We start from the raw sequence: 55,781 nt of genomic DNA, 5'->3' as shown, positions 1-55,781 counted from the left end.
TCACGCATGGAGACCGCCAAGAAGGGGACAACGGAGTAGAAGCCGAGGTTGAAGATGAGCTGGCTGGCGAGCAAGAGTCGAGGCGCCGTTTCCGGGCGTGAGTTCAACGTAGTAGTTGCATTCATGGGGTGCCTTTGAATCTGCTCAACCGGGGGATCGAAGCTACGAGCTCCCTGGTTTCCGGGGCCCGCGGGTCGGTGTACACGGCTGCGGTGGGTCCCTGTTCCACGATGCGTCCCCCGGAGAGAACCAGCGTCTGCGAACACAACCGGGCGACGGCAGCCAGATCGTGCGAGACAAACAGGAGCCCGAGTCCGTCCCGATGGATCAGTTGTTCCATCAGCGCCAATACTCTGTTCCTGAGCGGAAGATCGAGCCCGCTGACCGGCTCGTCCGCAAGGAGGATGCTCGGCGACGGGACCAAGGCACGAGCGATGGCCACGCGCTGGTTCTGGCCGCCGGAGAGCTCACGTGGCCGACGCGTTAGCAGTCCTGGATCCAGGTCGACTCGTTCCAAGGCGTTCAGGACCATGCGCTGGTGGTCTCCGCTGATGCGCAGTTGCCTCAGTGGTTCCAAGAGGAGGCGCTCCACATTCATGCCCGGGTCGAGGCTCGTCGCGGGATTCTGTGGGATGTACTGCACCAAGCGCCGGTACCACCTCAACGACGAGGCCGAGCCGGGCACCACCGGGGTGTCGTTGAACTTCACGGCTCCGGCATCCGGTTTTTCCAGCGCGAGAAGGATACGAAGGAGGGTCGATTTTCCGGCGCCCGAGCCACCCACCAAGCCGATGCTGTCCCCGGAGGCAACGCTGAGGGAAACCTCCTGCAATGCGGGCCGGGCTGAGCGTTGCTTCAGGAATCCTCTGTCTAGGTAGCTGAGTCCCAGGTTGTCGGCGCTCAATACAGCATTCATGCTGTGGCTTCCGGGGGAAGGGAATCAAAGCCGACATGGGCGGCTTCCACCAATTGCTGCGTGTAATGGTGCACCGGCCGGTCCACAAGGGACTCCATCGATCCCTTTTCGACGATCCTGCCTGACTTCAGGACAAGGGCTTGGTGGCAAAAGGCCGCAGCGACAGCAAGGTCATGCGTAATGAACAACATTGCGCCGGCGGATGTGAAATTCCGTGCAAGGGCATCGAGGACTTTTGCCTGGCTGACCATGTCCAGGGCGGTAGTGGCTTCATCCGCCACCAGAACGGTGCTACGGCAGGCCAAGGCGAGTGCGATGCAGACCCGTTGCAGCTGACCGCCCGACAATTCGCCGCTGAAGCTTTCCATGGTCCGTTCGGCTTGCTCTATTCCCACCGACGTGAGTAGTTCAAGTGCCCGTTTCCGTGCCATGGAGGCCGGGAGGCCCGCATGCCGCAGCGGGATCTCAAGCTGTTTGCCCAGGCGCACCAAGGGGTTCAGTGCCGCCATGGGGTCCTGATGGATTGCGGTGATCCCGGCGCGACTGCTTCGCCTCTTGGACAACGGCACCTCCACTCCGTTGATCTGCAACCGCCCGGATGCACTCATCGCGGTTGGAAGCTGTCCCAGGAGTGCGGCGGCGGTCAGGGACTTGCCCGAACCCGAGGCTCCGAGAAGAGCCATTCTTTGACCCGGGTCAATAGCGAAGCTGACTCCTTCAATCAGGGCGCGTCCCCGGAGGGACACACTCAAGTCTTGAACCAGGAGGGCAGAGTGCATGGGGAACTTTCGGGTAGGAGCGATGAATAAGCATTGATGCTATCAATACTCATTCTCATTAAGCGGAATATGTAGCCGCCTTAGGTGGGCGAATGGGCGAAATGAGTGTCCGGCCTTGCCCTCGAGTGAGTGTTTTGGGTGCACTTGTCCCTTCAATTTCGTTTGGGAGGGTGACCACGTCCTCCTGCGCCCTTGCCATGTAGCCATGGTGGGCGGTTAGGGTGGGGACGTGGAGTTTGAGTACGGTTACGCGCACAACGGCTCCCTCCGGATGTACTAGGAGGTTCATGGTGAACGATTCTGGGATGGACTCCAAAACGCCACCTCTGCAGACATGCCCGAGGCCTACCGCGAGGCCGACCTCAAGCTCAATCCGGACCCTCAACACCTTGAGAAACTTTTTGTGCTGGACAGCTAGCGAATGCTGACTTTCCGGGATGGTCCGACGAACAATTAGGCTCCATCACGGTTTCGACTCTCGTGTTGCTCGCCGACCGCGACGTGATCAGGCCCGAGCACGGAGTGCAGTTGGTCCGGGCCATCCCGGGGAGCCAGTTGATGATCGTGCCGGGAAACCATGGGGACTACCTTGGGGAGCAAGCAGCCAGCGACGGCGATCTCCGGACCATGCGCACGACGCTTCCTTTTATCCTGCGCCACCTCGACGAAGCTTAGAGGCAGGTCACGTTATTGCGGCGTGGAGAACTGCCGCGTTTTCGGCCAGCCACGCTTGGCGGCGAAGAATCTTGTCACCGACGCCTTCATCCCACATCCTCTTCCAGCCGCCGCCCTTTGTGAGCGCCCTGCGCCCCATCAAATGCCAGGAGCGCTCCGCGGCGTTCCTGGCCACGTCAACTACCTCGGCGCGATCAAGCGGACCAAGGCCATAGGCGTTTACCAGCGTGGCACCCCGGGAGGCTGCGTCCACCTTTCGCATCACGGGATCGCGGTCGCTGACGGGCATCCAGGCGCCCCACCAGAGGAGCAAGTTCGCGACTTCTTCCACCCGGTTTGCGGGGCGCACCAAATCGAAGTCGATCAGGGCGACGGCGGAACCGTCCCGGAAGACGACATTCTCCGGGGTGATGTCCATGTGGGCGAGGAATGTTGCCGGTCCCGCAATCGAGCTCGGGCACCCTTGAGGATCGGCATCGGCGCCCGTGCGTGCCCAGCCGGGTACACCAAGCGGCTTCACAGCATCGTCGTAGCTCCGCACCAAGCGCGCCACGCTGACGGCACTCGATTCGTCGGCGACCCAGCTCGGCCAAGGGCGGCCGGCGGTGTCCCCAGGAATGAAACTCAGGGTGTCTCGGCCGCTTTCGTCGATGCCCAGGAAACGGGGCGCTCCCTGGAATCCGGCCGATTGCAGGAAGTCCAGGAGACGGCGGACCCGCTGCGAAGCGTCGCTTGCAGGGCGCCGGACTGTATCGCCCACCCGGACGAGCCCCTCCGTCACGTCCCCGCCGAGTAGCGGAACTGCAGGTTCCGGGCGCTCGGGCTCGACGTACGGGCGGGTATCTGTAGTCATCGTCCGATGCTGCCACGGCCGGGTCGATGGCGCCAGCAAGGGAAATTTTCCCTGCCGCGGCCGGCACCGCTAGGCGCGATTGTGCACTGCGCAAGACCCCTTGCTCCAACGAGGTAGTGTCTGGAGCCGGGCCGGAAACTGGGTCATCCCTGCGGTGTACATCGTTCTCGGGGCCACAATCATTGTCCGCTCCGGAGTCATTGCGCTGCTGTTCCAGAGGTGACCGACACGCCCTGGTCCAAGGACGGCGCGGACTCTCCGGTTCCTGGAGACCCGGACGCTGCAGGGCGTGCAGGGTTCTCCCATTCCGGGGTGATATGACTGCGAGTGGTATTCAGCCGGAAGTGCGCAGGAGGATTGACAGGGTATGTTCCGAAGTTGGTTTGTTGTCAGTGCTCTGCTGTTGCTTTTCGGGGCGGCAGCTGTGTTGGGTTTCGGAGCTATCTTCCGGGCCACAAGCGTAGCTGCCCGGATTGAGGCGGCCGCCGCAGGAGTCCTGGCCGCGGCGATGGTGGTGGTGGGGCTGGGATGGGCGCCGCTCGCCGTCGTGCCGTTGGGGGTAGTGATCGGCCTTGTCTTCGTTTCTTTCGCCGCGAGAATCGTGTACCAGGGGAAGGGGCCCGGCCAGACCGGTCGATTCTCAGCGATCTATGGCGCGCTGATGACGGCCCTTTCAGGCTGGGTGCTGCTCTCCGCGGCGAGTGGAGCTGGATCGGCCTCGGGTCATCCAGCACACGAACTCGGGACCATCCTTGTTGACATCATGGGAGCCCTGCTCATGCTCTTCGCGGCCACAGGGTGGCTGCTGGGCACGTTCGCGATGCCTGCCGAAAGCAAATCGCATGCTGTCCCTCGCCGGAAGGGGGTCCGCGAGGCCCTGATGACTGCTGGGCTCGCCGTCGCGTTCTACGCCATCTCCTAGGCCAGTCTCAGGATCCCCAACTGGCGTTCTTTTGGGCAGCAGTGGCCTCCAGCTGCACCACCTGGTCGAACCGACCCTCCTTGAGCGCTTTCGAGACAGCCTTGAGCAGCTCGGCTCTGGACAAGGAGTGATCCGTCTTGAGGGTCCTGACGAAATGGTAGGTGAATGCTCCGTTGTATCTGCCGTCAATGAACGCATCTGTGGCGGTCTGGTCGTCCCTGCACGCGGCCATCAGCACCGCTTGTCCGCCGTCGGCGCCTTGGGTGCGCTCGGACAGTTCCTTCAGTGACTGCTTTCGGGTGGTCTCGAGGTTCTCCACGTCCCTTAGTCCCTCGGGGGTCGGGGGCGGCAGGAATCGGGGGCGCCGCCCCGGGATCAAGTCCAAGGCGCGCAGGCCGGTGCCGCTGTGGCACGTGTCCAGGACAACGTCCATGCGTGCTGCGGCGGGAAGGCGAAGCAGCAGTTCGTGCAACTCGTCGTCGATGATCACGGTGTCCTTGTTCCAGGAATCGCCGGCGCTGTCGATGTCGTAGCACGCGAAGCATTCGTCCAGGCCGTCGGCCTCATCGCCATTCGTGTCCGGGATCTGCGTGCCGTGGCTGGAAAAGGTGAACACAATCTGGCCTAGGTCTCCGCTTTCCGCGCGTTCCACCAGCCCGGTCAACGCCCCAAGGACGGCCGTCTTTGACGCTTCGGCATCGACCAGGACAGTGACGTCGCCAGGGGCGAAACCGTATTGCTCCCGCAACAAGGCCGCGAGGTCGTTCGCGTCGTTGACGCACCCGTGGAGCCAACTGCTTTGCGGCAGATTCTTGAAGTTGTTGATTCCCACGCACAATGCCGCGCGAGTGAGATTTGTCTTGTGTACGGCTGTTTCGCTCATGAACCCACATCCTCATCCGGGATAGCCCCAAGGAACCACGGCTGCCGGGTACCCGGCGCCACCATCGTAGTCCTGTTGGACCTTCTTGCGCCCTGGAATCCCGGACGCGTTTCTTGAGTTTTGTGAGGGTCATCGGAGCTGGCCGGGCGTCAACGCGAACGGCCCGGCGGCAGCTCTAGTATGGATCCATGATCGACATTTCGGTCGAGAAGGTGGCCCTTCTCCTGATCATCGCCGTGCTGGTTCTTGGACCAACGAAACTTCCCGAGTATGCAAGGAAGCTTGGACGGCTTATCCGCGAATTGCGGCGCATGGCCTCCGGCGCGCAAGAAAAGATCCGCCAGGAGCTCGGCCCGGAATTCGAGGATATCGATTGGCGCAAAATGGATCCACGCCAATACGATCCACGCCGGATCATCCGCGAAGCCCTCTTGGAGGAAGAGGCCCCTCCGCAGCCTGCCACCTCCATCCAAACACCGCCTCCGGCGTCGCCTCCTGCCCGGCCCGTCGTGCGGCTGGCGGCCGGGCAGAAGGCCCCTTTCGACGACGAATCGACCTGATCTGTCAGTCGAGGCGCGGGGTGCGCGGGGGAGCGGTGCGGCGCGCGCCCGTGGCTTCGAAGGCTGCGGCCAGGGCCAGGAGCGTGGTGTCGTCGTAGGCGCGGCCGGCGAAGGTGAGTCCTACGGGCATGCCGGTATCACTCATGGTCCCCATGGGAACCGTGACGGTCGGGATGCCCAGGTGCCGCGGCACGAGGTTGCCGTTGGCGACCCAGACGCCATTGCGCCAGCCGAGGTCAGCTGAGGCGTCGTTGCGGTCCATGTCGGCCGGTCCGACGTCGGCTGCCGCGGGGAAGATGACAGCGTCGAGCCCGAGGCGGTCCATCCATTCCTCGAGGTCCACCCGGCGGGTCTCTTCGAGGCCGCGGAGGCCTTCTTCGAGGTGGGGGATATCGGTGACGGAGGATACCCGGTGTGCACGGATGTGCGCGGGGTAGTCGGCAATGTCGTCGTCGAACCCGTCATAGCGGTCCGGGAGGGTGCCTTCGGGGTGCGGGAAGATCGCGGTGCCGTCGACGTCGGCCAGGCTATTAAGCGCCGGATCCCCGTTTGCCGAGAGGAAGTCGTCCCAGGCCCACGCCGAGAGATCGACGATTTCTCGTCGGAGGAACTCCGGGCTCACCAGTCCGCGCGTGGCGATAGCGGGTGAGCCAGGACGGTCGCCCTCGTAGTTGGAGACGGCGGGGAAGTCCACGAGTACTACGTCGGCTCCTGCTGCTTCGAGGTCGCGCCGCGCGGCTTCCCAGAGTTCGATCACGGAATCGCGCGTCTGGATGCGTTGGCCGGTGGGTCCGCCGATGCCGGGGGTTTCGCTTGTGCCTGCGTCAGGGTCTGCATTGATGTACATGCGCGGCACCCCGAAGCGCTTGCCCTTCAAAGCCGAGCGAGCGCCGTCGGGGCCCGCAGGTGCCAGTGACGGGTAGGAAGCCGGACGGACCTGGGATGCGGCCGGTATCTCAACCCACGGCTGCGCGCGCCAGAAGTCGCCGCGGGTTTCGGCGTCGTCGGCAACAATGACATCAAGCAATTCCAAAAGGTCGGCCATGGACCGGGTGTGGGGCACCACCACGTCCATGGTGGGAACGAGCGGCCAGTTGCCTCGCACCGAAATGACCCCACGGGAGGGGGTGTACGCGCACAAAGCATTGTTCGACGCCGGTGCGCGGCCGCTGGACCAGGTCTCCTCGCCGAGCCCGAAGGCACCGAAGCTTGCCGCGGTGGCGGTTCCCGAACCGTTGGAGGAACCGGAGCCGAAGGCCGCGGTGAGGAAATCGCCGTTGTACGGGCTTTCGGCGCGGCCGTAGACGCCGCGCTGCATGCCGCCGTTGGCCATCGGCGGCATGTTGGTCAGGCCGATAAGCACGGCGCCTGCCGCGCGGAGGCGCTCGATGGTGAAGGCATCGTGCTGGGCGATGAGGTTTTCGAACGCGGGGGAGCCCGCGGCGGCCGTGAGCCCCTTGGCCAGATAGCTGTTCTTGGCGGTGTACGGAATGCCGTCAAGGGGCCCGAGGGTGGTGCCGCTCGTCCGGCGTTCGTCTGAGGCGCGGGCGTCTGCGAGCGCCTCCGGATTCATCACCACGAGTGCGTTGAGTTTGATGCCGTTGCGGTCGTATGCGTCGATGCGGTCCAGGTAGGCCCGGGTGAGTTCCTCGCTGGTCACCTGGCCGGTGTCGAGAGCGGCCCGCAGTTGCGCGATCGAGGCCTCGACGACGTCGAAGCGGCTCATCGTGCCACCGGCCCGTTGAGCTTGGGTTGCTGCTGCGTGATGCAGTGGATGCCTCCGCCCCGGGCAAGGATCGGCCTGGCGTCGAGGGTGACGACGCGGCGGCCCGGGTAGGCCTCAGCAAGGATCTCGGCGGCCAGCGCGTCAGCTCGCTCTTCGCCGTACCCGCAGGCGATCACGCCGCCGTTGACCACGAGGTGGTTGACGTAGCTCCAGTCGACGAAGCCTTCTTCGTCGCGCAGGGTTTGAGGCGCAGGCAGCGGAATGATCTCGAACGGCTTGCCTGTGGCGTCTTTCTGGGTCTCGAAGAAACGTTGCAGGGTACGGCTGACCTCGAAATCGGGATGCTCGGGGTTGGTCTGTGAGTGCAACAAGACCCGGCCGGGGGAGGGCAGGGTGGCAACCATGTCGATGTGGCCGCGCGTTCCGAGGTCCTCGTAGTCACGGGTGAGGCCCCGCGGAGCCCACACAGTGTGCGTGGTGCCCAGCGTTCGGGACAGTTCCGCCTCGACGCGTGCCTTGTCGGCGTAGGGGTTCCGGGCTGGATCCAGCTGAACCGTTTCGGTGACGAGCACGGTGCCCTCACCGTCGACGTGGATGGCTCCGCCTTCGTTGACCAGCAGCGAAGCGACCAGTTCCGCACCGGCCTTGTCGGCGACGAAGCGTGCCATCCCGGCGCTCTTCTGCCACTCGGACCAGGCCGGCGCGCCCCAGCCGTTGAAGATCCAATCCACTGCGCCGAGCACGCCTGGACGTTCGTCGTCGACGACGAAGGTGGGTCCGACATCGCGCATCCAGAATTCGTCGAGCGGTGCTTCAAGCTGCTCGATCCCGGAGCCGAGCATGCGATTGGCCCGGTCACGTTCGCTGGGGTCGACCACCATGGTGACGGGTTCGAATTCGGCCACGGCGTGGGCGACGGCGGTCCAGGTGGCGTAGGCCTCTTCCGCTGACGCCGGGTCGTCGCCCAGCGTCAGGCCGGTGCGGGGGAACGCCATCCAGGTGCGCTCGTGTGGTGCGGTTTCAGCTGGCATTCTCCAGGCCATGGAAGTCTCCTGTGGGTTTTGAGGTAGTTGCCCGCGGGCCAGGGCGTCCTTGCTTTGGCTTGGGGCAGAGCATTTTCGATTCGGCGTGTTGGGGATTTCTGGTTTCCGAAATTCCTTATTGATCGCATGATCAACAACAAGAAAACTACTTTAGACTGTTGTGTGATGTCAAGCACCATACAGAAACGCACTGGGCGGAAGACGCCGGCCGAACGCGCGGCCGAAATAGCCGAAGCTGCCAAGGAAATAGCGCTTGAGCAGGGGCTTTCGGCCATCACGCTGCGCAACGTCGCTGCGCGGGTGGGCGTGGCTTCAGGCCTTGTTGCGCATTACCAGCCCAATGTGGATGCCCTTGTGGCTGGTATTTTTGCGACCATCGTAGCTGCGGAGACTGACGAGGTTTCGGGCCTCCTCGATCGATTGCCGACTCCCTTGGAGCGGCTCGGGATGTTGCTTGAGACGCTCATGGATAACAGCCGTATTGACGTCACTGCCATTTGGGTCGAGGCGTGGACCCTGGGGCGCCGGAACGAGGCGCTTGCGGCGTGCGTCCGTGAGCAGATGGATGCTTGGCAAGAAGTGGTGCAGGGCGTTGTCGAAGCGGGGATCGTGGCCGGTGAGTTCGAGACTTTCGACGCTTCGTCCGTAGCCTGGCAGATCCTGGGCATGGTGGACGGCCTGAACGCGCAGGCTTTGGTGCGTTGGGACGGCGTCAGCGACCGCGGTACGCACCTTGCCCGCGCGGTGGAAGGCATGGTGGGCGCGGCCCGCGGTTCACTGGGCTCAAGCGGTCGCGCGCAGACCTGAATCCGGGCGTTAGGAACTTAGGCGCGCCGGACGGAACGCCCATCCACGTAATGGTCCAGCCGCTCGAACTCCGGTTGTGAAAGTTCGCTCCCGACGGCGGCGGCCCCCACCGCGCAAGCTGTCGCCAGGCTGCTTTCCTCATCCAGACCCGAGGCCAAGGCCAGCACAAGTGCTGCGCAGAAGGCGTCGCCGGCACCCACACTGTTCACGACGCTCGTCTTGGCCGCGGGCGCATGGGCGGTCTTGAGCCCTTGCGAGTACATGGATGCCCCGCCGGCGCCGTACGTCACGGCCACCCGTTTGGCGTTCCGGAGCTCGGGAATGAGTTCGTACTCCGACTCATTGACGATCACCAGGTCACATCGTTCCAGAAGCTCGGCCGGAAGCGTCTGGGCCGGTGCCGCGTTTAGGGCGAAGAACCCGCTGGTACGGCGTGCGGCTTCCAGCACGGTTTCGACGGCGATCTCCAGCTGTGCGAGCACCGGCCCGCCGTCGGAGAGGTCGGCGCCATCCAGGGAAACCAGAGCGTTGGCGCCAGGCGCAACGGCGATCTGATTTTCACCATCGCTGTCGATCACGATCAACGCCGTGCCCGTAGGCGGGGAGACCGGCTCTACTGCCGAAATATCAACCCCTGCCCGCTCCAGTGCCTCCATGAGGAGCCGGCCATCCGGGTCCTCGCCCACCGCGCCCACCATGCGGGCCGCACCCGCCAGCCTTGCAGCGGCCGCGGCCTGGTTGCCTCCTTTTCCGCCGGGCTGGCGGGTAAGGGTGCCTCCGCCGATGGTTTCGCCGGGGGAGGGGAGGCGGTGGACGCGGCACGTCAGATCGACGTTGAGGCTGCCAACAACTGTGAGCGTGGTGGGGATGGGCATGAGTTGTCCTTCTGGTGGTGCTGGATGGCGGTGTCGGGTTTCCGGTTTAGTGCCAGAAGCCCACATGGACTTCTGTTGCCTCGGGAAGGGGGACCGGACCCGTCACCATGACCTTGTGGCCGCCGCGGGCAAAGACTTCGCGGCAGGGGAGGTCGAGGGTGGGCACTCCGGACTGTTCGGTGACGATTGAGGCAAGATCCTTCTCGGACAAGGCATAGACCACACGTCCGATGCCCGCCCAGTAGATGGCTCCCGTGCACATCGCGCATGGTTCGGTGCTCGTGTACAGGGTGCTGCCGGCCAACGCCCCGGCATCAAGCGTCGTGGCGCTGAGACGGACCAAATTGGTCTCGGCATGCCCGGTGGGATCGTGTTCCGTGTTGACAGTGTTCATGGCCTCCACAATGGTCCCGTCCGGGGCCAAGAGGACCGCTCCGAACGGGTGGTCGCCGCGGTCCCGGGCCGCCCGGGCGAGGGAAATGGCGCGGTGCAGCTGCAACTCGAGGTCGGCCTGGCTGGGCTCGGTGCCGGAAGACGCAGTGTTCTCGGAAGTGTTCATCGTCAAGCCTTTCAGCCGGCGGTCGGCAGGGACAGGATTCGCTCCAAGAGGTGCGCAGCGGCGTCGCCCTTGACGGACAACACAACCCGGGACGCCCGTTCCGGCACTTCCCAGCCGTTGGCGGCTCCGCCGTCGAACCGCTCACAATGGGTTTTGCCGCGCCCGGCACCTACGCTCGTGTCCACCGTAATTCCGACGTGCGGGGCGTCGTCGAGCTCAAGGGCACCGACAGCAATGGCCGCTGCGAGGGGATCGTGGAGGGCAGCGCAGCGCTCGCCGAAAATCGTGTTGTAGAAGGCGAAGTACTGGTCCAGCATGCCGGACAGTGCGCTGGCCACTGGATGCGCGGAAGCCGCAAGCGCCGCCCGGTGGGTCTCATCGAAACGGTGGTTCATCGTGACGTCCAAGGGGACCAAAGTAACCGGCCAGGCAGCATCCATCACGGCGGCCGCGGCCTCCGCGTCGTTGAAGATGTTGGCCTCGGCGGCAGGGCTGATGTTTCCGCGCACAAATGCGGCTCCGCCCATGATGGTGACATCGCGGACGAGTGCCGGGAGCTTCGGGTCCAATTCCAGCGCGAGGGCCAGATTGGTGAGCGGACCGACAGCGATGACGCGCAATTCGCCGGGATATTCGTGGGCGAGGCGCACAAGCATTTCTGCGGCAGTCTCTGATTCGGTCTCAACCCCGGACTCGCCCAAGGTGATCCCGCCGATGCCGTTGTGACCGTGAACATGCGGCGCCCCGCCGTCGAACGTGCCGGTGAGGGGATCGTGGGCACCCACGGCGACCGGAATCCCGGTCCGGCCGGCGGCATGGAGCAGGTTCAGGGTATTGCTCGCCCCGACGGCGGCGCTCACGTTTCCGCTGACGGTTCCGATCCCCGCCAGCTCAACCTCGGGACTCGCCAACAGATAGGCGATTGCCAAGGAATCGTCGATGCCGGTATCGCAATCGAGATAGAACGGCTGCGGTGTGGTGGTTGTCATGGTGCTCCTTCGTAGTTGAGTGAGACAGGGTTGTCTTAAGCATGGGCGACGACGACGGCGGGAGCCTCCGCGGCGCTCGCAGGGACGGGGCGGAGGATCAGTGACGCAGCAAAAGCTGCAAGCGCAAAGCCCGCGGAGATCCACAGGGCCGTTTGGTAGCCGGCTATGGTTCCGGCGGCGACGGACGGTGCGACGACGGCGATTCCCACGCTGGCTCCGATCCCGAAGCAAGCCCCGTTCAAGCCGGGCACGGAACCGGGTGCCGATTTGGGCGAGTTCAACACGGCGATGCCGCTGACGGTGCTCTGGAACTGGCCGAGGTACAGGATTCCCATGATGATCAGCAGAGCGAAAACCATCCAGCGGTCTGCGGCGAAGATGGCGACCGCGACCGCAGCCACGACGATCAGCCCGCTGCTGATGCGCAGCGCCTTGAACCAGCCGATGCGCTGCGCGAACCAGCCGGAGAACACCGCCGTCAGCACGCCAACGAACGCTGTGGGGGTCAAATACAGGAGGGCGGACATTGAGGCCGACAGACCGTATCCGGCTTTAGCGTCCTGGCTGAGGAGGATCACGGTGAAGTTGAGCGCCGAGAAGATGCCGGCGAGGGTCAGTACCGTACTGGCCAGGACGGGCCATACCTGGCGGGACCGCAGTTGCTCGATGGCGATCAACGGACGGGCCACCCTTCTTTCCACAGCGACGAATGCCAAGCCCGCAACCACCGCACCGGCGAGATAGCCAAGCGTCCAGGCATCGCCCCACCCGGACGTGGAAGCCTGTCCGATCAGGTTGCTCAAGAGAACCAGGAACGTGCCCAAGGTGCCCGCGCCCCACCAGTCCATGCGCCCTTCACTCTTGCGGGCCGAGCTTTTGGGGACCACGACGGCGACCAAAACGATCGCGATCACGCCCACGCCGAGGACCAAGACAAAGAGGAACTGCCAGCCGATCGTGTCGGTGATGAAACCGCCCAGGAAGCCGTCGAGTCCGCCGATCCCGCCGTTGACCGCCGAGATAACCCCGACGGAAATGCCGAAGAGGCGCTTGCTGAAGCGTTCCGACAGGAGCAGGAAGGAAATGGTGAACGTGGCGCTCGTTGTGCTTTGTAGAACCCTGCCCACGAGAAGGATGGTCAGGTTCGGCGCCAACAGGCAGAGGACGGTGCCGCACAGCATCAACGTGAGGACGATCAGGAGGGTGCGTCGGCGTCCCAGGAAGTCGCTCCAGCGGGAGAACGCCATGCCGAGGACCGCTCCGGTCAGGAAGAACAGCGACTGGACCTTGGCCACGTTCTCCGTGGATTCCTGAAAATGCGCCGTCATGGCTGGCAGGGCCGCGGAGAACAGGCTGGCGTTGAGTTGGTAGCTGAGAATCGAAAGGATGAGTGTGGCGATGAGGACAGGCACTCGGGCTGCTTTGCGCCGGGGCGGGAGCCCTGAAGCGGTACGCGGTTGGGTTGTCATGGACAAACTTCCTTGTTTGAAACAAAACGGCTTCGGGAGGCGGCTCGATGCAGGTGTGGCGCAGAGCACAAGGTGGCTTATATGTGAATCATACACGCTTGTTATACAAGCTTGGAATACCCATCGCGTAAACTCTCAATATCGACGAAGGGAGTCATCTTGGACCGCAGTGCTGAAGCCGTTCTTTCGGAACCTTTGGATGCCTCGGCCAACATCCCGCTACGCGTTGCGGTGTACTCGCGCATCATGAGCGCGATCCGCGCGGGGCTCTTCCCCGTTTCATCGCTGTTGCCTTCGGAAACGGATCTTGGCTCTGCGATGAAGGTCAGCCGGACAGTGGTCCGGGAGGCCCTCATGCTTCTCGAAGAAGACGGCTACGTACGCTCCCGGCGAGGTATTGGCCGTTTTGTGGCCACTCGGCTGCCGCGTGTAGGCCTCGAGCGCATCAGGCCCATGGAGGAGATCTTGGCCGAGGCCGGTTCCGGCGTCCAGGTCTGCCGTACGCAGCATGTTCTGCACCCGTCGTCGTCGGTGTTCACCGCCGAACCCCTCGGCATCCGCGAAGACGAGCCTTCCTGGTTCTTCGAGAGCGTCCTCAAGCGCGATGGCTCACCCATTGCCCTGGTCCAGGAGCACGTGGCAAGGACGGGTGCGCTCACTGAAGGTGATCCCGAAGCGGCACGGGCCGTCGCGGACGACATCGGGCAAGAAGCGACGCTGTTGGCCAACCTGATCTCCGCCGTCGGCCCGGCTTTTGGTCCCGGAGAGACGGACATCGCGGCCGGCACTCCGGGCGTGGCGCGCGGCGCGCTGCTTGAGCTCGACGCCAAGGACCCGGTACTGATTTTGACCCAGACCGTGGAACATTCCGGCCAGGTTGTGTACCTGGCAAAGACACTCGTCAACACAGGCATGGTTCAAATAGGAATCATCCAAGGAGCCTGAGCCGACCGCAGCACATGCCGAAGGGGACCGCCGGAATGAACCGGCGGTCCCCTTCGCGTAGGAGCTGCGTGGGCCCACGCCGCCAGGGTTCCTTGGCCGAGCTTGCGAGGCGAGGGGGGGGGGCGGTGGGGACTAGTTGACCGGGCGCACTGCTCGCCCCGCTGCAGCGATCACCAGCTTCTCCGGAAGCAGCTTGACAGCCACGCGGGCAACAAAGGAGTTGAGTCTGCCGTCCACGACGCTCGGCTTGTTCGCGCGGATCGCGGACAGAGCGGTGTCCACCACTTGCTCGGGAGTTCGCATGGATCCGGCGGCCGCCGCCTCGCCGGCGGTTTCGAAGAAGGGCGTGTCCGTGGCGCCCGGGCAAACCGCAAGGACCTTCACGCCCGTGCCTTGGGTTTCGGCCCAGAGCGCCTGGGTGAATGAAAGCACGAACGCCTTTGTCGCGCCATACACGGCCATGTGGGGAATTGGCTGAAACGCCGCCGTACTCGCGATGTTGATGACGGCACCTGTGGCGCGCTCGACCATGCCGGGCAGGTATCGCGTTGTTGTTCCGACCAGGGTGGAGCAGTTCAGCTGGATCTGTTCGCTGAAGCGATCGGCGTCGGCGTGGAGAACTTGTCCGTGTGTTCCGAAGCCTGCGTTGTTGACCAGGATGTCCACCGTGAGTCCCAGGGCTCCGGTGGCGAGGTGGAGTTCCTTGGCTGAGCCCGGCAGGCTCAGGTCCATGGCCAGGACGGTCACTTCGGTGCCGGTTTGACGGAGTTCGCGTGCTAGCTCGTCAAGTTTGTCCTGGCTGCGCGCAACCAGTACCAAGCGGGCGCCCTCAGCGGCCAGCCTTCGGGCAAAGACTGAACCGATGCCTGTGGACGCTCCTGTGATGAGTGCTGTTTGGGTTGAGATGTTCATTTCTACTCCTAATAAACTGACTGTGCGGTTTGTTTTTTGGCTAAAGGTGGAGGTCTTTGGCTGTTGGCATGATGCTTTGCTAGCTGGAAATGAACTGCCGCTCGAGGATTTGCAAGAGAAGTGTCGCGCGCCGTTCGAAGGCGTCGAGATCCCGGGGATCGAGGGCATCGGTGACGGACTTCAGTCCATCGAATGCGGCCACAATCACCGTTGCGGCGTCACTGGGATCTCCCGAAAACGTCAAGACGCCACTTGCGCGGCCCCGTTGCAGGATGCCCGCCACGAGGTCCACCCACGCGGCCAGCGGAGAAGTGCCGCCGGGGTGGCCCTTTACCGAGGCCAGCTGATTGGCAAGGTGCACCACGCCCCACGCCGAAGAGTCGCTCAGGACGGTTCTGACCATGAACTCCCCGAGATTGCGCAACTCCTCAGGTGGATTGTTCTTGCTGAGAATTTCCTCCTGGACGCGACGCAGCCAACGTGCCTTCTGCTCGTCGACGACGGCCTGCGCCAATAGTGCTTTCGAAGAGAAATGAAAATAGATGGCTCCCTTCGTGAGCCCGACTTCGCGGATGATGTCGTCCATCCGGGTCTGCTCGAAGCCTTTTCGCGCAAAGACATTCGCAGCAACCCGAAGGATCTCACTGCGCGTGGCTGCGCCTTTGGGGGTGCTGCCGGTGTCGCCAATCTCCATAGGAACAAGCTACAAACCGACTAGAAGGTTTGTCAATGTGGCATGCTTCACCTTCTTCGATAACCCCGTGAGGCCTCCTAACCGATAAGATTTGGTCGTTTAATGGTGAGCGCAACAGCAGCTTTGGCTGGACTGGCAGGTTCTGGGAGGAATGGGGGACCGGATGAGCGATGTGGCGCTTTTTGAAGCTTCCGTCCGGCGTGAGCTCGTTCATAAGCGCTCCGTTTCGGAAGTCTTCTTGACTGACTTTGTTCAATCAAGTTCCCGACGGTTCGTTGCAGGAGCGCAATGGCCGCGATGGCACGTCTTCTACGGATCGCAGGACGGCTCGCCGGATTCTGCGCTCATGGCCGAGACGTTGAGGCAGGCGGTCATCTTCTTGTCCCATTTGTGCGGAGTTCCCTTGACGCACAAATTCATCATGCCCCACATGGGCATTTCCGTCGAACCCACGGCTCTGGATCCCCTGGTTCCTGCGCAAGTCGCCGTCGAACTGGATGTCAAGGACATGAAACTTAGTGCCGGGCAGCTGTCTGCTCTGACAGTGTCGGCACGGTTCCTTGTTGACGGCACTGCCATAGGGGAGGGGACAGCAGGCGCCCGCATTGTGAATCCGGCGACGTACGAGCGATTTCGTGGAACGGTCCCCACGGAGCCGCCCGCAGCCGGCGAAGACTTGCTGGCCTGCGCCGACGTCGGGCATGCCACCCAGCGGAACGTGATGCTCGGGCAAAGCCGGCGCCCGCTCGTCTGGCCGCTGAGAGTTGATCCAACCCATCCCATCTTCTTCGACCATCCTCTTGACCACGTCCCAGGAATGCTCCTGGTGGAGGCTGCGAGGCAGGCCGTGCGCGCAGCCTGTTCACGACCGGATGCGGATTTTGCCGTGTTCGAGGCGGACTTCACGAAGTTGGTCGAGTTCAGTTATCCCGTGGATGTTGCTGTGACCCCGGTCGGGGAAAACAACGCCCACGCTGTCATGAGGGTTCGGATGCGGCACAACGAGGAGACCCTGATGTCCTTGTTGGCCCGGGTCAAAGTCCCGTGACAGTTCAGGGAGTCTCTGCGTCGTGAGGCTGAATCGGCGCGATGGCCGGCATAATGAAACGCCACATGTCGTCAATCCGCTTGAGAACGTCGCGTCGTTCGGTCAGCACGTTGGAAACCATTTGGACGCCCGTGAAGGACGCAACCAGGTACCGGGCGAAGTCTGCGGCATCAATATCGGGCCGGACGTCGCCCTCCAGTTGTGCCTGACGGGTCAATATCTCCATGGTGGCGACCCAGTCAAAGTAGGGGCCCTTGACATCTCCGTTGAACGCCGAGGCCTCAAATGTCAGCCGAATGCCTGCCCGCACGATTGGCTCATCAAGCAGTTGTTGCCCGAATGTCCTGCACATGGCGATCATTGTCTCCAGTGCCGGTAACCCGGCGGCGGCAATCTTCTCGCCCGCGACACGCACAATGTTGTGCTGTTCGGCGATGACGGCGAGCGCCAGGTCTTCCTTCGACTTGAAATGGAAGTACAGCGCGCCCTTGGTGACGGAGGCGCGCTCCGTGACGTCGCTAAGGCTCGCATTCCCGTATCCGACCTCTTCAAAGATCGAGGCTGCTCCCTCAATCACTGCTGTTCGGGTGGCTTTGGCACGTTGTTGCATGATCAGCGTGGAGACCTCTCCGGTTTCTGCATCCGGGATACTTGAGTACATGAATCCGACTGATCCCGCGGACCGGTGAGGGCAATGCCAACGTCTGTTGAACACGCGCCCCGGATTTTGGTCCTGGGTTCATCCGGCTTCATTGGAAGTCGGGTCGCAGCGTCGCTTGCCGGATCCGGAGGGGCGCACGTTGTGGCGCTCTCACGAAAACCCCGCATCGGGCTACGAAACCATAACGCTACCATTGTGTCCGCCGACATTTCGGTTCCTGGGAGCCTGATCCCCGTCCTGGCGAGTACGGATGTCGTAGTCCACGCCGCATCATATGTGGGCTCCGACCCTCGTCTTGCCCATGAGATCAACGAACTTGGCACAAGCAACGTCATTGAGCAGTGCCGGCAAGCCGGTGTTCACCGGCTGATCTACGTCAGTACTTGCAGTGTTTACGGGACTGGCCCCCACCGCGGCCTCCTTGAAACCGAAGCTCGCTATCACCCGGCCTCCGTGGCCAGCTCCAGCCGCGCCATAGCGGAGCAAATGGTGCTCGCCTACGGGGGTGAAGTAGTTCGTCCAAACCTCGTGTTTGGAGCGGAAGACCGGTGGTTCGTTCCGGGCCTGCTCAAAGTCATGAATGTGGCTGGCGGGTGGCCCGGTGATGGTTCGGCGTTGCTCTCGCTCATCGGTGTGGAGGCGCTGGGAAGGTTGATTTCCGGGCTTGCGCTGGCGCCTCGGCAATCCGGACAAGCTTTCCACGCTGCATATCCGGAACCCGTTCCGGTGTCCCTCCTCTTGCGAAGCGTCGCTTCGGCATTTGGCGTGGAGTACCCGAGGTTTCTGGGGAATGACGAACGTGCGGGCGCGGCATTGCGGGCCGCGGGATTCACCGGCCACCAGGTTGACTTGGTCACGACGGACCATTGGTACTCCTCTGAACGTCTTTGGCGGATCTCGGGGTACAAGCCGGAGACATTCCGCGGCGCCCTTGCTGAATTTTCTGCCTCCTGCTTGGTCTCTCCGGCGCCCGGCGCGTCATAAACCGGTTGAACGGTTTGTTTAATGGCGATACTGACTCTACTCTTTAAAGCAGTGGCTCGTTGTGTTTTGAAGCAACCAGCTGAGGGCAGGAATGGGGGGAGGTGCGGCCGAGTAATCGACCGCACCTCATCTGTCCGAAGCTGACGGCGTTCGATTTCCTATCTCACATCCTTGTGGTTTAGTATTGACGAGTTGCTCCGGCGCGGATGGAAGTTCCCGGCGAGCAAAGTTCGGGGCTGTGGCGCAGCTGGTAGCGCACCTGCATGGCATGCAGGGGGTCAGGGGTTCGAGTCCCCTCAGCTCCACCACGATGCTCTTACTCGAACCATTGGCTCGAGTAAGTGGGAGCATTGGGTAGCACATTCAAAGAGAGTCCGTCAGTTTTGACGGACTCTCTTTTTGTTTTTGATTCTGGGGACGGAATTCCGGATGTCAGCGACGAGGGCGCGGACCTCGGCACCGAAGAGGATATCGAATGGCGGGTTGAGGGCCGCTACCCGCGGCGGTCACTGTTCTGATCGCTACTCCCCGCCTCGCAGTTACTGTGGCGCCGTCACCTGGACGAAGGCGTTCGCCGAATATGGCTGCCCGTCCGAGCCGTATGCCGTTTCTGTCACGCTGTTGCCGATGAGGTTCATGCTGCCGCCGAGATAGTCCTCGGTCACTGTGCTGGAGCAGGACACCACGACCGACTGGCCCGGGGAGAGGACGCCAGAGGGCAACGGCACTGAGCCGCAGAGCGACGAACTGAGGGGCGTCGTTGTGACAGCCAGGTTGCCGCTATTGGTGAACGTGATGGTCCAGTCGGTGTCGTACCGGGTTCGCGGTTGCCCTGCCACGGTGAGCGTCAGCATCTGGACTGGCACCGCCACGTGAGTGGATGTGGTCTGCGTCGGGATCACAACCGTGTTAGCTACGTTGGAATAATCCGACGAAGCGAACACCGCGCCGGTGGCGGTGAAGTACCCCTGGGTTAAGTCGGAGGGGGTCAGCATGTGCCAGCAGTCCCAGGCCCATTCCTCTCCCGGCGATACATAGCTCGGGTCCAGTGGCGGCTGGCCCGTTGTCCCCCAGGTCTGGGTCGCGATCGTGCATTCGGAGGTCGTCATGCCAACCCAGAACTTCTCGGTTCCGATGTTCTTGACCAGCACGTGGTAGGACGCGTTGTAGCCCACCGATGAGTACTGTGCCGGAACGGGATCCGCGCCGATGCGTACAGCCATGTCGTACGGTTTGGTCAGCGGACTGACTGAGATCGACGCTGTGCCTTGATACGTTTGCCCGAGTCGATCGGTGGCTCGGTACGTGAATGCCCAGGTGCCGATCTGCGTCGGGGTTCCTGAGACACCATTGACACCGCCCCAGCTGAGTCCAGGCGGCAGGCCACCGGAGGTCATGACCAGGCTTGTGAGGGAATACCCGCTGTCACGAGTGAAGGTGCCCTGGTAGGCCGCACCCAACGTCGCTGACGCGGGGGAATAGGAAACGTGTAGCTGGTTCACCGCCATGGTTGTAATGGCAAGTTGTCGACCAGCCTCCACGACCGCAAAGTTCTTCTTCGTGTAGTTCTTCGTGTGGACGTCGTAACCGTACTTGAGGCCGGCGATCAGATCCGTTGGGAAGGGTCCGGCCGTGGTGGCCCGCCCGTAGTCACAGACCAGGTCGCCGTAGTCGCAGACCTGAAACCAGTGCGAGTTCAGGCCGTGCCCGACAGATGAGAGATGAGCGCTCGTTGCGACGTAAGATGCCCCCGAAGGGAGACCTGCAAGCCCAACACCGAAGTCTTGACCCTCCGTCGGCGAACTCCCCAAGGCTACAACGTCATCGAAGGCGACCCGGTCGCCGTCGCCTATAGTCGCAACAGCGTCGATTTTCGGGAGAATCCGATCGAGCACACTGCCGAGTGGGGCGCGGCTGAGGTCGAACACGAGACGGTGGATCGCCATGGCCCCCTGGGAATAGCCAGCCAGGACGAAGTGTTCGTCGGGACACTTGTGTGAACGATTGATCAGGGTTGCTTCCGTCGAATCTACGCCACCATCGATACTGGCGAAGTACCCTTCCCACGCTTTAGCTCCCCACAAGGTCAGGCTATCGAGAATGGGCACGGGTGCTGCCGCGTAGCTAATTCCGGCCGCTGCGATTCGCCTGTTCTTCATGCTTGCAACAAAGCTATCGTAGACAGCTGTGACGCGCTGGCCCATGCCCCAGGTGCCATCGGTCGACTTCTCTCCGGAGCCACGAAGGCCCAGGAAGACGACGTCTTGGCAAGTTGTCGTATTCGTCAGTTGCACGACGGTATTGCCGTTATTGCTCTTGGCGGCCGCTGCTGATGTCGCTGTACTAACTGCCAGCACCAACGCGAGCAGCACAGCTGCAAGTCTCCGAAACATGTGGGCCCCCATTGCCGAGTGGTGCGGCCGTCGTCGTCCGAGGGCCATGCGCCAATCCTCGGGGATCGAAGCGGTACTAGGCAAGCCCTGATTCACTCGGCGATCGAGTGCAAGAGGACTGTCGACAGTGAGCCTTCCGGACCTCAGATGGTTCTAGACAGCGCTGGCGTGCATCCCGAAGCGCTCACCCACCCTGGAGAGGGAGAGCCCTGATTCGTAGGGGCGGATCATCTGCTGGATTTGGTCGTTGGTTGCCGGGGTGCGGCGGAGCCTGAGGCCTCAACTTTTTGGAAATTGAGAAAGCCACCCGCAAGGGTGGCTCTCTCGTTTTATCGGGCCTATCAAGCGGCCCACTCCGAACTGGGCTCGAGCTCTAGTTGCTCCGGTGTGGCCGCCAGCTCGATCAAGGCTGTTGCGGCGTTTGAAGAGCTTCGGACGTTTTGTCAGCGAACAGAGGCAAGGAAGGCGCGGGTGCGTTCGTGCTGTGGATTGCCGAGGACCTCCGATGGGGGCCCCTGTTCGATGATGCGCCCGCCATGCATGAAGACGACCCTGTCTGCCACATCGCGGGCAAAGCCCATCTCATGGGTGACGACGATCATCGTCATCCCCGATGCGGCAAGCTGCCGCATCACAGCGAGGACATCGCCGACCAACTCCGGGTCCAGGGCTGACGTCGGTTCGTCGAACAGCATGAGCTTGGGCTGCATGCACAAAGCGCGGGCAATGGCGACACGCTGTTGCTGGCCGCCAGAGAGATGACGAGGATATGCATTCACTTTGTCGGCGAGCCCGACCTGTTCCAGGAGGCTGATGGCCCTGGGACGAGATTGTTCCGGACTTTGGCCCAGCGCCATCTTGGGTGCCAGCAGGAGGTTTTCGATCACCGTCAAATGAGGAAACAGATTGAAGTGCTGAAAGACCATCCCTGTGTTGGCGCGTTCACGGCATATCTCGGCGTGGGTCTTCTCATGGAGCTTGTGGCCCTTGACGGTATATCCCACCATTTGATCTTCAATCCAGAGGCGGCCGCCGTTGATCTTTTCCAGGTGGTTGATGCACCGCAGGAACGTACTTTTGCCTGAACCGGACGCCCCGATCAGGCAAACCACTTCCCCTGGCTGTACTTCCAGATCGATGCCCTTCAAGACTTCGTTCGATCCATAGCTCTTGCGGACACCAACCGCACGGACCATGGCCTGGTTCTTGGCGGGGTCAGCGGCTACGTGCGGCTTTTCCATTGTATTCATTGCATCGGAGCCTTTCGGACGGCCAGGGGTGCGTGTGTTCGCAAAAGGATCAGTACTTTCGCCAGCGTTGATGGCGGAAGGTTGCGATGTGAGCCGCGGGCAAAGTGCCGTTCCAGGTAGTACTGGCCCATGCCGAAGATGGTGGTGATGATGATGTACCAGATGCTTGCCACCAGCAGGAGCGGAATTACCTGGAAATTCTTCGAATAAATGATCTGGGATGAGTACAACAATTCCGGTACGGCAATCACGCTGACCAAGGACGTTGTTTTGAGCATGCCGATCACTTCGTTGCCTGTCGGCGGAATAATGACGCGCATCGCCTGGGGCAGGGTGACCTTGAGCATCGTTTGCATTCGGGTGAGTCCGAGAGCGGCCGATGCCTCGCTTTGGCCGTCGTCAACGGAGACAATGCCTGCCCGTACGATTTCGGACATGTACGCGGCTTCGTTCAGACCAAGGCCAAGAACTGCCGCCAACATCGGAGTGATCAGAGAGTTGGCATCCAGGTGCAGACCGGGAATGCCAAAGGTGATATCTGGGTAGAGTGCCGCCAAGTTGAACCAGAACAACAACTGCACCAAAACCGGCGTGCCACGGAAGAATCCGACGTATCCAGAAGCGGCCGCTCTGACCAACGGGTTCACTGACAACCGCATGACGGCCAGCACCACGCCAAGGGCCGCACCAACAACCATGCAGACGGCAGTCAGGCCGAGGGTAATGCCAATACCGTCGATGATGGTCGTATCGCGAAAATACAAAGCGACCTGATCCCAACCGAACCGGGGGTTTGTGGCCATGGAGTACAACAGGAGGCCGAATAGTGCGGCCACCAGCAAGGCGGCAACCCATCGCGCGGGATGTCTGTGCTGTACTACAACGTAGCCGTCTGCGGCTACTGCAACGTTCTTACGGACGGTCACGGCTGACACTGCCTAGCCAACCTGCGCGGCAGTGATCTCGGCTCCGGCGGGTACTTCCCATTTCTGGAAGATCTTGCCATAAGCGGGATCGGTGGTCAGAGCCTTGACAGCGGCGGTGATTGCGGGCGTCAGCGGTGAGTCCTTGGGTAGGGCGATTCCTCCGGGCGCCGCCTTGAATTCTTTGCCTGCCGCCAGCTCGAAGCGTCCATTCGCGAGCTTGCCTTGGTACGCCAAGGACACACTGGTGGACATGACACCATCCACCCTCTGAGAGGTCAGGGCAAGGTTTGCTTCGTCCTGCGACGGGAAAAGTTGAATGTCCAATGCCGGCTTACCGGCATCGGTGCATTGTTTGGAGAATTCGGGCAGGAACGTAATCGCTTGCGTTGTGCCCTTTTCTCCAGCAATTTTCAGCCCGCACATGGTCAATGGATCATCGAGCGAGAGCTTCTTGGAGTTCCCTGGCAAGACCGCGAGCCCTGATCCGGTGGCCTCGTACACCACAAAGTCAGCGTGCTTCAGCCGTTCAGGGGTCACCGAAAAGGACGACATGGCGATGTCGTACTTGCCCGACGCGATTCCGGGAAGGATCGTGTCGAAAGTCGCCGGGACCATTTGAATCTTGATTCCGAGCGTCTGGCCAATGGCCGCAGCCATGTCGGCGTCGAACCCGACAACTGTTTTGTTATCGCTCCCGTAGAACTCAAACGGTGCATACGTAGGGTCGGTCGCGACCGTCAGGATCCCTTTGGAGGCGATTTGGGGAGGCAGGAGGGCGGCAGCCTTGGAGTTGAGCGGCGCGGCCGAAATCTGCTCTGTCGCGCCGTTCGAGGGTGCTGAGCCTGCCGCTGTTGAACCGGACGTTTGTGACGCGTTCGTGCATCCGGCCAATGTTGCAGCCGCCGCGATGGCGACGCAGCCTACGACGACGGGTCTGCGGAAGTAGCGCATGGGAAACCTTTCAAGATGTGTGAGTTGAAGGTGAATCAACGGACGGTGTCTTTCCCTCGGGCGGGAAGGACCTTGGCTATGCCGCTTGATGGCGGTCACGTGCCTCTTGGAGTGGTCGCTTTGTGGGCATCTCCGTGTGCACCTTCGGCTGGGGATTGGCATTGAGGGGCCTGGCGGAGCCGGAAATCAGCGTGATCTACGTCTCTCTCAGAAAGAACTATAGGTCTTTTGGTATGCCATGTCTATGGAGAGGTGACTGTGGCCCGATTGAGCTTGCTCTAAATCTGGCAAAAAAATGCCGCGCTTGCAGGGAATGACTCGAATGCCTCCCGAAGACATCTCCCCTCAAGATTTCCTCTGGTATACCAGACGGAACGATTGTAGTTGCGTCAGGCAAGAAGACGGTGGGTCTAGCGGGACTGGACTCGAGGACGAAGTCCGGGCTGGCGCTGCCTGCGCATCGAGCACGTTTGTGCAGAATTGCTTGTTGAACTTGGGCAAGGCGACTTGTCCGTCGGCCACCGCGGTGCCGACGAAATGCTTATTTCATGCCATGCCTGTGCGCGATGCCGGGACGGCCGGTGCAACCTGTGTGAGGCCGACGATATGTCTCGCGGGCTGGATCGTGGGCGCCAGTACCGGGTCAATTCTCGTTGGACCGCTTGCGTCGCGCACCGGCCCCTGAACGGTCACGGCTCCGATCCGGGGAACGGTGGAATCGTCCGCGCGGGTGGTTCCCTTTTGTGTCCAATGCCATTATTCCGGGCGATTCCGCGAGGCGCCGTCGTGGTTGAAGGGCGGCGAGACGCCGTCGTAAGCAAGGTGGAACGTCATCCCATCCCGGGCGTGGCAGAGGTTGTGGCAATGGTCCATCCAGATGCCGGGATTGTCCGCGAAGCGTGGCATCCCGTCGACAAAGCGGATCAGGTGGTCGAGCACATACCTGGCCGAGAGGTTGGCATCCGGGCCCGGGACGAAGCGCGGCGCAGGCCCCGGATGGGCAGGAGAGGCCGACGGCGAAGCTTGCGGCACGGTGATGGAATCTTCTTGCGGTCATGACGACGCGGGGAGGGACTCCTGCGCCTGGCTTTGACGACGCTACCGCCCGCCAAGTGCGAGTGTTCTCCTGCCGGTGTCCCGGGTGAAGGATCCGGGACACCGGCAGGAGGTGTTGCAAGGGAGGCCGGGCTGCTACTCGGGCTTGACTCCATATTCTGCTGCGCTGACAAACTCGATGGCCGAGTACGTCTCGTCACCTACTACCCAGGCATTGTGTCCTGGCGGAATGGCGTAGGAATCTCCTTTGGAGATGTTGATCTTCGTGCCGTCGGTCGTCTCGACTTCCAGCGCACCGGAAAGGCAGTACCCTACGTGGTTGGCTTGGCAGGAATCGGTTTGGACCACCGGCTTGATGCAATCGGCCCACGACCAGCCTGGCTCGAACGTGAGGCGGCCGATGGTGTAGTCGCCTACGGTGACAATTTCGATCAGGGTCTTGTCCGGCCGGCGGGTTTCATCGGGTGAATTGTGTGACTTTACTTCAAGCTGGGTGACGAGATTGACGGTCATGGTCTGCTCACAAGGGGAGTGGGAGCCGGGTCTTCTAGGTCCGCAGCGTGGCTCGCTCTCCGCGGCGGACCCTGGTGTCTGGGCTGCTTGCGGCGCGTGCCGTGCCCTTCAGCAGCGGGCAGACGGTCGGTTACTTGCAATCTCTACCATCCTCCGCAGCCCCCGTGTTGTCGAGGGTTCCCGTGGGAGATAGATTGCTGGAGGCCGCCGGACCATTCGGCAAGCCGAGAAGCGAAAGAAGGCTCGAGTTCAGCGTGACCCTATTGGACCCTCATGAAATGGACCTTGATGCACTGTTTGGCGGCCTGCGCCGGTTTCCTGACGTTGAGGCCGAGAACCTGCAGGCGCACGATGCCACCGACCGGCTCCTCCTCGAGACCGCGGCACGGTACGTGCTTAGTCCGGAGATCCGCGTTGCAGTGATCGGTGACCGCTACGGAGCCCTGACCCTGGGCGCCTTGGCGGCTCTCGGCGTCGAGCACGTCCGGGTGACCCAGGACCTCTACGTGAGCAGTCTCGCACTCCAGCGGAACGCCGCGGCGTCAGGGTTGTCCGGTCGCTTCGAAGAGTTCGAGTTGGGAGCCGGGTTGCTCGACGGCGCCGAACTGGTGATCATGCAGTTACCCAAAGCGCTCGCGGAGCTGGAGGAGATCGCCGACGCCGTTGCACGCTTCGCGGCGCCCGGCGCCGTCGTGTTGGCCGGTGGACGCGTCAAGCACATGTCCCTGGGCATGAACGCCGTCCTGGAACGCAGCTTTGAGTCCGTGCAGCCACAGCTCGCGCAGCGGAAATCACGGGTCCTCATTGCCCGGGAACCAAAGCGTCCGGCCACTGCGGCGCCCTTTCCGGTCTCGGAACGGAACACCGAGCTAGGGATGACAGTCTGTGCCCACGGGGCCGTGTTCTCGGGCACGAAGCTGGACATCGGCACCCGCTTCCTTTTGGGCTTCCTGGACAAGATTCCCGACGCCCACCACGCGGTGGACCTCGGCTGCGGGACGGGAATCCTCGCCACCATGTACGCTCGGGACCGGCCCAATGCCCGCGTTACTGCCACCGACCAATCAGCCGCAGCAGTCGCGTCCACCAAGGCCACCGCGGCAGCCAACGGATTGGTGGATCGGGTCACGGTAGTCCAGGACGACGCCATGTCCGCCTTTGAACCGGGCAGTGCAGACCTCATCCTGCTCAACCCGCCGTTCCACCTCGGCGCCAGCGTGCATGCCGGGGCGGCCACGAAGATGTTTGAGGCCGCCGCGCGGGTCCTTGCTTCGGCCGGTGAGCTCTGGACCGTCTACAACAGCCACTTGCAGTACCGCTCGGCTCTGGAAAGACTGATTGGGCCCACCACTGAAATAGGCCGAAATCCGAAATTCACTGTGACACGCAGCGTTAAACGTTAGGCGCCAGCGAAGGTTAATCAGCGCAGGTCAGTTAACGCGGTTCAGATAGCAACTGGTCCAGCGCGAAGCGCCCGATGCTCGACATCTGAGGGTTGTCATCCGAAAAACTCACCATGGCCGTCGCCAACAAGACGGCCCAGCCGCGGGCCCGGCTCCATGTGCCGGCATCAACGGCAGGGCCGATGGCCGCCATGAAACGCTGCCGCGCACCGCCGTCGAACATCAACCACGCGACGGCGAGATCGACGGCGGGATCCCCGGCCCCAAGGTCTCCGAAGTCGAGGACAGCCGCGAGCCGCCCGTCAGGACGCAGGAGGATGTTCGCGGGGTGGAGGTCTCCATGCAGCCACAGCCCGGGCCCCGCCCACGGCGCGGCCATGCAGGCTTCGGACCAAAGCTTCCGCAACCGCGGTGCCCCTGGATAACGACCGGAATCTTCGAGCCGGCCCAGTAACGCGTCTGACCTCGTCTCCAAGGGCACCCCGCGGACGGGGTTGACCGGGGTGCCCGGTGCTGCGGGCACGTGGATGGCGATGAGGAACGCGGCCATGTCCAAAGCCGCCGCATTCCGGGTTGCCTGGGGCACAAGCGCGGCGGAGATCCCATCCAACCAAGGGGTCACGCTCCAGTGCCACGGATAGTCTGCAGATGGGCGGCCTGAATGGACAGGGCTGGGGAGGGGAACGGGGGAATGTCGGGCATACGTCTGGAGGTACTGCTGTTCATGGAGTACTAGCTGCGCTGCCGCCTCCCGGCGAGGCAAGCGAACGGCCCAATCCTTGCCGAGACGGTAGATGACGTTGTCCCAGCCGTTGGCCACCGGCTCCAACGGAAGTCCGGAGATAGCGGGCAGCTGCTCCTCGAGCAACGCCCTCACTAGCCTTGCGGTCACGTCCAGCTCGGCCTGTGGCATGAGTGCCATGTCCCAGTGCCTCCCGTCTCCAATATCCGTGTCCGTTCCAGATGACGAGCGTGTGGGCATACCGGGACGCGCACACGTGCCGTACGATGCAAATGCAACAGCATTATTCGAATGATTTTAGGGGAATCCGTGACTGAGATCCGCCAGCCGAGTCCGAGGCGCGGAACCAATCTGCCACGCATGGGGGACTTCAACCTGACGGTCATTCTCGACGCAATCAGGCGCTCATCCGGCGGACTGAGCCGCGTCGAACTGGCCCAGATCGTTGGCCTTTCACCGCAGACTATCTCGAATATCTCACGCCGCCTGCTTGATCAACGGCTCATTGTCGAAGCCGGCAAGGAAGGTAGCGGTCCGGGCAAGCCTCGTACCATCTTGCGCCTGAACCCTGCCGGAATGTATGCCTTGGGCGTCCACCTTGATCCCGCGGTCATTACTTCCGTGGTCCTGGACCTGGTGGGCGACGTTGTGAAGCATTCCCGGATCCCCACTCCTGGCGGCAGTGATCCATTGCGCGTCATCGCCGCCATCGCCGATGAAATCAAGACGCTGATCGAAGAATCCGGCGTCGATCAGGGGAAGATCGCGGGACTTGGCGTCGCGGCGCCGGGTCCCATAGACCTCGATGAGGGCACCGTCGTCGACCCGCCCCTGATGGTGGGTTGGGACCGGGTGCACTTGAGGGATGCCCTCGCCGAAGCCACCGGGCTTGAGACCCTCGTGGACAAGGACGTGACCAGTGCGGCCGTCGCGGAAACGTGGGCGGGCGGTCCCAGCGGTACGGGCAGCTTCATTTTCATGTACATGGGCACCGGCATCGGCTGCGGGATCGTCCTGAACGACGAAGTGGTCCGCGGAACATCAGGCAACGCCGGTGAAATCGGCCACATCATTGTCGACCCGGACGGCCCTGCGTGCGATTGCGGCCTCCGCGGGTGCGTCAAGTCCTCCTGCATCCCGCAGGTCCTCGTGGCCGAGGCCGAAGAGCAAGGTGTCCTGGACGGTGGCCGCAAGGGGACAGAAGGGCCGGAAGTGCAGGAGGGCTTTGCCAAGCTCTGCGATGCAGCTGACTCCGGCGACGAACGCGCCATCGCGATCATCGACAAGTCCGCGGTGCTGGTTGCCAGGGCCGTCGCGGTGGTGACCAACACCCTCGACGTCGAGCGGGTAGTCTTTGGAGGCCCCTTCTGGGGCCGCATGTCAGAGCGCTACTTGAATCGCATTCCTGCCCTGCTCGCCGCCAACAGCGCCGCCAACAGCATTCACGGCATTGAAGTTGTCGGGACCGGAGTGGGCGAAGACGTCGGCGCTATTGGCGCGGCCTGCCTGGTACTGGAACACACGCTTGCGCCGCGCGCCCAGCGGCTCCTCTTGGAAGGCTGAGGTCTTTCACTGCCCTGCGTCGCGGGGCTTTTTTATCAATATCGGCAAGAGGCTGGGCCAGCTGAAGTGTGGGGGCTGCAGCCGTATGAAGATCGGAGCGTCATGCGTCGCCTAGCCAGGATCGGAGCAGCACTGCTCGGCGTAGTCGGCCTTTTGGCCTCGGCCGCGTGTTCCACCCCATCACAAGCCAATGACAAAAGGACGATCAAGATCGTCTATCAAAAGACGGACTCTTTCACTGCGCTGGATAAGGTCTTCACGGACGCCAAACGGGAATTCGAAGCCGCCAACGCAGGCGTCACGGTGGACCTGCAGCCTATCCAAGCCAACGACGACGACTACGGCACCAAGCTCGCGCTGGCCCAACGGTCTCCGGACACGGCACCGGACGTCTTCTACGAGGACACCTTCAAAGTCCGTTCGGACGTTGACGCCGGCTACCTCCTCAAACTCGACGGACAACTGGCCACCTGGGACGAGTGGTCCAAATTCAACGAGGGCGCAAAGGCTGCGGGACGCGGTGACGACGGCGGTATTTACGCGATCCCGCTTGGCACCGACACCAGGGCGATCTGGTACAACAAGACAGTCCTTCAGAAGGCCGGCATTCCCTTGCCGTGGCAGCCGAAAACCTGGGATGACATCCTGACGGCGGCCCGCAAGATGAAGGCCGCGGAATCGGGCATTGTGCCGTTCAACATGTACGCCGGGAAAGCCACCGGTGAAGGAACAGTCATGCAGAGCTTCTACGAGCTGCTTTATGGGACGGGAAGCTCCTTGTATTCAGAAAACGACAAGAAGTGGGTGCTGGGATCCAAGGGATTCACCGATTCGCTCCAATTCCTGAAGACCCTGTACGACGAGAAGCTCGCCGTGACACCGGCGGAAGCGCTCGATTCCAATGTGTGGAAGAAAGTCTTTGGTGAGTGGCTGCCGAAGGGCAAAATGGGCGCCACCGTGGAAGGCTCCTACACGCCGTCGTTCTGGCAAAAAGGCGGTTCCTACGAATGGGCCGGCTATGCGCAGGATATGGCGGTAGCCAAGTTCCCCACCCAGTTCGGGCAGGATCCGGGCGGCGTGAGCATGTCCGGTGGTTGGACCCTCGCCGTCGGTGCGAAGACCAAGAGCCCGGACTTGGCTTTCAAGTTCCTGACCACCGCCGTGAACAAGAAGAACGCGCTTGCCTTCGACGTCAACAATTCGCAGATCGCCGTCCGCACCGATGTCGCTTCTGATCCCGTTTACCAAGCGGCCAACCCGTTTGTGAAGGATGTCTCCGATCTCGTGGCTGTGACGCACTATCGCCCGGCAACCGCTGACTACCCGAAGATTTCCCTCGCCGTCCAGCAGGCCACCGAGGCTGTCATCACCGGCAAACAGAGCCCGGCCGAGGCGGCGGCCGAATACGACGCTTCGGTCAAAAAACTGGTCGGTGACGCCAAGGTCATCCAGAAATGACGCATGCCAGTCCCTGATTCCCCCGATCGCGGCTCACTGCGTCGCTGGTTCCGCTTGCTGCCGGTGGTGCCGTCGATCCTGTTGCTGGTCCTCTTCATGTTGGCGCCCGTGGCGTGGTCCTTCTATGCCTCCTTCACCGACGCAGCGTTGTCCGGCAGGGCGGCCCTGAACCCTCAGTGGATCGGCCTGGACAATTACGTCCGGATGTTGACGGACTCCGTCTTCCCTCTCTCTGCCTGGCTGACGGTGGTCTTCGTGGGCGCGTCTGCAATCCTCGGACAAAACGCCCTGGGCCTGGTCATCGCTCTGCTGATGACCAAATCCGGGGGTGCGACGGCGTCGCTCGTTGGCACCGCAGTGGTTGCCGCGTGGGTGCTGCCGGAAATCGTTGCTGCCTTCGCTGCCTATGCGTACTTCAGCCAGGACGGTACGCTCAACCAGCTCTTGGGAATGTTCGGCGTTCACGGCGCCAACTGGCTGTATGCCTTCCCCCTGGCTGCGATCATCCTGGCCAATGTCTGGCGGGGCACAGCGTTTTCCATGTTGGTCTACCGGGCGGCGCTCTCCCAGGTCCCGCGGGACGTTTCCGAAGCCGCCCTCATGGACGGTGCCCGGGGGTGGCAGCGGCTCGCCTTCATCACCCTGCCGATCATCCGCGGGAGCATTGCTACAAATCTCATGCTGATCACGCTCCAGACGCTCGCGGTCTTCACCCTGATCTGGGTGATGACGGCGGGCGGCCCCTCCAACGCGAGCACCACTTTGCCGGTGCTTGCGTACCAGGAAGCTTTCAAGCTTGGAGATATCGGCTACGGCACCGCGATCGCGTCGGTTTTGATCCTGATCGGCATGGTCTTCGGAACGGTGTACGTCAGGCTCTTCCGCAGGGTGAACCCATGACATCTTTGCGCCGGGGGCCGCGGCTTAGCGAAAGACGCCCGACGGCGGTGGCCGGGGGACGGCCCCGTGTCCGGTTCGCTGCCAATGCGGCTTTGGCGGTGATCGGTTTGTGCTTTGTGCTGCCCTTGGGGTGGCTGCTTCTTGCCTCCGTTGATCCGCACGCCGGGTACCAGACGCGCTGGCCGCAATCGCCGTCGTTAGCTAACTTTGCCGCCGTGCTGACGCCTGACTTGCTGTTCCAGCCGCTCGTGAACAGCTTCCTGCTCTCCGCTGGAACCGCCGTCGTCAACCTGGCTGCCGCCGTGCTCGCGGCCTATCCGCTGTCCCGCTACCAGTCGCGGTTCAACAAGCCTTTCCTGTATGCGATCCTGTTCGGCACGTCGCTCCCGGTCACGGCAATCATGGTGCCGGTCTATGGCTTGTTCGTGCAGCTGCAATTGCTGGACTCGATGCCGGCAACCATCTTCTTCATGGCAACCACCACCTTGCCCATGGCCATTTGGATGACGAAGAACTTCATGGACTCTGTGCCGCTTGAGCTGGAGGAAGCTGCCTGGATGGACGGTGCCTCGGGACTCGCCACGCTCCGGAGAATCGTCGTGCCCCTGATGAGGCAAGGGCTGGGCGTGGTGTTCATCTTCGTCTTCATCCAGGCCTGGGGGAACTTCTTCGTTCCATTCATCCTGCTGTTGTCTACCGCCAAGCAGCCGGCCGCGGTGTCCGTCTTCAGCTTCTTCGGCCAGCACGGAGCCATCGCCTATGGGGAACTCGCCGCGTTCTCCATTTTGTATTCAGTCCCGGTGCTTATCCTCTACACCGTGGTGGCCCGGGGCTCGGGCAGCGCATTTGCACTCTCCGGGGCGATGAAGGGCTGAGCAGCCATCAGGGACGCCGGGCCATCGCTGGCCCCCGTAGTCCGCGTCTCAGCGTCCTAGTCGATGTCCTCCACGATGGTGCCGTACGGAATGGAATCATCAAGATGGGCCTGGTGACCGGTAAGCCCGGGGTTGTAGAGGACACGGACACCGTGAAGCTTGTCCGCCGCGGATTGCATCAAGATGGGGCGGATGGTCTGGATGAACCGCTCATCCTTGCCATCGAGGTATTCCTGATAACTGGCTGGAAGGTGAATCATGGCAAAAGAATAGTCCTGCCGGACCGTGATGGGGAGGGCTCCCCATTGCGGAGTCTCACGCAACCGGCTTGGCTATTGACTTGGCCACCAAGCTGGCCGCGCGGCCCGACGACCACACAGCAGGTCGCGCCGCAACTGGACAACGCCAGCGAGGGGACCACGAGTGCTTCAGAACACCGCCACAGCGAGTATCGACGCCAGTGAAATGGTGCGGACTCAGCAGCTCGTGGCTGCCATCTCCCGTAGTTTCGAGGCCAAAGTGGTGGGGCAGGCGCGGCTGCGCGAGACCCTGCTGATCGGTCTCCTGACCGGTGGACATGTCCTGTTGGAAAGCGTCCCAGGCTTGGCGAAAACCACGGCAGCCCAAGTGGTCGCCGAGGCCGTGAGTGCAGACTTCCGGCGGATCCAATGCACTCCGGACCTCCTCCCCAGCGACATCGCAGGCACCCAGATCTACGACGCCGCCAAAGGCACGTTTGTCACGCAGTTGGGCCCAGTGCATGCCAACATCGTGCTTCTGGATGAAATCAACCGGTCCAGCGCCAAGACCCAAAGTGCCATGCTCGAAGCGATGCAGGAGCGGCAGACCTCGATCGGTGGCGAAAGCCACCCTTTGCCGAACCCCTTCCTGGTGTTGGCCACCCAGAACCCCATCGAGCAGGAAGGCACGTACCGGCTTCCCGAGGCGCAGATGGACCGCTTCATGCTCAAGGACGTCCTGGACTATCCCAGTCCAGCGGAGGAAGCCGAAATCGTCCGCAGGTTCGACGCCGGAGTGTTCAGCCCGGCGCAGAAGGCTGCGGCGTCAGTCTCGCTCCACGCCGTGGCCGAAGCTCAGGAACTTGTCCGGCGCGTCTACATCGATCCCGCGATTGTCCGCTACATCGTGGGGCTCGTGTTCGTGACCCGCAATGCGCGGCAGTACTTGGAGCCCGGGCTGGCTTCACTCGTCGAGTTCGGCGCAAGCCCGCGGGCCAGTATCGCTTTCAGCCAGGCAGCACGCGCCTTGGCCGTCCTCAACGGCCGTGACCATGTGATCCCGGAAGACGTCAAGGACCTTGCACACCGGATCCTCCGCCACCGCGTGGTGCTTGGCTTCGACGCCGTGGTGGAGAACATCCAGGTGGAGGCAGTCATCGACGCCGTTCTTGCCTCCGTCCAGACGCCCTGACGGAACAGCCGTGCCCAAGAGCCACACACCCAGCACCCTCAAACCCGGAATCCCCAAACCCAGCCTCCTCAAACGCGTGGAGTCGAAGATGTTCATCTTCGCCCATCGCAAGACGCTCGTCTTGCTCGACGGCGAATACGGTTCAGTCTTCAAAGGCCGCAGCCTGGACTTTGACGAACTCCGTGCATACATCCCCGGCGATGAGGTCCGGGACATCGATTGGAAGGCCACGGCCCGCCACGGTGCTCCGCTTGTGAAGAGCTACGTGGCGGTCCGGCGCCAGAATGTCCTGTTGGTGACGGACACGGGCCGGAATATGGCCGCGACTGCTGCCTCAGGGGAAACCAAGCGGGATATCGTGGTCCAGGCTCTCGGGGTGATGGGCTACTTGGCCCACCGGCACGGGGACGCCGTTGGCCTGGTGCATGGAAACGCCACAGTGACCCGGACCATTCCGGCGCGCAAAGGCGAAGACCACCTTGAGCGGATACTCCGGGAAGTCGATCAGCACACAAACCTTGACGGTGGGCCCAGCGGCATCGCCCACCAGCTGGATTTCGTCCTGCGGCACATCAAACAGCGGAGCCTGATGGTAGTCGTGGCCGACGAGTTCCTGCCCGGCCCCGAAACGGAAACCTTGTTGCGCCGCCTCCACTCACGTCATGAGCTGATCTGGTTCACCGTTCATGATGCGTCGTTGGCCAGTGAACCGGGAGCAGGGGAGACCGAGATACCCGACAGCATCGACGTTGCCGATGGTGCGTTCCTTCCGGCGCTGGCGGTGAGGTCCGAGGCTGTGCGGGCCGCCTACGCGACGGCGTCCCGCGAGCGCGAGGCCCGGAGACAAGACACCTACCGCCGCCTCGGCATCGCGGAGGGGAATGCCGGAAGCAGCCACGAAGTGGTGCCGGCCCTCTTTGCGCTGTTGGAACAACACAAGACTCGCTCTCAAAACGGCGGGATACAGGCACGGAAGAGGCAACACCGTGCAGGATAACCCTGGTTTCTATGCCCCACTCCAGTACAACGACCAGTGGATATGGGCCGGCTGTGGCCTGCTGTTGCTCGTGGCATGCTGGCTGGGGTGGGTCCTTTGGCCAAACCGCCGCACAACCGTGGCTCCGGCACCTGCCGGAGTGCCGCCGTCGGGCCTGCCGGGGTTGCGGGAACGCTATTTGGCGGGGATCGACGCCGTCGTCGCGGATGCCGGTGCCGGGCGGATTCCGGAACGGGACGCACACCAGCAGCTCAGCATTTTGCTGAGGGCGTTCGCGAGCGAGGCAAGCGGAGTGGATGCGACCCGCATGACCTTGCAAGAGCTGCACCGAAATGGCCTGCGGCCCATCGCCGCCGGCGTCGCCGGAATGTACCCCGCGGAGTTCGGCCCCGGGCAGCAAGGCGCCGTCGCGGAATCGGCCGAGGCAGCCCGTCAGGCGGTCCTGGCGTGGAACTGACCTATTGGTGGATCCTGCCCCTCGCCGCCGCGGCCGTTGCATCGTCCTGCTGGCGTCTGGTCCGCGCCGCCAGGAAGCCCGCCAGCGTCCGCCCCGTGGCCCACCGGGAAAGACTAACCGCGCTGCCCGAGTACCAGCAGGCCGTGCGTCGGCACCGGCGCTGGCTCACGGTTGCCACAGCTGCAGGGGCCCTGCTCCTGGCCGCCACCGCAACAGCGGCCGCTCGGCCCATGGACCGCGGCACCTTCCAGCCCGAAACGCGCAACCGGGACATCACTTTGTGCCTGGATGTCTCGGCATCAATGGGCAGCACTGACGCAGCCATTGCTGCCGTCTTCGAAAAGATGGCAAAGGAATTCAACGGCGAACGCATCGGAATGGTGATCTTCGACAGTAGCGCCGTGCAGCTCTTCCCGCTGACGGACGACTACCGCTACGTTGCCGAGCAACTCGAAACGGCCCGGAAAGCGTTCGACGGCGACGCAAGCGGCAGCTTCTTCGACGGCACCGGGAGCGGCGAAGGGTCCTCGCTGATCGGTGACGGCCTGGCCTCTTGCGTCAAGAGCTTCCCAGGGACTGGAAACGCTGGACGCCCGCGCTTGATCATCCTCGCCACAGACAACTACGTCTCTGGCAAGCCGATTTTCACGTTGGAGCAGGCAGCACAACTGGCGAAAGCCAAAGGCATCAAGATCAGTGCCCTCAACCCAGGGGACTACGACTACGGGGAAGACAAGACGCAACCCGGCGCAGCGCTCCGCGCCATGGCCGAGGCAAGCGGCGGCAGCTACTTCGCGTTGGACAACCCAGACGCCGTGCCAGGGATCGTGCAGAAAGTCCAGGAGGGCGAGGCCGGAATCCTCCAACGGGCACCGCAGGCCGTGATCTCGGACAACCCGGTGATTCCGCTCTCCGTCGCACTGCTGGCCGGAGGCGTCCTCCTGCTGGCCGGGTGGAGGCTCGAATCATGACCTATTCGCCGGTTCTGCCGTGGTGGGTACTCGCGATTGCCGCGCTCGCCGTCGTCGTGCTCCTCACCGTCATGCTGGCGCGCAAGGGCCGGGCCCGGCGAAGCGCGTGGCTTTTGCGGGCCGCTGCGGTGCTTCTCCTGATGCTGGCAGCTTTGCGGCCGGGCTGGCCCGGCGGCGATTCCCGCGCAGCCAGTGCGGATCTGGACGTCTATTTTGTGGTGGATACCAGCGCCAGCATGGGGGCGGAAGACTACGCCGGCGGCAAGCCGCGCCTCGACGGTGTGCGCAGTGACATCGCCGCTGTGGCCCGGGAACTGGCAGGAGCGAAATTTGCCCTGATCACTTTCGACGGCGCCGCGAGCGTCCGGATGCCGCTCAGCCAGGACGCCACCGCCCTGGCCACCGCCGTCGAGATCTTGCAGCTCCAGCCGCCCCAGTATGCGTCCGGGAGCAGCATTACTGTGGCGGCACCTGTCTTGAGTCAGCGGCTCAAGGCCGCCAAGGAACAGCACCCCGGCCGTCCGGCCTTGGTGTTCTATCTCGGCGACGGCGAGAACACCAGTGCCAAGGCCGCCGGGTCCTTTGCGGTCGACGCCGGACTCGTGGACGGGGGAGCGGTGTTGGGCTACGGCACGGCGGGCGGCGGCCGGATGAAGGACATATCCGGAGACCACATTTCCGGACACCAGGGCTATATCCAGGACACTTCCGGACGCGAGCGGCGTGATGCTGTGTCCCGCATCGACGAGGAGCAACTTGGCAGCCTCGCCGCCCAGCTTGGCGTGCCCTACGTCCACCGGGAAGCAGGGGCAACACCCGATGCGATGCTCAGCAAAGCCCGGCCAGGTGCCCTCACCGTCGGCGAAGACCCCGCCGAAGGCACCAGCGGCGGAAGAGTTGAGCTCTACTGGCTGCTTGCTGTGGTCGCCTTCCTCCTGGCGCTGCACGAGCCCATCCGCCACGCGATGACGTTGAACCAGCTTCGTGAACGCCCGGCCGCCGTCCCGGAAGGAGGCACGCCATGAGAAGGAATGCCCGACGGCGGAGGGCTCGCCTCCTGCTGTGGTCCGCGCTTCCGTGCCTCGTGGCGCTTGCCTTCGCCGCCAAGCTATTGTCGCTGAACCTCCTGGCTGGTCAAGCGCGGGACGCCTTCACCAAGGACAACCCGCTGGCGCTTGCCGCCGCTGCGAACTGGCTCGGAACCATCAACTGGCTGGAGCCACACAAGGCAGAATTCGCCCAAGGCGACGCCCACGTCCTTGAGGGGGATTTCACCGCCGCACGTGCCGCCTTCGAAACAGCCTTGGCATATGCGCCGGGTGCCGACGAGTGCAAGGTCCGGGTCAACCTGGTCCTCAGCATTGAAAAGCTCGGAGACGCACGTCGCGCTGCCGGCGACGACACCGCGGCCAATTCGCAATACGAGGACGGGAAGGCTGTGGTGTCGGCGGCCCCCGGAAGTTGTTTCACCGTTAGCGCCGAGGGCAACGCCGACGGCGAAGGCGAGCGGTTGTCCAATGCAGCCGACCGCCTAGCTTCCAAAACCGCAGCCGCAGGGGCAGAGGAGTCCCGGAGTGAACCATAAGCAGCCCCGGTAGATCCCGGAACCGCGAAGCAGTTGCAACAACTGGAGCAGAGCGGGCGCACGGCACAGCAAGACCGGGTACACGGGCAGCAAAGGAAGGAATACCTGAACGGCTCTGGCGCAATGCCCGCGGTGGAGAGACCGTGGTGAAAGCCCAACGAACAATCTTCAGAAATCAGGCGAAACGTAGCGTAAAACTGCGTCTTAATTCGGTGGACGATTTGTGGCGCCCGGAACCCCGATCTAGAGTCGTAGTCAAGTTACCGCGGTAACGTGTCAGCGATCCTCCGCCGGATCTGCCTCTCGAAGGCAGGCAGGAGGGTGTGGGTGCCCCCATGTGGGCCTGACATTTGCACACGGACAACTTCATTTCAGGCGTAACAGTCGCGGCTGCGCCCTGCTGGAGTTCGTTGCGTGTATCCCCAAACTCAATTCACCGATTCTGCAGTTTAGGACTTGGAATTTCAAGTCCCGGATCGCAGACCCGCTGACACAAGCCAAGGACGCAAATGTCACCACCAAGCCTCATCGGCACCCATCCAAACCTGACCGGCGCTGCACCCGTCGCCTTGTCCTACGAACTCTTCCCGCCCCGCTCTCCAGCGGCTGCGGAATCGTTGTGGACCACCATTGGGGAGCTTGAGGCCACGGATCCCGACTTCGTCTCTGTCACCTATGGTGCCAGCGGCTCTAACCGGGACACCGCCGTCGAGCTCATCAACCGGCTGCTGCTTGAAACCACCCTCCGGCCGCTGGCACACCTGACTTGCGTTGGAAACACCCCGCAGGAACTGGCTGAGATCATTGGCGAACTGCTGGACAACGGCGTGCGCGGCATCCTTGCCCTGCGCGGCGACCTGCCCAAGGACAGCGGCCAGCCGGTCAGCGGCTCCTTGCGTTACGCCCAGGATTTGATCGAATTGATCCGCCGTGTGGAGCAGCGACGTTCCGCCCTGCTGTGCGCAGGCAAGATCGCCGTCGGCGTGGCCGCCTATCCCACCCGCCACCCGGAGTCACCGAGCGTGGAGCACGACGTCGAGGTGCTGCTTGCGAAGCAGCGCTCGGGCGCCGACTTCGCCATCACGCAGGTCTTCTTCCACACCGAGCAATATGCAGACCTGATCTCCCGTGCCCGACGCGCAGGCGTCACCATCCCGATCATTCCCGGGGTTATGCCGCTGACGAGCCTTCGTCGGCTCAAGCGCCTCGGCGAGCTCACCGGCGTCGAACCGGCACCGGAACTCATCGAACGCCTTGCTGCCGCGGACACTGACGCCGAGCGGCGCAAGATCGGAGTCCGCGCCACGGTGGACCTGGCCAACGCAGCACTCCAAGCTGGCGCTCCAGGCATCCACCTCTACACCTTCAATGAGCACACCTGCGCCTTGGACGTACTGGACAAGCTTGCGCTGCCCCGCCCGGCCCGCCCTGCCAGCCGGCTTCATGCCATCGCCCGTCGCCAAGAACTCGTCAGCTGATCAGCCAACGCTGCTCCGCTACCCCTAGACACCTCGATTTGCACCTACTGCCCGAAGGAAACTCCCATGACTGATCAGAACACCACTCAATTCCCCGCAGCCTCGATCCTCGGCTACCCGCGCATCGGCCGCCGTCGCGAACTCAAGAAGGCCGTTGAAGCCTACTGGGCTGGCAAGATCGACGCTGCTGCCCTTGACGCCGCTGCCAAGGACATCCAGCTGACCATTGCCAAGCGACTCCAGGAACTCGGCCTCAACGAAGCCGCCGCTGTTCCGGGCACCTTCTCCTACTATGACCAGGTGCTCGACGCCACCGCACACCTGGGCGCCGTCCCGGCCCGTTTCGGCCAACTGCTCAGCGCCGAAGGCCAGCTCGACATCGATGGCTACTTCACCCTGGCCCGCGGCAACAAGGAACAGCAGCCGCTGGAAATGACCAAGTGGTTCGACACCAACTACCACTACCTCGTTCCGGAAATCGGCCCGGAGACCGATTTCAAGCTCGCTTCGAACCGCATCGTCGAGGAATTCGAGTTCGCCCTGGCGAACGGCATCGAGACCCGTCCGTACATCGTCGGCCCGGTGACCTACCTGCTCCTCTCCAAGGCTTCGGACGATGCCCCCGCAGGCTTCGCTCCGCTGTCCCGCCTCGAGGACGTTCTCCCGGTCTACGTTGAACTGCTCGGGAAGTTGGCCGCTGCTGGCGCCAGCTGGATCCAGCTGGACGAGCCGGCCCTGGTTGTTGACCAGGACACTCCGGCCGCAGAAATCCAGGCTGCCGTCGCACGTGCCTACGAGGTCCTCTCCGGTGCCGCAGAGCGCCCGCAACTTTTCGTCTCCACCCCGTACGGTTCCCTCGATGGCCAGCTCGGCACCCTTGCCGCGACCAACATCGACGCCTTGCACATCGACGTCTTCAAGGGTGCGGTCCCGTCCGCCGCAGCCCTGGCCGGCCTCGGTAACAAGACCCTGGTTGCCGGCGTCGTCGACGGCCACAACATCTGGCGCAACGACCTCGCCGTCTCGGCGGCAAAGCTCGACGAACTGAAGGCCGCAGCCGGCAAGCTCGCCGTCAGCACCTCCACCTCCACCCAGCACGTTCCGCACGACACGGCCGAGGAGACCCAGCTCTCGGAGCAGCTGCGCAGCTGGCTTGCGTTCGCTGACCAGAAGGCCGTCGAGGTCAAGACCCTTGCGGACTACCTGGCCAACCCGGCTTCGGCTCAGGCCGCCATCGACGAAGCTTCCGCCGTGATCGCCTCCCGCGCCACCGCCGAAGGCGTCCAGCGCGCCGATGTCCGTGCCCGCACCGCAGCCCTCACCGAGGCCGACTTCAACCGCTCCGAGTACTCGGTCCGCGAAGCCGCCCAGGAAGAAGCGCTGCACCTGCCGCCGCTGCCCACCACCACCATCGGTTCCTTCCCGCAGACCTCGGAAATCCGTTCGGCCCGCGCCCGCAACAACAAGGGCGATCTGACCAACGAGCAGTACGAGCAGCTCATGAAGGACGAGATCAAGCGCGTCGTCGAGCTGCAGGAAGAGCTCGGCTACGACGTCCTGGTGCACGGCGAGCCCGAGCGCAACGATATGGTTCAGTACTTCGCCGAGAACCTGGAAGGCTTCGACGTCACGGTCCACGGCTGGGTCCAGTCCTACGGCTCCCGTTGCACCCGTCCGTCCATCCTTTGGGGCGACGTTACCCGCTCGGCTCCCATCACGGTTGCCTGGGCCGAATACGCGCAGTCCCTCACTAGCAAGCCGATGAAGGGCATGCTCACCGGTCCGGTCACCATCCTGGCCTGGTCCTTCGTCCGCGACGACCAGCCGCTGGGCGAGACCGCCAACCAGGTCGGCCTGGCGCTGCGTGACGAGATCGCCGACCTCGAAGCTGCCGGCATCAAAGTCATCCAGGTGGACGAGCCCGCACTGCGCGAACTCCTGCCGCTGCGCAAGGCTGACCACGCCGCCTACCTGAAGTGGTCCGTTGACTCCTTCCGCCTGGCCACTGCCGGTGCTGCCGACGCAACCCAGATCCACACCCACCTCTGCTACTCGGAGTTCGGCGTGATCATCGACGCGATCGACGGCCTCGACGCCGACGTGACCTCCATCGAGGCAGCGCGCTCCCGCATGGAGGTTGTCCACGACCTCGAAGCGCACCGCTTCGGCCGCGGCGTTGGTCCGGGCGTCTACGACATCCACTCGCCGCGCGTCCCGGGCGAAGCTGAAGTCACCGAGTTGCTGGCCACCGCCGTCAAGCACGTTCCGTCCCGCCAGCTCTGGGTCAACCCGGACTGCGGCCTGAAGACCCGTGGCTACGCCGAGACTGAAGAGTCCCTGCGCAACCTGGTCAAGGCCACCAAGACGGTCCGCGCAGGACTGCTGGAAGCAGCCAAGTAGCGCTCACGTAGTACAAACGACGCGGCCGGTCACCTCGAAAGGTGACCGGCCGCCGTCGTACCCTTTTCTCCTGTGTCAGGACTCCCAGAGGATTTCGTCGTCCACCACGCCGTCCTCGTCCGCAGCGACCACCAGGAGCTCGTCGGTGAAGTGCGAGCCCAAGGTGAAATCGAGGACGAAGTAGCGCTCCGGCTGGCCCGGGTAAATCGCCACATGGCCAAGCTTGAGGGCCTTGAGGAAGACGTCCTTGGTGAGCTGGGCCTTCTCCCGGACGCCGAACACTGCCTCCAGCTGCTCTTCCTTGAGCTGCGTGGAGTGGAAGTGGAGGAACTGCTGGGAGTTGGTGCCGTCCTGGTCCAGCTCCTCGGCAATCATGTCCCGGACCTGGTCCACTAACTCAGGGAGGTAGCCCAGGCGGTAGTCCACCTTGTGGAGGGCCTTCTCGTCGAAGTGGTCGTGCGCCGCGACGTTCAGGTCCAGTTCGAGGGGATTTCCTGCGAGCTCGTGAGAAGCCACGTAGCAGTGTTCCCGCCCGTGGTTGAGCTCGATTTCCCCAAAATGTTTGCTCGCTACCTTGCTCATGTCTTCAAGATAGCCCCAAACAAGCGGCGTGTTCCAGCATCCTGAAAGATTTCAAGTCCGTGGTTTGGGCGTTGACTTTTGCGTCGTTTTGGGCATCACCGCGGGGCCGCCGGCCCGGACTGCCGCCGGGCTCCCGCGAAGCGTGTCGGCCAGCAGTTCCGTGAAGAGTTGCACTTGTGCGGTGCGCTTCTCGTTGATGAGCAGTGCGAACACGTTGCGGGCCAGGCGGATGTCCGGGACGTCCAGGACCACGACGCCGTGCGGCCGGTGCCGCAGCGCCAGTTCCGGCACCAGCGCGGCACCGAGCCCCGCGGCGGCCATCTCGAGGCTCGCGTGGAAGTCATCGCTGTAGGCGACGACGCGCGGGTGCAGATTGCAGCTGGCAAACAGCCGCTCGATCACGACGGCGTCGCTGGTGCCCGGGTGATGGATGATCCATGGCATGTCGGAGAGCTGCGAGGCCTGCATTTCGGCGTCCTCCCGAATTCCCCAGGACGCGGGGAGCACCACCCGGAAGTCGTCGTCGCCGATCCATTGCCGTTCCAAGGTGTGCGGCCACGCGAGCCCGGACTGGCCCACCTGATACACCAGCGCGAGATCCAGTTCGCCGCCGCTGCGCAGTCCTTGGATGGTTTGGGAAGGTTCAGCCACCCACACGCGGAGTTCAATCCCCAGTTTGTTCCACCGCGGGTTCCGCAGGATGTCCGGTAGTACGTACGTGGCCAGGCTCGGGAAGATGCCCAACCGGAGCTCCTGCGCGGGGGAGTCCGTGCTCCTTGAGGCGGCCGCGAGCAAGGTTTCGACGTCGGTGAGCACCTTCGACGCATGGCGCACCATGGTGAGGGCGGCTTCGGTGGGAACAACGCTGCGCGCGGAACGGTGGAAGAGTTCGACGCCTGTGTCCCGTTCCAGCGCTGACATCTGTTGGGATACGGCCGAGGCGGTGTAACCGAGCCGAGTGGCGGCAGCCGCGAAAGAGCCGAGCCGCGTGACCTCAAGCAGCGTCCGGAGGTGGAGAAGGTTGACCATCGGTGATCCTTAGGCTTGGTGCCGGCCGAAATCCGTGCCCAGCCAGCATAGCCGTGTGAATTCGGTCTCCGCTCCTGCTGTTGATGTGTCTGGTGAGCCCCCTGGAGTGTGGCGGGCGACTCACGAAACAGGGTTTGCAGGATCCTGCGACACGCCGGGATCCACGCGACACGCTGACGATTAAATGTGGCTAAGTAGTCCACAGGGTGTGGATTACGTCTCCGGATTTGGCGGATTCACGGACATTTTTACCCCCTTTGCCTGTGGACTACCGGTGCGTAAAATGACATACTTGTAATACATCATCTTGGGGTTCCGCTGAGGCGCTTGCACTACATGTAGTATCGATTTACGGATTGAGCGGGAAACCAGCACAAGACATGAATAGAGCGTTTGGCCGCCTTGGCGGCCAGCGGGCCAGTATCGGAGGAATCAGTTCCGGTCGGGGCCTGCCAATACGAAGAGCAAAGACTTCAACAAAGGGGACAGGGACCATGACTGTAACGGTTTACACGAAGCCGGCCTGTGTTCAGTGCAACGCAACCTACCGTGCACTCGACAAGAAGGGCATCGCCTACCAGAGTGTCGACATCTCCCAGGATGCCGAGGCCCTTGAGCGCCTGAAGGCCCTTGGATACATGCAGGCTCCCGTCGTGGTGACCGAGCAGGATCACTGGTCAGGATTCCGTCCGGACAAGATCGAAGAGCTGGCACTGGCTGCCGCTTCCGTGGCCTAGGTCTTCCGGTCCTTCGCCACAACAACAAAGTATTCCAATGTAGTCGAGGTGACTCCCATGGCAGCGCTGGCAACAGCACCTGCACAAGTAGCGGCTGAAGCTGTCAGCACGCGGAGTCACCTCATCTACTTTTCCTCCACATCTGAGAACACCAAGCGCTTCGTCCAGAAGCTCGGCGTCGACGCGGCACGCATCCCGCTCCATGCCAAGGACGCGCCGCTGCTCGCGCTGGAACCTTTCGTCCTTGTGCTGCCTACGTATGGCGGTACGAATGGCGAAGGATCGGTGCCCAAGCAAGTCATCAGGTTTCTGAACAACCCGCAGAACAGGGAACTGATCCGCGGCGTCATCGGAGCAGGAAACACCAACTTCGCGGAAAACTACTGCATGGCGGGAGACATCATCGCCACCAAATGCCGGGTTCCGCTTCTTTATCGATTCGAACTCATGGGGACTCCGGAAGATGTTGACCGGGTCAATCAAGGATTGGAAAAGTTTTGGACACGACTGTCGCAGACACAGAAGTAACCAAGGGCGCTGTGGACACCGCCAAGGTCAAGAAGCCATTGCCGGAGGCCTATAAGGGCCTTGGCTACCATGAGCTCAACGCCATGTTGAACCTCTACGGTCCGAACGGGGAGATCCAGTTCGAAGCCGACCGCGAGGCCGCGCACCAGTACTTCCTGCAGCACGTGAACAACAACACCGTCTTCTTCCATGACCTGGAAGAGAAGCTGGACTACCTGGTCAAGAACCAGTACTACGAGCGCGAGACCCTCGACCAGTACACGATGAACTTCATCCGCGACCTCTTCAACCGCGCCTACAAGAAGAAGTTCCGCTTCGAGACCTTCCTCGGCGCCTTCAAGTTCTACACCTCCTACACGCTCAAGACCTTCGACGGCAAGCGTTTCCTGGAGCGCTACGAGGACCGCGTCTGCATGGTTGCCCTGCACCTTGCCCGCGGCAACGAAGAACTTGCCAGCCGCCTCGTCGACGAAATCATCGACGGCCGCTTCCAGCCGGCCACGCCCACGTTCCTCAACGCCGGCAAGGCCCAGCGCGGCGAGCTGGTCTCCTGCTTCCTGCTGCGCATCGAAGACAACATGGAGTCGATCGCCCGCGGCATCAACTCGGCGCTGCAGTTGTCCAAGCGCGGCGGCGGCGTAGCCCTCTCGCTGACCAACATCCGCGAGCACGGCGCCCCGATCAAGCAGATCGAGAACCAATCTTCCGGCGTCATCCCGGTCATGAAGCTCCTCGAAGACAGCTTCTCCTACGCCAACCAGCTCGGTGCCCGCCAGGGTGCGGGTGCCGTGTACCTGCACGCCCACCACCCGGACATCTACCGCTTCCTGGACACCAAGCGGGAAAACGCCGACGAGAAGATCCGCATCAAGACGCTGTCCCTCGGCGTCGTGGTCCCGGACATCACGTTCGAGCTGGCCAAGAAGAACGAGGACATGTACCTCTTCTCCCCGTACGACGTCGAACGGGTCTACGGCGTCCCGTTCTCTGACATCTCGGTCACTGAGAAGTATTACGAGATGGTGGACGACTCCCGGATCAAGAAGACCAAGATCAGCGCCCGCGAGTTCTTCCAGACCCTCGCGGAGATCCAGTTCGAGTCCGGCTACCCGTACATCATGTTCGAGGACACCGTGAACCGGGCCAACCCGATCGCCGGCAAGATCACCATGAGCAACCTGTGCTCGGAGATCCTCCAGGTTTCCACGCCGTCCATCTACGCCGAGGATCTCAGCTACGAGACGGTTGGCAAGGACATCTCCTGCAACCTTGGTTCGATGAACATCGCCAAGACCATGGATTCCCCGGACTTCGGCCTGTCGATCGAGACGTCCATCCGTGCCCTCAGCGCGGTGTCGGACATGTCCTACATCAACTCGGTTCCTTCCATCGCGCAGGGCAATGCCCAGAGCCACGCCATCGGCCTCGGCCAGATGAACCTGCACGGCTACCTTGCCCGTGAGCACGTCCACTACGGTTCCGAAGAGGGCCTGGACTTCACCAACATCTACTTCTACACGGTGCTGTTCCACGCCCTCCGTGCCTCGAACAAGCTGGCCATCGAGACCGGCCAGCCCTTCGGCGGCTTTGAGAACTCCACCTACGCGAGTGGCGAGTTCTTCGATAAGTACGCCGAGCAGGAGTGGACCCCGGAGACCGAGCGCGTGCGCGAGCTCTTCGCCGGCATCCACATCCCCACCCAGGATGACTGGCGTGAGTTGAAGGCTTCCGTCATGGAGCACGGCATCTACAACCAGAACCTGCAGGCCGTCCCGCCCACGGGTTCCATCAGCTACATCAACAACTCGACGTCGTCGATCCACCCGGTGGCCGCCAAGATCGAAATCCGCAAGGAAGGCAAGATCGGCCGCGTCTACTACCCGGCTCCGTACCTCGACAACGACAACCTGGAGTACTACCAGGACGCGTACGAGATCGGCTACGAGAAGATCATCGACACGTACGCCGCCGCCACGCAGCACGTGGACCAGGGCTTGTCTCTGACGCTGTTCTTCAAGGACACCGCCACCACGCGTGACATCAACAAGGCTCAGATCTACGCATGGCGCAAGGGCATCAAGACGCTCTACTACATCCGCCTCCGCCAGCTCGCGCTGGAGGGGACTGAGGTTGAGGGCTGCGTTTCCTGCATGTTGTAACCGATAACGGTTGTTTATTTGCGGCAGCCGCCGCGCCTCAAAACTGAAGAGTACGACGCCGGGTGAGCGCCCGGCGTCGTACGCTTACCTTAAAGAACACATACGTTAAGGGGACGAAATGACCGAGAAGGTCAAGCTGCTTAGCCACGTCGAAGCAATCAACTGGAACCGCATCCAGGATGATAAGGACGTGGAGGTCTGGAACCGACTGGTCAACAACTTCTGGCTGCCGGAGAAGGTGCCGCTGTCCAACGACGTCCAGTCCTGGCACACCCTCACGCCGGACGAGCAGCAGCTCACCATGCGCGTATTCACCGGTCTGACCCTGCTGGACACCATCCAAGGCACCGTGGGCGCCGTTTCCTTGATCCCGGACGCGATCACCCCGCACGAAGAGGCCGTGTACACCAACATCGCCTTCATGGAGTCGGTGCACGCGAAGTCGTATTCGTCGATTTTCTCGACCCTGTGCTCCACCAAGGAGATCGACGACGCCTTCCGCTGGTCCCTCGAGAACGAGAACCTGCAGAAGAAGGCGCAGATCGTCATGGACTATTACCAGGGCGACGATCCCCTGAAGCGCAAGGTGGCTTCCACACTGCTGGAATCCTTCCTGTTCTACTCCGGGTTCTACCTTCCGATGTACTGGTCTTCCCGTGCCAAGCTCACGAACACGGCAGACCTCATTCGCTTGATCATCCGCGATGAGGCCGTGCATGGCTACTACATCGGGTACAAGTTCCAGAAGGGCCTCGAAAAGGTCTCCGAGGAGAAGCGCCAGGAAATCAAGGACTACACGTTCGAGCTGCTCTTCGAGCTGTACGAAAACGAAGTCCAGTACACGCACGACCTCTATGACGGCGTCGGCCTGGCCGAGGACGTCAAGAAGTTCCTGCACTACAACGCCAACAAGGCCCTGATGAACCTCGGCTACGAGGCCATGTTCCCGGCCTCCGTCACCGACGTGAACCCGGCCATCCTGTCGGCCCTGTCACCCAATGCTGATGAGAACCACGACTTCTTCTCGGGGTCTGGCTCGTCTTATGTGATCGGCAAGGCTGTTAATACTGAGGACGAGGACTGGGAGTTTTAGATCGGTGTGAGACTCCGACGTAACTGAGCAATTTCGCGGTATCTGAGCAAGAGCAGGAGGCTGCAGTCACGGAAAGCGGTGAACGCGCCGGCGGAGATAACCCAAGTTTCATGGTGGCGGCCTACCACCTTGAGTCTGCCATCCAGCTCTAGAGAGGAACCTCACACAAGTATCGCGAAGAGCGGGGTCTGGAAGCGAGGCTGGCTGAAATTCGCGGGTTACATCGTGAGTATTCCCTTCGTGCAACCGAGGAATTCGAACTTATCGAAAGCGGGTCCATCGACCTAAGTGACATTGCCCGAACTGCCGAGGCCAGTGTTCAAGGCAAGGACACGATGTCAGCCCATATTGGGTTAATTAGCGTGGCACCGATTCCTTCGGTGCAGCAGCTCGCAGACCTGCAAAATGAACGCGTGGCAAAGGGTTCCATTGCTGACATATTCGGAAGATCCACCATCACAAGTGGTGGTCGCGTCGCGTACAAAGTTCCTGCCCTTGCGACCTCTTCCGCGGAACACGTCGTAGCTTCTCATGTAGTCACCAGCCACCAGATGTTTATTGGAAGCCTCGTTCAGAGAGCCATAGCCCCGGCTCTTAGGTCTATTTCCGAGGAGGACTGGATCCGCAAAGAGCTACTGGATGAGCTTGCTAGGCGATCACCTGCTGTTCCCCCAGGACGCGAAGCGATCTTTGCCCTGGGCCATGCTGCGGGGTTTGACTGGGATTTCGTTACGAGTAGCCACCTGCTGATTCCCCAAATTGAAAATCTCATCTGCTTCCACCTCAAGTCTCGTGAGGTAGCCACGACATCGATTGACCCGGATGGGACCGAAGCGGAGAAGACTTTCGGCCCATTGCTGGACTTGGCGAAGGAGCATGGCGTGTTCGATGAGGACATTGAATTTGCGTTCCGAGCAACGCTTGTAGACCCTAGGGGTTCGAACCTACGCAACGACCTACTGCATCGCCTCTGCGATTCCAGTTCCGCCAACGGTGCCGCTGGGGTCTACATTTGGTGGTTGGCCCTTTACCTCGTGCTCGTTCCGTTTTGGACTCGTTCAAAAAACCGTCAGATGATGACGGCGCAAAGGGCAGCGAGGCTGAAGCGGAGGCGTCCTGAACAGCTCACGCTTAAGGCAAACCGTGTCGGCCCACAATGGGAGGGCGTTCGGGCTTTGGTCGCACCCTTGGACCTTTTCTTGAGCCGTTTGTTAAATCAACAGTTGATGCAGTCCCTTGCTCATCGTTCGCAACATCAGAACGCGCGCGAGGGAGTACCTCATTTTTCGTGCGGATCAAGAGCGTCCCGTGCATGAGCCCGGCCGAGGTCCAGCGGGGGTTACCGACACTTCGGCTCCACGGGCGGACAAGCCTTCGTTCCGCAAGACTGCCGTCAAACGCCGGGCGCTGGTCCGGCGGAGGGCTACTGCGAGTGGCAGAAGACCGAGGACGGGTTTAACTGCTGGGATTGACGTCACGGTGATTCCCCCTGGTTGACCGTTTCGGTGGTGATGTTTTGCGAAAGCTCGGCTTCGAGTTCGCTGATGCTGGGTAGTGTGGAGGCAAACTCTTCGGGTAGCGATTTGACAATCTCGGCCTCCCATTCGGCAATGCCGATCGGTTTGGCGAAGCCACGGAGAGAGTATTCGGCTACGACGTTGTTCTTAGTTTTGCAGAGCAGCAAGCCGATGGTCGGCTTGTCCTCCGCGTGGGCCAGAAGATCGTCCACGGCAGACATGTACATATTGATTTGGCCAAGGTTCGGGCTTGAACGCTGTGGCCTTGAGTTCTACCACCACGAAGCAGCGCAGTTTGAAGTTGTAAAACAGCAGATCCGCAAAGAACTCGTCCTCGCCGATGGTTAGCCGGACCTGCCGGCCCACGAAGGCGAAGCCCTGGCCGAGTTCCAGCAGGAACTTTTCAACGTGCAGGACCAGCTGGCCTTCGAGCTCGCGCTCGTTCCGTTTGCCCGTCATGGCGACAAAGTCGAAGACATACGGGTCCTTGAAAGACTGCTGCGCAAGATCTGAATCCGACGGCGGCAAGGTCGCCCGGAAGTTGCTTATCGCCTTGCCGGGACGTTCGTGCAGCCGGGTGTCGATCTGGTAGACCAGGACGTTGTGGGACCAACCTTCTTCGACGGCGGCAGCCATGTACCACAGCCTGGTCCCCGGGTCATTGAGCTTTTCCTGCAGCAGCACATGGTGGCTCTGCCTCAATGTTGCAGACGCCGTCTGCAACATTGAGATGTCCGGCCACGCGGCAGCAAATGCCTTCATGTAGCGCAGGTTGCGGGGCGAGAAACCCCGAGCCTCGGGAAAGCGCTCGCGAAGATTGGCCGATAGCCGAATGACCACTTTGGATCTCCAGCCTTCCTGCAGTATGGCGCCGATGTATTCACGGCCGCCAAACGTGCGCAGGAGGCACTCAGCGGCGGCCGAGGAGTGAACTGGATCAAATGGGGCGCACTGGGTGCCGGCGCGGCGGCGATTGTCGTGGCTACTGGCGGCCTAGCGCTTGCTGCGGGCGCCGGTCTTGCCGGAGCTGCAGCGATCACCAGCGCACTGGCCACCTTTGGGCCCGGCGGTATGGTCGGGGGCCTCTTGACAGCGGGAACCCTCATCACTGCGGGTGGCGGCGGCATCGCCTTCAGCCTTGCCAGCCCAGAAACCAGTGTTGAAACTCTCGAAGCTGTCGTTACTCGCCAACTGACAGTGGCAATTCTGCGGCAACGGCAACACCTCGATCAAGATCGGGCCGCGTGGAGAAACCTGGTTGAGACCGAGATCGAGGTGCGGCGTGAACATGAGCGGCTCGACGAGTTCTCCGACGAGTCGGCACCGGCAATCAAGGACCTGAAGCGGAAGATCGACGCCATCGAGCGTGCGCTGAGGTATCTGAGAGACAACGGCCTCGAGCCAGACGTCGCTCCCAATACTCCCGACGAAACGGATTGAAGCTGCGAGTACTGGTCGCACCATTGTCAGGAGTTCATCTTCAGGCACCTTGGAACGCGCCGCGTTCCGTGAGGGGGTCCTTCAGTTGGGCAGGCCGGCGCGGATTGTCCGTGCCGGCGGCAGGCCATGGATGTGCGGCTGTGAATGAGTGCCAGTCGGGGAAGGGGTCCGGGGACAGGTCTGGCAGGTCTTGGTCCGGGTGTGTGTCGGTGGTCGTGATCGGGATGTGGGGTGGCCAGTGGGGTGGTTCCCAGTCCTGGTGTTCGGTGGGGTAGTGCCGTTGTGAGGGGGATGTCCACCCTGGTGGGTTGTGCTTGCTGGCCGTGGTGGGGCTCCATGCGGACCGGTGTTTGAGGCGGCGGTGTTTGGGGCAGGGTTGGCCGAGGTTGGAGATGCCGGTGGTGCCTCCGTGGGCCCAGGCCAGGAGGTGGTCTGCTTCGTTGTCGAGGGAGTGGTTGTTGCAGCCGGGGAGGGGGCATTTGCCGTCGCGGAGCCGGAGCCATTGGCGCATGGCCTTGGTGATGCGGTAGCTGGTGCGTCCGATTTCCAGCGGGGCGCCGTCACGGGGGTCGGTCAGGACGCGGTGGAGGGAGTCGGCGCCGTCGGTGACCAGGCGGCGGGCGATGGACGGCGGGATGGGCCCGTAGCCGTCCAGCATAGCCGGTTCGTCCGTGGCGCCCAGCAGGGACAGGACCGGGACGGTGACCAGGACCTGCGCCCGCAGGGGACGGGACACGCCCCGCCCCGCCGGCTCCCGTGCCGCCGTCGGGCAGGCCGCCGTCGGGCATTGCGGCGGTGGCGCCGGGGGTGTTGTTGGTGAGGAGCCAGGTGGCGGTGATGTCGGCGCGGAGCTGGGCGAGGGTCCGGGTTTCGGCCGGGCTTTGGAGGGGGCGGGCGGCGGCGGTGGTCCGGTCCCAGATCCCGGCCGCGGTGGCTGCCGGGAGGAAGGTGGAGATCCATGCCATGCCGTCACGGTCCGGGAGGTATTCGACCCGCCGGTCCGAGGTTCTTTTGGCGTGGCGTTCTTCGATGCTGACCCGGTGGTGGCGTTCCCGCCAGGTGCGTGTCGGATCGGTGTCTTTCGGAGGAACCAGCGGAGCCGGTGAAGGCAGCAAGCGCGGCAACGGACGCGGCAACGGCCTCCACGGCCCTGCTGTCCGTAATCCTGGCTGTCCTTCCGTCCATACCCACAGCATCGCAGGAGGCACCGACAAAATAGTGCCGTCGCCGGTGCACGACTCCGGCAGACACACTTGGCTAGCTAGTTTCCTGAGCTCGGGAAGGAATCATTCGCCTGAATCTCCGGGAAATTAGCGCCGATCCCTTCCTCGCCACGCGTGAAGCTCCGCTCGGGATGGACCCTGCTTTGGCGAAGCGAAGGTAGAGCGAAGGAACAATGAACAAATTGAGCAGTGTGGACGTGACGAGTCCGCCCAGAATGACCACGGCCATCGGGTGTTCGATTTCATGGCCCGGGATATTTCCCATGACCACCAAGGGCACGAGGGCAAGTCCGGTAGCCAAGGTGGTCATGAGGATCGGGGAAAGCCGTTCCGCAGCTCCGCGCAACACGAGCGCGCGGCCGAAGGCTTCGTCCTCGTTCCTTTCCAGATGCTGGCAGTGGCTGATGAGCAGGATCCCGTTGCGGGCTGCGATGCCCATGACCGTGAGGAACCCGACGAGTGAGCCGAGCGAGAGGACCCCGCCGGTGATGTAGGCGGCGAAAACCCCGCCGACCAGGGCTATCGGGAGCGTCAGCAGCGCAAGCAGGGCCAGCCGCCAGCTCCGGAACGATGCCTGCAGGAACAGGAAGATCAGTGCAAGGGCCGCTATGGCGAAGATCGTCAGGCGTTCGGTGGCCGCCTGGCGTTCCGTGTACTCACCGAGGAGTTGGACGCTATAGCCGGGCGGCAGGTTCATCTCTTCGAGGCGTTCCTGTAGCGTGCGGACAACTGTCCCGAGGTCCGCCCCCTGATCGATAAAGGAACCGACCTCAACGCGGCGGGATCCGTTCGTGCGGTCAATGAGGTTGGGTGTCGCTTGCACACGGACAGCGGCGACGTCGGCCAGCCGGACGCGCTGTCCGCTGGGGGTGTCGAGCGGCAGGTCTTCGATGCTGGTGACGCTGGCGCGGGTCTCAGGTGTGCTCCAAACCTGCACGTCATAGGCACGTCCGTCCCGGAAGACGTCGCCTACCTCTTCCCCGGCTACGAGTGTCGCGGCTGCCCGCCGGACGTCGCCGGGTTTCAGCCCGTACTTTTGCGCCGCGGCAAGGTCCACCTTGACCGTAATCTGCGGTACCTCGACTTCCAGGGAAACATGGGGTTCATTGGTGCCCGGGATGTGGTCAAGGATGGATTTGATCTTTTGGGCCTGGTCCCGAAGCACGTTCAGGTCATCCCCGTAGACCCGGACCAGGATTGGTTCGCTGGCCCCGGTCAGGACCTCTTCGATTCTCTCTTTCAGGTAGGTCTGGACGTCGCGGTGCAGGCCCGGATAGCCGTCGACAACCTCCTGGACAGCTGCCACCGTTTTTTCGTAGTCAGCGTGGCGGTCGATGCTGATCCAGTTTTCCCCGGCGTTGACGCCGACGATCTCGTCTGCGGTGAACGCTTGGCCTATGTGTGTTCCACAGTTCAGGACTCCGGGCACCTTGAGGAGCTCCTCGCAGCCCCGTTGTGAGATGCGGTATTCCTCTGCTGCCGATGTGCCGGGCTCTGAGACCCAGTGCATCAGGAAGTCGCGTTCCTTGAAGGTGGGGAACAAGGACTGGCCCATCAGGGGAGCGATCGCCAGACCCGCCAGCGCGATGGCGCCGAAACAGGCGTAGCCGTAGCGGGGCCGATTCATGGTTCGGGACAAAGCGGCGTGATATGCGCGTTTGAGCACCCGGACCAGGGGAGGATCGCGCTGCTCCAGTTTCGCCTTGCCGAGCAGAATCAGTGCCAGCGCCGGTGTCACCGTCAGCGCGACAAGCATCGAGGCGAGGACGGCCAAGGTATAGGAGACAGCCAGCGGCCGGAAAAAGACACCGGTCAGTCCGTCGAGGAAGAAAATGGGAACGGCCGCGACGACGATAATCAAGGTCGCGTAGACAATGGGACTTCGCATTTCCAAGGAGGCCCTGAGCACCACCGAGGCCGTTGATTCCTCGCCGCCCAGGGCCCGGTGCTGTCTGAGCCGGCGCATGATGTTTTCGACGTCGATGATCGCGTCGTCGACGACGACACCCACTGCGATGACCAGCCCCGCCAGGACCATGGTGTTGATGGAGCTCGCCGTGAAGTACAGGACGAGCGCCGCCGTCAGGAGGGAGAGCGGAATGGCTACGAGACTGATCAACGCTGTCCGCCACTGGAAGAGGAAAGCACCGAGGATCATGACTACCAATAGGCAGCCCAGGAGGAGAGCGAGGCTGAGGTTGGAAATCGCCTCCTCGATGAAGCTCGCCGGACGGAAGATGGTGGTGTCAAAGGTGATTCCACTCAACCCTGGCTGGAGCTGGCGGAGGGCGTCCTCAACTCCCTTCGTCACATCGAGGGTGTTTCCCCAGGGGAGTTTCTCGACGATGAGCATGAGCCCGTGCCCGTTGTTGATCACCGCGTCGCCGATGAGCGGCTGGTGGTCCTCCACGACCTTGGCCACGTCGCCCAAGTGCAGCGCGACGCCGTCCTTTTCCCTGATAGTGACTTGCGCAAGGTCCTCGGGGCTGGAAACCGCTTGGACATGCTGGACGCCCATTCTCTGGTTGGGACCGTCAATAAAGCCTCCTGTACCGATGAACCGGCCGGGGGAATACTTCAGTAGGCCGGCGTCCACGGCTCCGGCGGTGACTTCCATGACCTCGTTGAGGGAAACGTTTTCGGCCTTGAGCCGGTCCGGCTGCACCTGGACCTGCAGCATCTGGAGCCGTTCACCCCAGATGGCGACGTTGGCCACCCCGGGCACCCGGAGCAACCGGGCGCGGATCGTCCAGTAAGAGAGCATGGACATCTCGATCAGCGACCGGTTGGCGGAGGTCATGCCGATCTTCATCACGCGGCTCGTCGACGACAAAGGCTGAAGCATGACCGGCGGAGCCGCCCAGGTGGGCAGAGCGGAGGTCACTGCCGCCATCCGTTCAGAGACCACCTGGCGGGCGTTCAGCAGATCGGTACCCTGCTTGAAGACGAGCACGATCGAGGACAGCTGGGGCACGGACTTGGAGCGCAGCTCGTCCAGGCCGGGCATGCCGCTCAGGGAAGCCTCGATCGGGACGCTGACCAGCTCTTCCACTTCCTGCGCGGTCAGGCCTAGGCAGGCGGTCTGGATTTCCACGCGCGGGGGCGCGAATTCCGGAAAAACATCGATGGACGCTGAGCTCAACTGGACGGAGCCCAACAGCATCCCTGCGCAGGCCAAGGCAACAACCACCGTCCTGAATTTGAGGCTGATGCCTATGATCCAACGCATCTCAGTGGGCCGTATCGAATTCCTCGCCGAACAGTTCCTCGGCCCCTAGCGTTACCACCACCGTGCCGACCGGCGGACCCTCTCGCAGCAAGGCGGCTTCGCCGGCGATTCGCTCGATACTTACCGCCTGGCGGACATACACACGGAGCTCCGGATTTGTGTAGACCCAGGTCTTGCCCTGGCTGTCGTACAGGATCGCCCCGTAGGGGACGGTCAGCTTCCCCTGCGGACCAGACGCAGCCATACCGGTTTTCAGCCCCAGCCGTTCGACGGCGCGTTCCGTCAGGGTGATGCGGTGCAGGTCCGTCCCCGGGACTTCTTCCAAGGTGGCAGGGGTGTCTGCGGCAGACACGGCTTCGGCTTGCGGCTGGGAACAGGCCGGCAGCGACAGCGTCAGGAACGCGGCCACCACCAGAGCGATCAGGAGCTTGATGATGTGGCGCCGTCGGGAAGCTAGCTTTTTCATGGTGCATCCTCGCTCTGTGCCCGGAGCAGAGAATCGTTCCGGGTTGCGGTCCTAGGCGCCCGTTCCAGTCCGAATCGAAGCAACAATGCGGGCAAGACGAATAGCAGGAAAGGAGTCGTGGTCAGCAAC

General features: G+C 62.6%; 53 protein-coding genes, 1 tRNA gene and 2 pseudogenes (2 of these 56 running past the window's edge). 27 read left to right on the top strand and 29 right to left on the bottom strand.

Translation table 11 applies throughout. From position 1 onward, the window contains the following. The 3 genes in view from HNP00_RS02685 to HNP00_RS02675 are tightly spaced (each overlapping or abutting the next) and all read right to left on the bottom strand, a layout consistent with a single transcriptional unit that may run on beyond the window. On the bottom strand, positions 1 to 125 hold the 5' portion of the coding sequence (locus HNP00_RS02685) for an MFS transporter (RefSeq protein WP_184735569.1). It extends 1,156 nt beyond the left edge of the window; only the first 125 of its 1,281 coding nucleotides appear in the window; it begins with the start codon at positions 123 to 125; the stop codon falls past the left edge of the window. Continuing rightward, the gene (locus HNP00_RS02680; protein WP_184735567.1) at positions 122 to 916 is read right to left on the bottom strand and encodes an ABC transporter ATP-binding protein; all 795 of its coding nucleotides are present in this window, start codon (positions 914 to 916) and stop codon (positions 122 to 124) included. The genes HNP00_RS02685 and HNP00_RS02680 overlap by 4 nt, the downstream gene beginning before the upstream one ends. Next, entirely contained in the window at positions 913 to 1,695 is a 783-nt protein-coding gene (locus tag HNP00_RS02675; protein WP_184735565.1) for an ABC transporter ATP-binding protein, read from the bottom strand. The genes HNP00_RS02680 and HNP00_RS02675 overlap by 4 nt, the downstream gene beginning before the upstream one ends. A gap of 480 nt (positions 1,696 to 2,175) precedes the next feature. Here HNP00_RS02675 and HNP00_RS02670 point away from each other — a divergent pair, with 480 nt between their 5' ends. After that, entirely contained in the window at positions 2,176 to 2,370 is a 195-nt protein-coding gene (locus tag HNP00_RS02670; RefSeq protein WP_184735563.1) for a hypothetical protein, read from the top strand. 7 nt (positions 2,371 to 2,377) lie between these two features. On the opposite strand, the gene HNP00_RS02665 is transcribed toward HNP00_RS02670, so the two are convergent. Beyond that, positions 2,378 to 3,223 (bottom strand): phosphotransferase, encoded by an 846-nt coding sequence (locus HNP00_RS02665; protein WP_184735561.1) that lies wholly within the window; start codon positions 3,221 to 3,223, stop codon positions 2,378 to 2,380. A gap of 367 nt (positions 3,224 to 3,590) precedes the next feature. Between HNP00_RS02665 and HNP00_RS02660 the strand changes: the two genes are divergently transcribed. Next, positions 3,591 to 4,145: a hypothetical protein gene (locus HNP00_RS02660; RefSeq protein WP_184735559.1), complete on the top strand. Its 555-nt coding sequence runs from the start codon at positions 3,591 to 3,593 to the stop codon at positions 4,143 to 4,145. A gap of 7 nt (positions 4,146 to 4,152) precedes the next feature. On the opposite strand, the gene HNP00_RS02655 is transcribed toward HNP00_RS02660, so the two are convergent. Beyond that, entirely contained in the window at positions 4,153 to 5,028 is an 876-nt protein-coding gene (locus HNP00_RS02655; protein ID WP_184735556.1) for a caspase family protein, read from the bottom strand. Between the two features lie 188 nt (positions 5,029 to 5,216). On the opposite strand from HNP00_RS02655, the gene HNP00_RS02650 reads away from it, so the two are divergent. Then, a complete protein-coding gene (locus HNP00_RS02650; protein WP_184735554.1) occupies positions 5,217 to 5,588 on the top strand; it encodes a sec-independent translocase in 372 nt (123 codons plus the stop codon). A 4-nt stretch (positions 5,589 to 5,592) separates the two neighbouring features. Here the strand turns inward: HNP00_RS02650 and HNP00_RS02645 are convergent, their stop codons facing one another. Beyond that, positions 5,593 to 7,314, bottom strand: a complete 1,722-nt coding sequence (locus HNP00_RS02645; protein WP_184735552.1) for an amidase — start codon at positions 7,312 to 7,314, stop codon at positions 5,593 to 5,595. Beyond that, positions 7,311 to 8,357 (bottom strand): agmatine/peptidylarginine deiminase, encoded by a 1,047-nt coding sequence (locus HNP00_RS02640; RefSeq protein WP_184735550.1) that lies wholly within the window; start codon positions 8,355 to 8,357, stop codon positions 7,311 to 7,313. Before HNP00_RS02640 ends, HNP00_RS02645 begins: the two co-directional genes overlap by 4 nt. Positions 8,358 to 8,522: 165 nt before the next feature. Between HNP00_RS02640 and HNP00_RS02635 the strand changes: the two genes are divergently transcribed. Beyond that, positions 8,523 to 9,164, top strand: a complete 642-nt coding sequence (locus HNP00_RS02635; protein WP_184735548.1) for a TetR/AcrR family transcriptional regulator — start codon at positions 8,523 to 8,525, stop codon at positions 9,162 to 9,164. Positions 9,165 to 9,181: 17 nt separating this feature from the next. On the opposite strand, the gene HNP00_RS02630 is transcribed toward HNP00_RS02635, so the two are convergent. From HNP00_RS02630 to HNP00_RS02615, 4 genes are read right to left on the bottom strand one after another with little or no spacing between them, the layout of a single operon-like run. Then, on the bottom strand, positions 9,182 to 10,039 hold the full coding sequence (locus HNP00_RS02630) for a ribokinase (RefSeq protein ID WP_184735546.1): 858 nt from the start codon (positions 10,037 to 10,039) through the stop codon (positions 9,182 to 9,184). A 46-nt stretch (positions 10,040 to 10,085) separates the two neighbouring features. Beyond that, positions 10,086 to 10,598: a nucleoside deaminase gene (locus HNP00_RS02625; RefSeq protein ID WP_184735544.1), complete on the bottom strand. Its 513-nt coding sequence runs from the start codon at positions 10,596 to 10,598 to the stop codon at positions 10,086 to 10,088. An 11-nt stretch (positions 10,599 to 10,609) separates the two neighbouring features. Next, positions 10,610 to 11,587 carry a nucleoside hydrolase gene (locus HNP00_RS02620; protein WP_184735542.1) on the bottom strand — a complete coding sequence of 326 codons (978 nt, stop codon included), beginning with the start codon at positions 11,585 to 11,587 and terminating at the stop codon, positions 10,610 to 10,612. A 35-nt stretch (positions 11,588 to 11,622) separates the two neighbouring features. Then, positions 11,623 to 13,056 (bottom strand): MFS transporter, encoded by a 1,434-nt coding sequence (locus HNP00_RS02615; RefSeq protein ID WP_184735540.1) that lies wholly within the window; start codon positions 13,054 to 13,056, stop codon positions 11,623 to 11,625. A 159-nt stretch (positions 13,057 to 13,215) separates the two neighbouring features. On the opposite strand from HNP00_RS02615, the gene HNP00_RS02610 reads away from it, so the two are divergent. Continuing rightward, the gene (locus tag HNP00_RS02610; protein WP_260404718.1) at positions 13,216 to 14,001 is read left to right on the top strand and encodes a GntR family transcriptional regulator; all 786 of its coding nucleotides are present in this window, start codon (positions 13,216 to 13,218) and stop codon (positions 13,999 to 14,001) included. Positions 14,002 to 14,133: 132 nt separating this feature from the next. Here HNP00_RS02610 and HNP00_RS02605 read toward each other — a convergent pair whose 3' ends face one another. Both HNP00_RS02605 and HNP00_RS02600 read right to left on the bottom strand, forming a co-directional pair. Further along, positions 14,134 to 14,913, bottom strand: coding sequence for an SDR family oxidoreductase (locus HNP00_RS02605; RefSeq protein WP_184735538.1), 780 nt, complete (start codon positions 14,911 to 14,913; stop codon positions 14,134 to 14,136). Between the two features lie 79 nt (positions 14,914 to 14,992). After that, positions 14,993 to 15,607, bottom strand: a complete 615-nt coding sequence (locus tag HNP00_RS02600) for a TetR/AcrR family transcriptional regulator (protein WP_184735536.1) — start codon at positions 15,605 to 15,607, stop codon at positions 14,993 to 14,995. Positions 15,608 to 15,758: 151 nt separating this feature from the next. On the opposite strand from HNP00_RS02600, the gene HNP00_RS02595 reads away from it, so the two are divergent. Next, positions 15,759 to 16,655, top strand: coding sequence for a ScbA/BarX family gamma-butyrolactone biosynthesis protein (locus tag HNP00_RS02595; protein WP_311770478.1), 897 nt, complete (start codon positions 15,759 to 15,761; stop codon positions 16,653 to 16,655). Between the two features lie 4 nt (positions 16,656 to 16,659). On the opposite strand, the gene HNP00_RS02590 is transcribed toward HNP00_RS02595, so the two are convergent. Continuing rightward, entirely contained in the window at positions 16,660 to 17,316 is a 657-nt protein-coding gene (locus HNP00_RS02590; protein ID WP_260404716.1) for a ScbR family autoregulator-binding transcription factor, read from the bottom strand. Positions 17,317 to 17,349: 33 nt separating this feature from the next. Here HNP00_RS02590 and HNP00_RS02585 point away from each other — a divergent pair, with 33 nt between their 5' ends. Both HNP00_RS02585 and HNP00_RS02580 read left to right on the top strand, forming a co-directional pair. Then, a complete protein-coding gene (locus tag HNP00_RS02585) occupies positions 17,350 to 18,300 on the top strand; it encodes an NAD(P)-dependent oxidoreductase (RefSeq protein ID WP_184735532.1) in 951 nt (316 codons plus the stop codon). Positions 18,301 to 18,532: 232 nt separating this feature from the next. Then, positions 18,533 to 18,608, top strand: a tRNA-Ala gene (locus tag HNP00_RS02580). Between the two features lie 231 nt (positions 18,609 to 18,839). Here the strand turns inward: HNP00_RS02580 and HNP00_RS02575 are convergent. The 6 genes from HNP00_RS02575 to HNP00_RS02550 all read right to left on the bottom strand — a co-directional run bounded on the left by HNP00_RS02575 (position 18,840) and on the right by HNP00_RS02550 (position 25,389). Next, a complete protein-coding gene (locus tag HNP00_RS02575) occupies positions 18,840 to 20,693 on the bottom strand; it encodes a cutinase family protein (protein WP_184735530.1) in 1,854 nt (617 codons plus the stop codon). Positions 20,694 to 21,136: 443 nt separating this feature from the next. Then, on the bottom strand, positions 21,137 to 21,934 hold the full coding sequence (locus HNP00_RS02570) for an amino acid ABC transporter ATP-binding protein (RefSeq protein ID WP_395893772.1): 798 nt from the start codon (positions 21,932 to 21,934) through the stop codon (positions 21,137 to 21,139). A gap of 5 nt (positions 21,935 to 21,939) precedes the next feature. Further along, a complete protein-coding gene (locus HNP00_RS02565) occupies positions 21,940 to 22,869 on the bottom strand; it encodes an amino acid ABC transporter permease (protein ID WP_311770477.1) in 930 nt (309 codons plus the stop codon). Between the two features lie 12 nt (positions 22,870 to 22,881). Next, positions 22,882 to 23,820 carry an ABC transporter substrate-binding protein gene (locus tag HNP00_RS02560; RefSeq protein ID WP_184735527.1) on the bottom strand — a complete coding sequence of 313 codons (939 nt, stop codon included), beginning with the start codon at positions 23,818 to 23,820 and terminating at the stop codon, positions 22,882 to 22,884. A gap of 756 nt (positions 23,821 to 24,576) precedes the next feature. Continuing rightward, on the bottom strand, positions 24,577 to 24,852 hold the full coding sequence (locus HNP00_RS23615; protein WP_311770476.1) for a multicopper oxidase domain-containing protein: 276 nt from the start codon (positions 24,850 to 24,852) through the stop codon (positions 24,577 to 24,579). Positions 24,853 to 25,011: 159 nt separating this feature from the next. After that, positions 25,012 to 25,389, bottom strand: coding sequence for a cupin domain-containing protein (locus HNP00_RS02550; RefSeq protein WP_184735525.1), 378 nt, complete (start codon positions 25,387 to 25,389; stop codon positions 25,012 to 25,014). Positions 25,390 to 25,667: 278 nt separating this feature from the next. Between HNP00_RS02550 and HNP00_RS02545 the strand changes: the two genes are divergently transcribed. Next, positions 25,668 to 26,792: a class I SAM-dependent methyltransferase gene (locus HNP00_RS02545; protein WP_184735523.1), complete on the top strand. Its 1,125-nt coding sequence runs from the start codon at positions 25,668 to 25,670 to the stop codon at positions 26,790 to 26,792. A 31-nt stretch (positions 26,793 to 26,823) separates the two neighbouring features. Here HNP00_RS02545 and HNP00_RS02540 read toward each other — a convergent pair whose 3' ends face one another. Continuing rightward, positions 26,824 to 27,714, bottom strand: coding sequence for an aminoglycoside phosphotransferase family protein (locus HNP00_RS02540; protein ID WP_184735521.1), 891 nt, complete (start codon positions 27,712 to 27,714; stop codon positions 26,824 to 26,826). A 129-nt stretch (positions 27,715 to 27,843) separates the two neighbouring features. On the opposite strand from HNP00_RS02540, the gene HNP00_RS02535 reads away from it, so the two are divergent. The 4 genes from HNP00_RS02535 to HNP00_RS02520 all read left to right on the top strand — a co-directional run bounded on the left by HNP00_RS02535 (position 27,844) and on the right by HNP00_RS02520 (position 32,330). After that, complete coding sequence (locus tag HNP00_RS02535) at positions 27,844 to 29,097, top strand: ROK family protein (RefSeq protein ID WP_311770475.1); 1,254 nt, start codon at positions 27,844 to 27,846, stop codon at positions 29,095 to 29,097. Between the two features lie 102 nt (positions 29,098 to 29,199). Next, a complete protein-coding gene (locus HNP00_RS02530; RefSeq protein WP_184735519.1) occupies positions 29,200 to 30,555 on the top strand; it encodes an extracellular solute-binding protein in 1,356 nt (451 codons plus the stop codon). A gap of 3 nt (positions 30,556 to 30,558) precedes the next feature. Beyond that, positions 30,559 to 31,455, top strand: coding sequence for a carbohydrate ABC transporter permease (locus HNP00_RS02525; protein ID WP_184735517.1), 897 nt, complete (start codon positions 30,559 to 30,561; stop codon positions 31,453 to 31,455). Next, positions 31,452 to 32,330: a carbohydrate ABC transporter permease gene (locus HNP00_RS02520; RefSeq protein ID WP_184735515.1), complete on the top strand. Its 879-nt coding sequence runs from the start codon at positions 31,452 to 31,454 to the stop codon at positions 32,328 to 32,330. Before HNP00_RS02525 ends, HNP00_RS02520 begins: the two co-directional genes overlap by 4 nt. 56 nt (positions 32,331 to 32,386) lie before the next feature. On the opposite strand, the gene HNP00_RS02515 is transcribed toward HNP00_RS02520, so the two are convergent. After that, entirely contained in the window at positions 32,387 to 32,590 is a 204-nt protein-coding gene (locus HNP00_RS02515) for a hypothetical protein (protein WP_184735513.1), read from the bottom strand. Between the two features lie 163 nt (positions 32,591 to 32,753). Between HNP00_RS02515 and HNP00_RS02510 the strand changes: the two genes are divergently transcribed. From HNP00_RS02510 to metE, 8 genes are all read left to right on the top strand, one after another. Continuing rightward, on the top strand, positions 32,754 to 33,761 hold the full coding sequence (locus tag HNP00_RS02510; RefSeq protein ID WP_311770474.1) for a MoxR family ATPase: 1,008 nt from the start codon (positions 32,754 to 32,756) through the stop codon (positions 33,759 to 33,761). An 88-nt stretch (positions 33,762 to 33,849) separates the two neighbouring features. Beyond that, a complete protein-coding gene (locus tag HNP00_RS02505) occupies positions 33,850 to 34,758 on the top strand; it encodes a DUF58 domain-containing protein (RefSeq protein ID WP_184735673.1) in 909 nt (302 codons plus the stop codon). Further along, the gene (locus tag HNP00_RS23115; protein WP_184735511.1) at positions 34,748 to 35,215 is read left to right on the top strand and encodes a hypothetical protein; all 468 of its coding nucleotides are present in this window, start codon (positions 34,748 to 34,750) and stop codon (positions 35,213 to 35,215) included. Before HNP00_RS02505 ends, HNP00_RS23115 begins: the two co-directional genes overlap by 11 nt. Then, positions 35,206 to 36,186 (top strand): VWA domain-containing protein, encoded by a 981-nt coding sequence (locus HNP00_RS02495; protein ID WP_184735509.1) that lies wholly within the window; start codon positions 35,206 to 35,208, stop codon positions 36,184 to 36,186. The genes HNP00_RS23115 and HNP00_RS02495 overlap by 10 nt, the downstream gene beginning before the upstream one ends. Further along, positions 36,183 to 37,211 (top strand): VWA domain-containing protein, encoded by a 1,029-nt coding sequence (locus HNP00_RS02490; RefSeq protein WP_184735507.1) that lies wholly within the window; start codon positions 36,183 to 36,185, stop codon positions 37,209 to 37,211. Before HNP00_RS02495 ends, HNP00_RS02490 begins: the two co-directional genes overlap by 4 nt. After that, complete coding sequence (locus tag HNP00_RS02485; RefSeq protein ID WP_260404715.1) at positions 37,208 to 37,771, top strand: hypothetical protein; 564 nt, start codon at positions 37,208 to 37,210, stop codon at positions 37,769 to 37,771. Before HNP00_RS02490 ends, HNP00_RS02485 begins: the two co-directional genes overlap by 4 nt. 509 nt (positions 37,772 to 38,280) lie before the next feature. Further along, positions 38,281 to 39,249, top strand: a complete 969-nt coding sequence (locus tag HNP00_RS02480) for a methylenetetrahydrofolate reductase (protein WP_184735505.1) — start codon at positions 38,281 to 38,283, stop codon at positions 39,247 to 39,249. 66 nt (positions 39,250 to 39,315) lie between these two features. Beyond that, positions 39,316 to 41,649 carry a 5-methyltetrahydropteroyltriglutamate--homocysteine S-methyltransferase gene (metE, locus tag HNP00_RS02475; RefSeq protein WP_184735502.1) on the top strand — a complete coding sequence of 778 codons (2,334 nt, stop codon included), beginning with the start codon at positions 39,316 to 39,318 and terminating at the stop codon, positions 41,647 to 41,649. A 75-nt stretch (positions 41,650 to 41,724) separates the two neighbouring features. Here the strand turns inward: metE and HNP00_RS02470 are convergent, their stop codons facing one another. Together HNP00_RS02470 and HNP00_RS02465 are read right to left on the bottom strand one after the other, a co-directional pair. Then, positions 41,725 to 42,231, bottom strand: coding sequence for a DUF2004 domain-containing protein (locus tag HNP00_RS02470; protein ID WP_184735500.1), 507 nt, complete (start codon positions 42,229 to 42,231; stop codon positions 41,725 to 41,727). 51 nt (positions 42,232 to 42,282) lie between these two features. Further along, positions 42,283 to 43,260 carry a LysR family transcriptional regulator gene (locus HNP00_RS02465; RefSeq protein ID WP_260404714.1) on the bottom strand — a complete coding sequence of 326 codons (978 nt, stop codon included), beginning with the start codon at positions 43,258 to 43,260 and terminating at the stop codon, positions 42,283 to 42,285. Positions 43,261 to 43,754: 494 nt separating this feature from the next. Between HNP00_RS02465 and nrdH the strand changes: the two genes are divergently transcribed. From nrdH to HNP00_RS02440, 5 genes are all read left to right on the top strand, one after another. Then, a complete protein-coding gene (gene nrdH / locus HNP00_RS02460; RefSeq protein WP_028267421.1) occupies positions 43,755 to 43,997 on the top strand; it encodes a glutaredoxin-like protein NrdH in 243 nt (80 codons plus the stop codon). A 57-nt stretch (positions 43,998 to 44,054) separates the two neighbouring features. Next, positions 44,055 to 44,525, top strand: coding sequence for a class Ib ribonucleoside-diphosphate reductase assembly flavoprotein NrdI (gene nrdI, locus HNP00_RS02455; protein ID WP_184735497.1), 471 nt, complete (start codon positions 44,055 to 44,057; stop codon positions 44,523 to 44,525). An 11-nt stretch (positions 44,526 to 44,536) separates the two neighbouring features. Next, entirely contained in the window at positions 44,537 to 46,684 is a 2,148-nt protein-coding gene (gene nrdE / locus HNP00_RS02450; protein ID WP_311770482.1) for a class 1b ribonucleoside-diphosphate reductase subunit alpha, read from the top strand. A gap of 118 nt (positions 46,685 to 46,802) precedes the next feature. Further along, positions 46,803 to 47,777, top strand: coding sequence for a class 1b ribonucleoside-diphosphate reductase subunit beta (gene nrdF, locus HNP00_RS02445; RefSeq protein WP_059389329.1), 975 nt, complete (start codon positions 46,803 to 46,805; stop codon positions 47,775 to 47,777). A gap of 335 nt (positions 47,778 to 48,112) precedes the next feature. Next, on the top strand, positions 48,113 to 49,093 hold the full coding sequence (locus tag HNP00_RS02440; protein ID WP_184735495.1) for a DUF4209 domain-containing protein: 981 nt from the start codon (positions 48,113 to 48,115) through the stop codon (positions 49,091 to 49,093). A gap of 158 nt (positions 49,094 to 49,251) precedes the next feature. Here HNP00_RS02440 and HNP00_RS02435 read toward each other — a convergent pair. Next, a pseudogene (locus tag HNP00_RS02435) lies at positions 49,252 to 50,134 on the bottom strand (YhcG family protein). An 87-nt stretch (positions 50,135 to 50,221) separates the two neighbouring features. Here HNP00_RS02435 and HNP00_RS02430 point away from each other — a divergent pair. Continuing rightward, positions 50,222 to 50,734 (top strand): hypothetical protein, encoded by a 513-nt coding sequence (locus HNP00_RS02430; RefSeq protein ID WP_184735492.1) that lies wholly within the window; start codon positions 50,222 to 50,224, stop codon positions 50,732 to 50,734. Positions 50,735 to 50,774: 40 nt separating this feature from the next. On the opposite strand, the pseudogene HNP00_RS02425 reads toward HNP00_RS02430, so the two are convergent. From HNP00_RS02425 to HNP00_RS02410, 4 genes and pseudogenes are all read right to left on the bottom strand, one after another. Continuing rightward, positions 50,775 to 51,828 (bottom strand): annotated as a pseudogene (locus HNP00_RS02425) (DUF222 domain-containing protein); the annotation flags it as partial. 163 nt (positions 51,829 to 51,991) lie between these two features. Next, positions 51,992 to 55,186 (bottom strand): efflux RND transporter permease subunit, encoded by a 3,195-nt coding sequence (locus tag HNP00_RS02420; RefSeq protein ID WP_184735490.1) that lies wholly within the window; start codon positions 55,184 to 55,186, stop codon positions 51,992 to 51,994. Position 55,187: 1 nt separating this feature from the next. After that, positions 55,188 to 55,652, bottom strand: a complete 465-nt coding sequence (locus tag HNP00_RS02415; RefSeq protein ID WP_184735489.1) for a hypothetical protein — start codon at positions 55,650 to 55,652, stop codon at positions 55,188 to 55,190. Then, positions 55,649 to 55,781 carry the 3' end of an efflux RND transporter permease subunit gene (locus HNP00_RS02410; RefSeq protein WP_260404713.1) on the bottom strand. It continues 3,056 nt past the right edge of the window, so only the last 133 of its 3,189 coding nucleotides appear in the window; its start codon lies beyond the right edge, outside the window — the gene reads right to left on this strand; it ends in the stop codon at positions 55,649 to 55,651. Before HNP00_RS02410 ends, HNP00_RS02415 begins: the two co-directional genes overlap by 4 nt.

The sequence above is a fragment of the Arthrobacter sp. AZCC_0090 genome, from assembly GCF_014207375.1.
Classification (GTDB): domain Bacteria; phylum Actinomycetota; class Actinomycetes; order Actinomycetales; family Micrococcaceae; genus Arthrobacter.
The sequence above is the reverse complement of the archived record's forward strand: the minus strand, read 5'-3'. Positions and strand labels throughout refer to the sequence as shown.

Excerpts from the sequence above, each read along its gene's own strand:
- HNP00_RS02595 (WP_311770478.1), top strand. The coding sequence starts at position 15,759 with ATGGGGGACCGGATGAGCGATGTGGCGCTTTTTGAAGCTTCCGTCCGG.
- HNP00_RS02680 (WP_184735567.1), bottom strand. The coding sequence starts at position 916 with ATGAATGCTGTATTGAGCGCCGACAACCTGGGACTCAGCTACCTAGAC.
- HNP00_RS02590 (WP_260404716.1), bottom strand. The coding sequence starts at position 17,316 with ATGTACTCAAGTATCCCGGATGCAGAAACCGGAGAGGTCTCCACGCTG.
- HNP00_RS02640 (WP_184735550.1), bottom strand. The coding sequence starts at position 8,357 with ATGGCCTGGAGAATGCCAGCTGAAACCGCACCACACGAGCGCACCTGG.
- HNP00_RS02560 (WP_184735527.1), bottom strand. The coding sequence starts at position 23,820 with ATGCGCTACTTCCGCAGACCCGTCGTCGTAGGCTGCGTCGCCATCGCG.
- HNP00_RS02505 (WP_184735673.1), top strand. The coding sequence starts at position 33,850 with ATGTTCATCTTCGCCCATCGCAAGACGCTCGTCTTGCTCGACGGCGAA.
- HNP00_RS02605 (WP_184735538.1), bottom strand. The coding sequence starts at position 14,913 with ATGAACATCTCAACCCAAACAGCACTCATCACAGGAGCGTCCACAGGC.
- HNP00_RS02440 (WP_184735495.1), top strand. The coding sequence starts at position 48,113 with ATGTCAGCCCATATTGGGTTAATTAGCGTGGCACCGATTCCTTCGGTG.
- HNP00_RS02420 (WP_184735490.1), bottom strand. The coding sequence starts at position 55,186 with ATGCGTTGGATCATAGGCATCAGCCTCAAATTCAGGACGGTGGTTGTT.
- HNP00_RS02415 (WP_184735489.1), bottom strand. The coding sequence starts at position 55,652 with ATGAAAAAGCTAGCTTCCCGACGGCGCCACATCATCAAGCTCCTGATC.
- HNP00_RS02545 (WP_184735523.1), top strand. The coding sequence starts at position 25,668 with ATGGACCTTGATGCACTGTTTGGCGGCCTGCGCCGGTTTCCTGACGTT.
- HNP00_RS02675 (WP_184735565.1), bottom strand. The coding sequence starts at position 1,695 with ATGCACTCTGCCCTCCTGGTTCAAGACTTGAGTGTGTCCCTCCGGGGA.
- HNP00_RS02600 (WP_184735536.1), bottom strand. The coding sequence starts at position 15,607 with ATGGAGATTGGCGACACCGGCAGCACCCCCAAAGGCGCAGCCACGCGC.
- HNP00_RS02480 (WP_184735505.1), top strand. The coding sequence starts at position 38,281 with ATGTCACCACCAAGCCTCATCGGCACCCATCCAAACCTGACCGGCGCT.
- HNP00_RS02630 (WP_184735546.1), bottom strand. The coding sequence starts at position 10,039 with ATGCCCATCCCCACCACGCTCACAGTTGTTGGCAGCCTCAACGTCGAT.
- HNP00_RS02615 (WP_184735540.1), bottom strand. The coding sequence starts at position 13,056 with ATGACAACCCAACCGCGTACCGCTTCAGGGCTCCCGCCCCGGCGCAAA.
- nrdF (WP_059389329.1), top strand. The coding sequence starts at position 46,803 with ATGACCGAGAAGGTCAAGCTGCTTAGCCACGTCGAAGCAATCAACTGG.
- HNP00_RS02575 (WP_184735530.1), bottom strand. The coding sequence starts at position 20,693 with ATGTTTCGGAGACTTGCAGCTGTGCTGCTCGCGTTGGTGCTGGCAGTT.
- HNP00_RS02540 (WP_184735521.1), bottom strand. The coding sequence starts at position 27,714 with ATGGCACTCATGCCACAGGCCGAGCTGGACGTGACCGCAAGGCTAGTG.
- HNP00_RS02515 (WP_184735513.1), bottom strand. The coding sequence starts at position 32,590 with ATGATTCACCTTCCAGCCAGTTATCAGGAATACCTCGATGGCAAGGAT.
- metE (WP_184735502.1), top strand. The coding sequence starts at position 39,316 with ATGACTGATCAGAACACCACTCAATTCCCCGCAGCCTCGATCCTCGGC.
- HNP00_RS02490 (WP_184735507.1), top strand. The coding sequence starts at position 36,183 with ATGACCTATTCGCCGGTTCTGCCGTGGTGGGTACTCGCGATTGCCGCG.
- HNP00_RS02620 (WP_184735542.1), bottom strand. The coding sequence starts at position 11,587 with ATGACAACCACCACACCGCAGCCGTTCTATCTCGATTGCGATACCGGC.
- HNP00_RS02655 (WP_184735556.1), bottom strand. The coding sequence starts at position 5,028 with ATGAGCGAAACAGCCGTACACAAGACAAATCTCACTCGCGCGGCATTG.
- HNP00_RS02550 (WP_184735525.1), bottom strand. The coding sequence starts at position 25,389 with ATGACCGTCAATCTCGTCACCCAGCTTGAAGTAAAGTCACACAATTCA.
- HNP00_RS02525 (WP_184735517.1), top strand. The coding sequence starts at position 30,559 with ATGCCAGTCCCTGATTCCCCCGATCGCGGCTCACTGCGTCGCTGGTTC.
- HNP00_RS02660 (WP_184735559.1), top strand. The coding sequence starts at position 3,591 with ATGTTCCGAAGTTGGTTTGTTGTCAGTGCTCTGCTGTTGCTTTTCGGG.
- HNP00_RS02520 (WP_184735515.1), top strand. The coding sequence starts at position 31,452 with ATGACATCTTTGCGCCGGGGGCCGCGGCTTAGCGAAAGACGCCCGACG.
- HNP00_RS02465 (WP_260404714.1), bottom strand. The coding sequence starts at position 43,260 with ATGGTCAACCTTCTCCACCTCCGGACGCTGCTTGAGGTCACGCGGCTC.
- HNP00_RS02585 (WP_184735532.1), top strand. The coding sequence starts at position 17,350 with ATGCCAACGTCTGTTGAACACGCGCCCCGGATTTTGGTCCTGGGTTCA.
- HNP00_RS02570 (WP_395893772.1), bottom strand. The coding sequence starts at position 21,934 with ATGGAAAAGCCGCACGTAGCCGCTGACCCCGCCAAGAACCAGGCCATG.
- HNP00_RS02665 (WP_184735561.1), bottom strand. The coding sequence starts at position 3,223 with ATGACTACAGATACCCGCCCGTACGTCGAGCCCGAGCGCCCGGAACCT.
- HNP00_RS02485 (WP_260404715.1), top strand. The coding sequence starts at position 37,208 with ATGAGAAGGAATGCCCGACGGCGGAGGGCTCGCCTCCTGCTGTGGTCC.
- nrdH (WP_028267421.1), top strand. The coding sequence starts at position 43,755 with ATGACTGTAACGGTTTACACGAAGCCGGCCTGTGTTCAGTGCAACGCA.
- HNP00_RS02645 (WP_184735552.1), bottom strand. The coding sequence starts at position 7,314 with ATGAGCCGCTTCGACGTCGTCGAGGCCTCGATCGCGCAACTGCGGGCC.
- HNP00_RS02470 (WP_184735500.1), bottom strand. The coding sequence starts at position 42,231 with ATGAGCAAGGTAGCGAGCAAACATTTTGGGGAAATCGAGCTCAACCAC.
- HNP00_RS02635 (WP_184735548.1), top strand. The coding sequence starts at position 8,523 with ATGTCAAGCACCATACAGAAACGCACTGGGCGGAAGACGCCGGCCGAA.
- HNP00_RS02625 (WP_184735544.1), bottom strand. The coding sequence starts at position 10,598 with ATGAACACTTCCGAGAACACTGCGTCTTCCGGCACCGAGCCCAGCCAG.
- nrdI (WP_184735497.1), top strand. The coding sequence starts at position 44,055 with ATGGCAGCGCTGGCAACAGCACCTGCACAAGTAGCGGCTGAAGCTGTC.
- HNP00_RS02530 (WP_184735519.1), top strand. The coding sequence starts at position 29,200 with ATGCGTCGCCTAGCCAGGATCGGAGCAGCACTGCTCGGCGTAGTCGGC.
- HNP00_RS02650 (WP_184735554.1), top strand. The coding sequence starts at position 5,217 with ATGATCGACATTTCGGTCGAGAAGGTGGCCCTTCTCCTGATCATCGCC.